This window comes from Arenibacter flavimaris, from assembly GCF_030291335.1.
In the GTDB taxonomy this organism is placed as follows: domain Bacteria; phylum Bacteroidota; class Bacteroidia; order Flavobacteriales; family Flavobacteriaceae; genus Arenibacter.
The window spans coordinates 1-45251 of the sequence record NZ_JASWIM010000042.1; the positions used below are offsets into that span (position 1 = coordinate 1).

A 45251-nucleotide genomic window follows, 5' to 3' on the forward strand; every position below is an offset into this window, starting at 1 on the left:
TTAGAAATTCATCGTCGAATAATTCTTCTTTTTTCATAATGTGTAAATATTTAAAATTAAACAAAAAAATAGCTGGGGCATGCCCCAGCTATTTTCTATTTACACACTTTATGAGATAGTCCTCTCCTGTACCTGATCCAATACCCGTAGTAAATTGCCTCCCCAGAGTTGGGCAATTTCCTCTTCGGAATAACCTCTTTTTACCAACTCCAGGGTTACATTGGGGGTTTCGGATGCATCCCTCCATCCAGCAATGCCTCCACCTCCATCGAAGTCGGAGCTGATTCCAACATGTTCAATGCCAATTAAGTTTACCATATAATCTATATGGTCCACCAGGTCGCTCACCCCCACGGGCTGTGGCCTATCTTTCCTCTTGTCAACCTTGCCCTTGGCCAAACGTACAACTTTGGGATAATTCTCCATAAAGGCGTTTTTCTTTGCCTCTGTAAGATCGGCAAGCTCGCCATTGGCATACCAATCTATCCCCAGGGAATCTGCTACCTCTTTATAGACGTCTTTTAAATAAGCTTCATAGGCCTCATGCTTTTCTGTATTCAAATAGGAACTAAAGGCAACTGCCTGTACAACGCCTCCATTTTCCTTCATTAGCAACAATTGTTCATCGTCCAAATTCCTACTATGGTTGCACAATGCCCTTGCAGAAGAATGGGAAGCTATAATTGGAGCTTCGGACAAGGCTATCATTTGCTTCATGGATTCTTTGGATACATGGGATACATCGATCATTATCCCCAACCTATTCATTTCCTTTACGGCCGTTTTACCAAGCTCACTAAGTCCATTGTGCAACCATACCCCATCGGCCTCCCCCGTATTGGAATCGCAAAACTGGCTATGCCCATTGTGGGAAAGGGAAATATATCTTGCCCCTAAATTATGATAGTTTTCAAATTCCGAAATGTCTTCCCCTATGGGATAGGCATTTTCCACACCTATCATGGCCACTTTCTTGCCCGATCCTATAATTTGCCGAACATCTTTGGAAGTATAGGCCAATGATATCTCTTCCGGCGCTATCTCCTTACACAATCTATGTATGGCATCAAACTTTGCCATGGCGTTTTCCTTTGCCTTGGCATACCCGTCTTCGGTTAGGTCGCCCTGACCAGTATAGACTATCAACCATGGAACGTCCAAACCTCCGCTTTCAAGTTTTGGAAGATTTACCTGATTGTCCAATTTCTGGGTATAATTTACGGCATCGGTAAAATTGGATACATTAATATCCACATGGGTATCTATGGTGATAATGTCACGGTGTATACGTGCTGCTTTTTCTTCTACCGACTCTGTAGGTTTTTCTTGTTTTTCCTTACAGGCAACAATCGCCAAAATACATATAAATCCGATAAAATGCTTCATACTGCTAAGGTTTGATACATACAAATAACGGCATTTGACAACATAAAATGAAGCCTAGATAACATTTAATTGTAAACCGCACTTTAAAAGGGGAGTTTTAGACTTTCAGAACCCAAACCAATATAAATTGAAATCCAACAACCTACTAAACCATCTGACTAATCTTGAAGGTCAACTAAATCATTTTTCATTTGAGGAATTGACCTCGGAGGAAGCTTCTTTATTAAAAAAATCCTTTATGACCTTTAAATATCGTCTTGAGGAAAAAGTGCTTGGACCAAAACCTATAGTTTCTCCCTCCAATACAAACTACAAGGATTTTGAATCGGCCATTGGAAATAAGGAATTGCCAATCCCGTTAAAAAATAGACCTAAGCGGGAAGAAGGAAGGCTTCTGGAAAAAGTAGGGGATGAAATTAGATCCCCGATCAACGGGATATTGGAGACTATAGATCTGCTAAAGGAAGGCGACATAACTGCGGAGCAACTTACCCAACTCAATTCCATTACCACCACCTCCAACAATCTTTTGGATATAATTAATGAACTGTTGGAATATACCAAGCTTACCTCTGGAAGGGAAAAGTTTGAAAGTATCGATTTTAATTTTCACAGTATTATAAAGGATACCATTTACCTTTGCAACACCTTAATAATCAACAAGGATGTTAATCTGGAGGTAGATCTGGATACGGAAATACCAGAAACCCTTTTGGGAGATCCGTCCAAATTGTCACAAATCCTACTCACCCTTATAGGAAATTCGATAAAACTTATTGACAAAGGAAACATCCTTCTCAAAATTAAACTCCGTAGACAGCACACGGATTACCTGGTACTCGATTTTGAAATTAGGGATTTGCGTACCGGAAACATAAAAAACGACCTAAAGGCCAATGTATTTAATATAGAACCCAATGCAAATGATTTAGGGATCGGCTTTGCCATGGTCAGGGGAATATTGCAAATTTTAAATGGATCCTTGGCAACCATGGCCACCTTGGATGATGGTTGTGCCTATAAGTTCACCATCCCCTATAAAAAGGGGAAACAGAACAAAACATCTGGCTACCGACTAGATTCCGACAGCACAACTACAACCGATAAAATTATAGAAGGCCTTCATATCCTTGTTTTTGAGGATAATATTCTTATTCAAAAAATAATAGAACAGCGCTTAAAAAATTGGGGATGTACTGTGTATGTAACTGATAATGGCCAGGCCGGAATGGATTATCTAATGGAGCACAAGGTAGACCTGGTATTAATGGACCTTAGAATGCCGGTAATGAACGGTTTTCAAATTACCCAAATAATTAGGGAATCCAACAATGATTACATCAAGAGCTTACCCATTGTAGCCTTAACCGGCGATTTCACCATTAATGACAAAATTAAATGCAATGCCCTTGGAATAGACGATTATATCTTAAAACCTTATAGCCCTGACGAATTACTTACCACTTTATGTAAATACAAAAAGGACCATAGGTCCAAACCAGTAAATGAATCCGCTGGGGAACTTGCCCAATTTACTGTAAATAAGGAAGCCTGGAAGGTTAGCTTAGCAGATATACTGGAAGAGTGTATGGGCGAAATAGACCTTCTGGAAGAATTAATCGGCTTATTTAAACAAAGTATGCTCGATTTTATAGGTAGGGCCAATGTCTACATCCCCGAAGGTAATTTTAATCGTTTAGGGTTTGCTGCCCATAAGGTTAAAACGGGACTTTCCATGATGAAAGCCGATCACCTTTATTCCCTTGTGGACAAGATCACAATAGGCTGTAAAACCCATAGGAACCTTCCGGAAATAGGACGGTTATATGATCAATTACTTTTGGCATACCCTATGGTGGAGAAAGCCATTGATAGGGAACTGTTGTTCTTAAAAAGTAAAGGCGGTAAACGTTGAATAATCAAAAAGTGCAAATAAGTGAATATACCCAATATACATACCAACCTGATATGGGATTTAACGGTCTTGTTCCTACTCTTGACCATAAGTTATTTGGCCATTCTGTTCCTTCTAAAAAACAATATCCAGATCAACTGGAACAATAGAGAGGAAAAAAAGAAACATCTACGAGGAATAATATGTGAGCTTTTATTATATGAACAGGGAAAGTTAAAAGAAAAAAATAGGGAGCACATAGACCTCAAAGTGGAATTGTGGAAGCTACTAAGACGGTCGAGCAACAAAGGTATCCTGTCCAAAGTCTTGATGGAAGTGTACCATGAACTGGATGAGGGGGCTAAACTGATAATCCTTAGACTATCCAAAGAATTTGGCATACCAGTAAATACCAATGGAAATTTGGAACAATCGGACATCGATATCAATGGAAATACCATCCCTCAAAAAGATACACCCGGCAATGCAGACCATTTACAAGATACAGAATCAAAAATGGGAGTATCCAAAACTAAGCAGCCATTGAATAACAAGTCCAAGAAGTTCCATACCAAGACCGATCTATTGAAAGGGGAGGAGCTAGATCTTAGCTTCGTACCATTGGTAACGAACACAAAGAGTCCCAATGCGAGTCCGGAAATTCAGGAAGCGTTGATGATCAGCAACGACTTGGAATTCCTATCGGAATGCCTAGGAAAGGAAAGTTTTGAAAGAAACCCTTATGAGGCCATATACGAGGAAATTTACGGGGAAACCAAGATACCGCTAAATAACAAACCGGAAAGGAAGGGCGATTCCTTTTTAAGCATAGATTTCCTACCCTTGATAAGGGAGATGGAAGAAGAAAAAGTGGACCTCGATCCAATAACAGACATTAACGATCTTGAAGTGGATTATGAGGTAGTCATAGATCCGCACTTAAAGAAACAGATCAGTGATATATTAACTTCGCATGTAGAGGAGCAAAACACAATAGTAACCATAAACGAAGACGATAAATTATTGGATCTGGGAGAAATGGATCTACCGGCCGCCCGATTCTACACGGATCGGGAATTTAAGAAAGTTAAATTACTACATTCCATAGCAGAAATGGGAGATATACGGGAGGTACCCCTTTTAAATGAAATGTTGGATGAGGAAAAAAACGACTCCATAGCCAATCTCATTAAGGAAATAATTTCCAAGTTCCTTTCGGACTATCCTTTGTATATCGACGAAAAGTTAAATGACAATAAAATAGTGGATTTCGGGGAACATTATGTGTTCAACCATTTATTCAGCTCATTGGACAGGGAATCACAACTACTTTTGCTGCAGGAAATGCAACAAATAGGCGATCTAAGTGATCTACATTTTTTAGCAACCCTACGCAATCATTCGGACAGTACCATAAGGGAAAAAGCTAAATTGGTTTCTTTGTATATAGAAACTAAATTACAGGCCATACCGATTAGTGACGTGGAAGTAATTTCCGGACACAAATTGGATTTAAAAAAGGAAATCACTGAACCTACTAAGTTTCAACTAGATCCTGCGATCGACTTTGAAGTGGCAACATCGGGCTTTATATCTTCAAAATCATCTAGCAGGGAGGCCTTTGTAAACGATAGTACTACTTTCTTTGATCAGGGTGCTACACCCATGGATGGTGATGGGGAAAACTTTGGCTCCAATGACCTGTTCAACATCAATTTTGATATTACACCCTCGGAGAATATTACATTTCACAACAATAGCGCTGGCGTACCTAATAGAAAAGAGAGCTTAGAGGAATTGGAGGCCATGAAATTTCTAGATCAATTAAAGGAGCTCACCAATAAAATTTTTAAGAAATAAAAGGTATTAAACCACAGGGCAGGCCTGTCTGACTACAAAGGCAGGCCTGTCTGCCGACAAAGGCAGGCCCTGAACCCAGTGATAGGAATCGACCCTAGGGTAGAGGTATTGAACCTAGATTCCGCCGAAAAAGGCGGGATTAGTTCAACTTGCAATTTTAAGTGCGTCTTACTGGGTTCTCAAAATTGAGTTTCGCTAATAAATGCCATTAAGCCCCAGAAAAGACTCAGGGTTGTTTTAAGAACCGGCCACATGTTTTGTTCAACAGCATGAAATATATCGATTGCTATAAAAGATTAAACTTTAAGAACTGTACACTTTACAACTAAAAAACACTTATACACAACATTTTATTGGTGTGAAAAGAGATAATAAATAAGTTTACCATATAATTATTGACCCAAACAATAAAAACCTAAACCAAGTCTTACTATGTTATACGACACCTACGGAGAGGAATATTTAGCATTCCTACAAGATTTAAATGAAATTTTAAGTTTAAACGAATTGGCCGAATTGGACTATATGTAGTTCGGCCGGGAATTCAAAACCTAAAAACCCCTATTAAAATGGCAAAACAAAATCCAGACAACGCAGCTTATTTAAACTTCATTGAAGATTTAAATGAAATCCTAATCGATTTCAATATCAGTAAATTAAGTTATTCTTAAACCCAATACTTTAAAAACAAAGAGGCCGAATAAATTATTAATTTATTCGGCCTCTTTGTTTTTGGTCATCTATCCCAAATAGGTTTTGAGTAATTTACTCCTGGAATTGTGGCGAAGCTTTCTTATAGCCTTTTCCCTTATCTGCCTTACCCGCTCCCTTGTAAGATCAAAAGTGAGTCCTATCTCGGCCAAGGTCATGGATTGCTGGTCACCTATACCGTAATACAATTTAACCACATCAGCCTCCCTTTGGGAAAGCGTATCCAAAGCCCTGTTGATCTCTGTATTTAAGGACTGCTGCAAGAGAAACATATCCGGCCTAGGGGATTCTCCGGAACGAATTACGTCGTACAGATTGGAAACCTCTCCCTCCTTTAACGGGGCATCCATAGAAACGTGTCGGCCCGAATTTTTTAGGGATTGTTTAACTTCACTAACGGACATCTCCAATTCCTTGGCTATCTCCTCCGGTGATGGTGGCCGCTGATGGGCCTGCTCCAGATAGGAAAAGGTCTTTTTTATTTTATTTATGGAGCCAATCTTGTTCAATGGCAAGCGCACCACCCTGGATTGTTCGGCCAGTGCCTGTAAAATGGCCTGTCGTATCCACCAAACGGCATACGAAATAAATTTAAATCCCCTTGTCTCATCAAAACGTTTTGCCGCTTTAACCAAGCCTACGTTTCCTTCATTGATTAAATCAGGGAGCTTCAAGCCTTGATTTTGATATTGTTTGGCCACAGAAACCACAAACCTTAAATTTGCGGTTGTTAATTTTTCCAAGGCAACTTGATCCCCATCCCTAATTTTTTGAGCCAATTCAACCTCTTCATTTGCTGTGATCAATTCTATTTTACTGATATCCTGCAAATACTTGTCTAGTGATTTTGATTCCCTATTCGTAACCTGCTTGATAATCTTTAGTTGCCTCATATATTTTTTATTTGGATTTTGAAGTGTCAATCTCTCATTATACCTTTTTTTTATGTCTTTTCCAAGGGAAGCTGTATTACTTATACATAATTTATGAGAAGTTTATGATATTCATTGTCCAATCCAATTATTAAAATACTAATTTTCCTTCTTGTGCTAATTTTTGATTTTTAAATGGGAAATTGCAATTCTTGAGTTCAAATCGAATTAATTGGAAGAATGAGTAAGAGAGCATTGGTAAAATACTTATCGGAATTAAAAAAAAAGGAGCTGGAAGAGCAAATAATAGATCTATATCACAGATTTCCGGTAGTAAAGGAGTATTATGATTTTGTTTTCAACCCCAGGGAAGACAAACTGGTACAGGATGCAAAAATAAAGATCTCCAATGAATACTTCCCTTTAAGAAGAAAAAGGGCCAAGGCCAGAAGATCGGTGGCCCAAAAATACATAAAGCACTTTATAAAATTGGGGGTAGACCCACATCTAACGGCAGATCTTATGTTGTACAACCTAGAAGTTGCACAATCTTTTTCGCTGGAAAAGAATGTACCTGAGGCCTTCTATAAAAGCATGGGCAACTCCTTTGGCGAACTGGTCCAATTTATTTCCGTAAATACTTTGTTAAGGGAGTTTAAAGCCAGAATTGTTGCCTGCTATAGGTTTACCCAGGATCATCATTGGCCCAACGCGGACGACTTCTCAAAGTCCTTGGATATCATAGACTAGCCCCAAGGCTGCTCCGTCTTTATTGGCACCGCCAAAGGGTATAATAGCCCGAGGCTTGCCTCGAAAATTAAAGTTCGTTTCCTACGAATGCCTCGCGGGCTTGCCCCGAGGTAGTTTACTTATTTGCAGTATTTGCCGTCTCTTGCCCTAGGGAGTTTTCCATAAATATAACCGATGGGCAATCGCAATTTCATGTTTTTCCCTTTTAAATTTGAAACCGGCACAAAAAACTCTTAATTTTGTAAGGTTTGATTTTTCTTAATTTTAAAAAATTTCATTTCCCATTTGGAGCTACCTAAAGAAAGTACGGAAAAAACCCTTTATGATTATCAAGAGGAAGACTTGAACACTATTTTTAAGTGTTTGGAGGAATCCCCGGATGACATGAACCTTTTATACCAATTGCCTACAGGTGGAGGTAAAACAGTTGTTTTCTCGGAAATTGCAAAAAGATATATTCATAAAACCAATAAAAAGGTAGTAGTTCTTACCCATAGAATAGAATTGAGCAGTCAAACCTCCAAAATGTTAAATGGATTTGGCGTTAAAAACAAAATAATCAATAGTGAAGTAAAGGAATTACAGGACCAAGACCAATACATGTGCTTTGTGGCCATGGTAGAAACCCTCAACAATAGGCTTCAGGATGATAAGGTAAAGATCAATGATATTGGACTTGTCATCATTGACGAAGCGCATTACAATTCCTTTAGAAAATTATTCAAATATTTTAAAAAGTCCATTATACTTGGAGTTACGGCTACGCCCTTAAGTTCCAATATAAAGCTCCCGATGAAGGACCACTATCAAAAGTTGATCGTGGGAGAATCCATATCATCCCTTATTGAAAAGAAATTTTTGGCCAAGGCCAATATGTACAATTATGATGTAAGCCTTAAGAGTTTAAAATTGGGCATAAGCGGCGACTATACAGTAAAATCTTCGGACGAGCTCTATGGCAACCAGAACATGCTTACCAAATTGGTAAATGCCTATGAAGAGATTGCGAAAGGTACCAAAACCCTTATTTTCAATAATGGGATCAATACCTCTTTATACGTTTTGGACACTTTTAAAAAAGCAGGGTACAACATAAGGCATTTGGATAATAAGAATAGTGCTTCCGAGCGTAAGGAAATTCTAAAATGGTTTTCAAAGACTCCAGACGCCATACTCACCTCGGTAAGTATATTGACCACTGGATTTGACGAACCAACGGTAGAAACCATTATTTTAAATAGGGCAACCAAATCCTTGACCCTTTATTTTCAAATGATAGGCCGTGGTTCTAGGATATTGCCCAATAAGAATGAATTTACAGTGGTAGATCTTGGGAACAATGTGGCCCGATTTGGATTATGGGACGCCCCCATAGATTGGCAGGAAATTTTCCATTTCCCTGATTTCTTTCTGGAAAGCATAAAAAATGATGAGGAAATAGAACGGGAATTTGTGTACGAAATGCCGGCCGACCTCAAGGCATTATTTAGCAAGTCCAAGAATATCGAATTCGACATCAAGGCAGAATACAAAAAAGTTTTTGCACAGGGACTTAAATCCAAGACCGTTCTGGAAAAAAGTATTGAACAGCACGCCACCATTTGCGTGGAAAATAGTGACGACGTATTTGACGCCCGTATCCTGGCCAAAAAATTAAAGGAAGAGATCGCCTACCGGGTACGTCAATATTCCTATTGTATAATGAACAATACGAAAAATTACAAAGAGTGGTTGGAAGAAGATTATGAGCGTAAACTGCGCTCTAAAATTTCCCAGAAATTCGCCAAGCGTTTATAGAACAAATGTTCCCAAAAACGGACAAAAAAATATTGATCATTGGCTATGTATGGCCGGAGCCGGATACAACGGCGGCCGGAGGCAGGATGCTGCAGTTGATACAATTCTTTTTGGAACAGGGATATCAGCCTACCTTTGCCAGCACTGCGGCAGAAAGTGATTATAGCTATGACCTGTCGGGCATTGGGGTAAACACAAGTCCCATAATCCTCAACCATTCCAGTTTTGATACTTTTATAAAGGAGATAAATCCGGATATCGTTCTTTTTGATCGTTTTATGACCGAAGAACAATTTGGATGGCGTGTTGCGGAAAATGCTCCAAATGCCATACGTATTCTGGATACCGAAGATTTACACTCCCTTAGGATTAGCAGACAATTGGCATACAAAAAATCCATTTCCTTTACGGAACAATTTTGGTTGGAGCAGGACCAAACAAAAAGGGAAATAGCCAGTATTTTTAGATGCGATCTTAGTTTGATCATTTCCCTATACGAAATGGAGCTACTTACCAAAACCGTTAAGATCAGCCCCAATCTACTAATGCATTTGCCCATGATGTATGATGTCATTGATACAGAAAAACAAAACCAGTGGCTCCCATTTGAACAGAAAAGGGATTTTGTATGTATCGGCAATGGGAAACATGTCCCAAACATTGATGCAGTCCAAACCCTTGGGAAACACATTTGGCCTCTCATCCGCAGGGAATTGCCCCTTGCCAATGTATTTATTTACGGGGCCTATATGCCAGAAAGCATGAAGCAATTGAACAATCCAAAACAAGGGTTTCACCTTATGGGGCATGCCATTGATGCCAATGAGGTTATATCCCAGGCCAGATTGAACCTGGCCCCCATAAACTTTGGGGCGGGAATTAAGGGCAAACTGCTCATCGGTATGTTAAACGGCACGCCCAGTATTACGACAGAAATTGGAGCTGAAGGAATTTGCGAAAATTCGCCTTGGAACGGAATAATTGCCAATGACCCTGAAAACTTTGCAAAGGCCGCCATACTCTTATATCAAGATAAGGAAAAGTGGTCACTGGCCAGGAAAAATGGCATGGCCATCATCAATAATAATTACAACAAAGCTGTGTTGCAACAAAAATTATTGGAAAGGATAGAGCAGCTCAAAAAAGATTTAAACTCACATAGAAAGCATAATTTTATTGGCTCCATGCTCCTTCACCATTCGCTTGCCAGCACCAAGTTTATGTCCAAATGGATCGAGGAAAAAAATACCAGACCGCAATAAGCCTCTATCCTAATCTTATCCAGGTAGTTCACCTCTGGACCCACCTATATCCCAGTGTAAGTAAATCGGTAATGACTTTTCGGTGCCCGACACACCGTAACGGATTGGCAAGTATCGGATCTTTCAAATCCCGTTAAGAACGCAAGGAATTTAGTAAAGTGTGTTATCTTTGATACTTGACAAACCTTATTTTATAATGCAGCAAAAAATTGATTGGAAAGTAGTTCGGGAATTTGAAGATATCACCTATAAGAAAAGTGGGGGTGTTGCCCGTATAGCTTTTAATAGGCCCAACGTTAGAAATGCCTTTCGGCCCAAGACCACCAGTGAACTTTATCAAGCCTTTTATGACGCCCAGGAAGATACCAGCATAGGGGTCGTTTTACTTTCTGCCGAAGGTCCGTCTACCAAGGACGGAGTATATTCCTTTTGTAGCGGGGGCGACCAAAAAGCAAGGGGGCATAAAGGCTATGTGGGGGAAGACGGAATGCACCGCTTAAATATATTGGAAGTGCAGCGCTTAATCAGATTTATGCCCAAGGTGGTCATTGCCGTGGTACCCGGATGGGCCGTTGGGGGAGGCCATAGTTTGCATGTGGTCTGCGATCTAACCTTGGCCAGTAAGGAACACGCCATCTTTAAACAAACGGATGCCGACGTAACCAGTTTTGATGGTGGATACGGGTCTGCCTACCTGGCCAAGATGGTGGGACAAAAAAAGGCGAGGGAGATATTTTTCCTTGGCAGGAATTATTCTGCCCAGGATGCCTTGGAAATGGGAATGGTAAATGCAGTTATTCCCCATGAGGAACTGGAAGATACCGCTTATGATTGGGCCCAAGAGATACTTGAAAAATCGCCTACCTCCATAAAAATGCTGAAGTTTGCCATGAATCTTACGGACGACGGTATGGTAGGGCAGCAGGTATTTGCCGGGGAAGCCACAAGGTTGGCCTATATGACGGAAGAAGCAAAGGAAGGAAGAAATGCTTTTTTGGAAAAACGCAAACCCAATTTTGGCAAAAACAACTGGATCCCTTAACCTTATATACTTTCCAAAGCCTTAGAAACTAAAAAGAGCCTTGTCTTTTGGGACAAAGCTCTTTTACGAGAACACTATATGAAAATGAAAAAATTATTAATTCGTTTTTATTACACTGCTAAAGTAGGGTAGAAGGCCTTATTGGGAAAACTATTGTTGTGAAGTGATCAAAAGTTGTGGTTAGGCTAGGAAAACTTGTTATGTACCAATTACAGAGAATTAAAATTGGAATAGTTAATACAAAAATATGGCATTCAAAAAAATACAGGAACAGTTAAAGGAAGTGTTGGGACAACAGGGAATTCAGGAGCCTCTTCCCTTTCAAAAAGCGATTCTTTCAAAAATTAAAGGGGGAGCCAGTGTTTTTGGAATCGCGCCTGAAGGTGCCGGTAAAACCACTGCGATAATTATAAGTACGCTTCAAAAACTGGATTGTACAGCTTTTGAGGAGGCCCCTAGAGCCTTGATCTTTGTTAAGGACAAGGAAGCGGCATTGGCCTTGCAAAGTGAATTTGAACGCTTTACGCGAAGGATGGATCTCCGCATTTATCCAGTATACGAAGAGCACAATATAGAGACTCAAAAAAATGAAATTTTTGAAGGAGTGGATATTGTTATCGCTACCCCTAAAAGATTGAGCAAGATCTTTTACCTCAACGGTATCAATCTAGGGAAACTAAAGTTATTTATTGTGGACGATGCGGAGTTCCTATCGAAACCCAGCCCTTTTTCCGATGTTATACGAATCCCCGAAAGTTTGGACCGATGTCAGTATGCCATTTTTTCCACCAAGTTCGATAGCCGTATGGAGCGGATGCAGGAATTGTTTATGGCCAATGCACAGATAGTTGAAATAGGGGAATGATTTAATTGAACCAATATTATATTGAAGGCCCAGTTCAGAGGAGTCAAAAACACGGAATTCTTCCTATTTAGGCTAACTACAATATTTGCATAAATATCCAATTACCCAGAAATTGTACTTGATCCATTGGTTTTACTAAATTGCTCTTATTAATTAAAACTGTTGCTCAAAAAAACACGACTGATCAAATTAATCCCTTTTTTTCATAAACACAACAATTGTTCTTGACCCCCTATTAATTAAAACTGTTGATCAAAAAAACACGACTGATCAAATTAATCCCTTTTTTCATAAACACAACAATTGTTCTTGACCCCCAATTGAGTAATCCAAGCCCACCCTAAAGGCCTAAAACTAAAAAGAGCCTTATCTTTTGGGACAAGGCTCTTTTACGAGAACACTATATGAAAATGAAAAAATTATTAATTCGTTTTTTATTACACTGCTAAAGTATATTGGTTGTACGGTTGTAGGAAATTAATGTTGGGAAATAGCCCCGTTCTGTGGTGAAAGCTGCTTTTTATGATATTTTGAGTACATACATACTTTAAAATGGGCGGTAATTTGTTTAAATTCCACCATAGTGAAAAGAATCTTTGTTATTTTAGATAGAATAACCCAGGTTACTTCCTTTATCCTTTGGCGTTACCAATATTATTGTTGAGGGATTCTATAAAGCAAGGAAGTTTTATAGCCCAATTTATGGAGGAAGACAAAAAACGGACCGTATCAAGTCGGATTATCGCACTACCTTATATTGGAACCCAGAAATTGTGGTCAATGATAACATATCTACCTATTTCAGTTTCTTTACTGGTGATGTGCCAGGGAAATTTACCATTAAGGTAGAGGGAATTACTGCCAATGGCATTCCTGTAAGCAAGCAGTGTAACTTTGATATTTTTAATTAACTTACAAGAAAGTCCACTATTATTAAATAGCACCATGAAACAAACTGTTATGAATAATTTTGTGAATGCATGGGGTGATAAGGGTCGGCAACGGGCATTGTGGTTAATTTTGCCAGGAATCCTTTTTTCCCTGGCTAGCTGCAAGGAGAAGGATGTGGATGATGGTTATATCTGGAAAAAACTGAAGGTAACGGCCACGGCCTACAATTCCTTTCCTTACCAAACCTCCAAAATCCATCCAGGAATTACCGCCTGGGGCGATTCGCTAAAACCGGGTATGAAAATCATTGCCGTTTCCAAAGACCTGATTCCCGTGGGATTGGATTACAATACCCAAGTGAAAATTAAAGGCGATAGCAGTATTTATCTGGTGAAGGATAAAATGCATTCCAAATGGAGAAATAGGATCGATATCTATATGGGCGAGGACAAGGAGAAAGCGTTACAGTGGGGACGAAAAAAAATAACCATCCACTATAGGGTGAAAAGGGATTCCACAGAAATAAAATGATATTGTATCTTTATCACCTAAGTTTATTTGCTGAAAAACAATGAAGAAGTTAGCTCTTTTGTGTTCCCTTTTTATGACCATTTCATGCTCCATACACCGTGAAATAATAGACAAACCCATTATTTTTGACGAAGAGCGAAAAGATCTCACTTTGGAATACATGTCGGACCATTACGGTCTTGTCCAAGAGGAACCCCTTATAGTGCCCAAGATGGTGGTATTGCACTGGACGGTAATCCCTACCCTTGAAAAATCGTACCAGGCCTTTGAGTTGCCTACACTGCCCGATTGGAGGCCTGAGATTAGTTCGGCCAGTGGTTTAAATGTATCCTCCCAATTTCTTGTAGATCAAGACGGTACAATATATAGGTTAATGCCGGAAACCACTATGGCCAGACACGTTATAGGTCTAAATCATTGCGCCATTGGCATTGAAAACGTAGGAGGGACCGGGGATACCAAACTCACCCGGGCACAATTAAGGTCCAACAAATGGCTGGTAAAATATTTAAAATCAAAATACGATATAGACTATTTGATAGGCCATTATGAATATACCCTTTTTGAAGATCACGAGCTATGGTTGGAGAAAGATGAGGGGTATAGGACCGTTAAGACCGATCCCGGTGAAAAATTTTTAAAAAGAGTAAAAAGAGCCTCCAAAAAACTTAATTTTAAACCTACTCCAACAACAAGATAATATTATGACATCATATAAAATAGCCCTCATCATTTGTTTACTAATGGTCTTTTCTGGCTTCGGGCAGGAAATTGATTTTACTTCCAACTTGTATTCTACTTATGAAAAATACAAGGAACCTTCTTTGGATAAAAGACGGATAAAACACAATGGGATACAACCGCTTATTAACAGATTGTCTGCCAACCCCCAATTTAAGGTAAAGGTTGTAGGCAAATCCATCGAAGGGCGAAGCCTATCCCTAATCAGTATTGGGACAGGTGCCACCGACGTTTTTCTTTGGTCCCAAATGCACGGGGACGAACCTACGGCTACCCAGGCAATATTTGATATTTTCAATTTTTTTAGCAGTGGCGATTTCAAAAGTGAAAAGGATAACATTTTAAAAAATTTAAAATTACACTTTTTGCCTATGCTCAATCCGGATGGGGCGGAAGTTTTTCAGAGAAGAAATGCCTTGGGAATAGATATCAATAGGGATGCGCTTGCATTGCAATCTCCGGAAGGAAGGACCTTAAAAAGGGTAAGGGATAGTTTGGATGCGGCATTCGGATTTAATCTTCACGACCAGAGCACCTATTACAATGCGGAAAGAACGGATAAGCCGGCAACCATCTCCTATTTGGCACCTGCCTATAATTATGAGAAGGATATCAATGCTGTGCGCGCCAATGCTATGAAGGTTATCGTATATATGAATCAAATAATTCAGAAATATGCTCCAGGGCAGGTAGGGCGTTATAATGACGATTTTGAGCCCAGGGCCTTTGGGGACAACATACAAAAATGGGGTACCAGTGCCATTTTAATAGAATCTGGCGGTTACAAAAGTGATCCGGAAAAACAGGAAATCAGAAAATTGAACTATGTTTCCATCCTATCCGCCATCTATAGTATCGCCAAAGAAAATTATAAAAATATTCCCATTTCGGACTACGACAAAATTCCAGAAAATGATAGAAAACTGTTCGACCTTAAACTCAATAACCTTACCTATAATTTGTTGGGGAAAAATTATACCTTGGATGTAGGCATACACCAACTAGAGATTGATGACCCATCGCATAAAACCTACTATAACAGCAGTAGGGTGGTAGACCAAGGGGATCTATCCACCTATTATGGATATGAAACCTTGGAAAGCAAGGGCTATGCAATAGCCGGAGGAAAGGTTTACCCAAAAATCCTAACTTCCGTAAAAGAGGTATCACAGTTAAAGATAATGGATCTTCTGAGGTCTGGTTTCACCTATGTACGGGTAGAAAATATCCCCAAGGGCGAAAATCATGTAACCTTTCCCATCAACATTATAGGTAAGGACTACAAAGTCCCGGAATTTAAATTGAGGGTAGGCGCTATCCCCAACTTTATATTGGAAGAAGACCGCAAACCCCGTTATGCCGTGATCAACGGATTTCTTATCGACCTAAAATCCGGGGAAGGAAGTTTTAAAAATGCTTTGATCTTAAGATAGTTCTAATATCCGAAGGAAATGCGCATATTATCCCCATAGGCCAGTATACAGTAGAGCATTATAAAAAGAATGCTTACGATACAGCTAAAAATAGTGATGGCAAGGCCCTTGAACCAATTGGATAGCTCACTGATAGCGCTATACTTAAAGATGTCGTTGATTACAACCATGATATTCCTTTTTTAAGTGATACAAAATTTAGTCTTTAGCATACATTTATGAACATAGGTTGATAAGGGTTGTTGTAGATAGAACAATTATCTAGCCAAAAACCCTACCTGTAGTCTTATTATGCCACATTTAACTTCTTTGAAGGTCTTTCTATGTATTTTTTATCAAAGCTATATTTGGGATAGATTATTTCTAGGTTAACCCAACCTTATATACAATATCTACCGAAATAATTATTTAGTTTTGTTTAAATTGGTCGAGTCCATTTTTTTTCCAAAAAATTAAATGGGAATACAATTTGTTGAACTTCAAATATTAATATCCATAGTAATATAAATTAATTTCAATGTTTAAAACCAATCGCTTCCTTTTATTGCTGTTATTGCTGTCCCTTCAAATCGCTTTGGGGCAGAAAAAAAACTCATTTAAAATACATTCCCATAATGATTATCTGCAAACTGCACCGTTTTGGGATGCCTATGCACATGGGGCAAACTCCATTGAGGTAGATGTATTTCTAAAAAATGGCACCTTATATGCCACCCATGACGAGGTAGATATTATTCCAAGCCATACCATGGAAAGCCTGTATTTGGAACCATTGAAAAAGGTGATGGAATTACAATTGGGGAAGGGCCAGGAATTGCAACTTCTAATAGATATCAAATCGGAAACCTACGCGACCCTGGCGAAGATAGTGACTGTTTTGGAAAAATATCCCAGCATTATCCAGAATCCCAATATCACCATGGTGATATCCGGAAATAGACCTAAACCGGAAGAATACAAAAATTATCCAAAGTTTATAATGTTCGACTATCAGAGTTTGGACGATATCCCAAAGGGGGATGCTTGGGAAAAAGTAGCGTTGATAAGCCTTCCTTTTTATAAGTTTTCAGGATGGAACGGAAAAGGAAGATTAACTGCCGAGGATCTGCAAAGGGTAAAATCGACCATAGACAAAGCCCACTCCTATAACAGACCCTTCCGTTTTTGGGCCACCCCGGACTCCAAGACCGCATGGAAAGCCTTGCACGATCTTGGGGTGGACTATATCAATACGGATATGGCGGATAAGGCATCTGTATATTTGGAAACATTGGGGAATTGGGTATATTACAACAAGGCCAAATCCCATGTATATATACCTACCTACAAGTCCGACCAAACTGAAAAGGCTGTTAAAAATGTAATATTGCTCATCGGCGATGGCAATGGACTCACCCAAATTTCTTCCTCGGTTTTGGCCAATGGCGGTAGCCTTACCCTGACCCAGTTGAAAAGTATAGGCTTTATTAAAACCCAGTCCTCGGACGATTTCACAACCGATTCGGCTGCAGCCGGGACTGCTTTGGCCACAGGGGCAAAAACCTACAACAGGTCTATTGGAATGGCTTCCAACGGGCAAGCACTTGTAAATATTACCGAATTACTGGACCAACATCAATTTGTAACCGGCTGTATCACCACGGATAAAATTGTTGGAGCTACCCCTAGTTCTTTTTATGCCCATCAAAAAGACAGGGACGATACCGACGGTATTGCCAAAGATCTTTTGAAGAGTAAACTCTCCCTTTTTGTTGGAGGAGGGGAATCCAGTTTTAACACAGCGGATTTTCAAGGGAACAGTTTTTCAATTTTAAAGGATGTTGATGAACTGGGAGCCAGCAAGAAAGACAAAATAGGATTGTTCATTGCGGAGAATGACGTTCCCAGTTTTTTGGAGGGCAGGGGAAATATACTTGCCGAAGCCACTAGAAATGGGCTTCAATTCTTAAACGCCAAAAAAAAGCCATTCTTTTTAATGGTGGAAGCCGCACAGATAGATTCGTACGGACATAAGAATGAAGTGGGCGGTATAGTCACGGAAGGTATAGATTTTGACGTAGCCATAGCGGAGGCCATAAAATTTGCCGATAAATCTGGAAATACCTTGGTGGTTATAACGGCAGATCATGAAACATCCGGATTTACCATGCCGCAGGGAAATATGGAAATGGGCATGGTGGAGGGCGACTTCACTACCGACGATCATACGGCGACCATGGTTCCTATTTTTGCCTACGGACCCCATTCACAAGAGTTTCAAGGGGTATATGAAAACAATGAGGTTTTTCACAAGATTCTAAAAGTGCTGAATATAAAGGATTCCCGGAAATAGAATAAGCCAACTTACAATTCCCGAAACCAACGGGATAAAAAAAACCCCGATGCATGCATCGGGGTTTTTAGGATAAAACAATAATTATAGTTAATGGTAGTGTTCTATAATGATTCGGCATCCAATAAGGCAAAAAACTTATCCAAATTTGGGATAATCACGATTCTTGTTCGTCTGTTTATGGCCATATTTTCCTTGCTGTTGTTTTCAACCAGTGGCAAGTAGCTGCTTCTACCTGCAGCTATTAGGTTGGCTGGATCAACATTGTACTTATTCTGCAAAAGTCGAACAATGGACGTAGCTCTTTTAACACTTAGATCCCAGTTATCCTGAAACATTTCGGTATTGATGGTTCTGGAATCGGTATGCCCTTCAACCATTACTTCCATACTAGGCTCGGAATTGATAACTTCGGCCAATTTGGCCAATATGGTGTTCGCTTTATTGCTAACCCTATAACTCCCGGAGTTAAACAATAATTTGTCCGAAATATTGATCATAACCACAGTTTTGTTGATATCAACAATAACATCATCGTCCTCATCGGAAATGGATTTCTTTAAATTATAGGATATGGCCAGATTCATGGAATCTTCCAAGGTTTGGGCCTTTGCCAGTTCACTGGGGTCTATTTTTGCCAAAGTAGCCCGCATTTTTGCCTTGGTGTTATTGCTCATGACGGCAACATCATCTATAGACGCAAATTGAGAGTCATTTATCTCCTGTAAGGAATTTATTTTTTCATTGTATTCTGCAACCCTTGCCTCAATTTTGGAGACTTTGGATTCCAATTCCTCCTTTTCCACTTGGGTTTTTGTCAACATGCTTTTGGTATTGGACAAATCGCCTTCAAGGGCTACATATTTTTTCTTAGATACACAGGAGGCTAAAACCGCCATTCCCATTAAACCAACCAACGTTACTTTTTTCATTTCCTTATTGTTAAAAATTTACAAATAGTATTCTGTTCTGTAAGGTTATACGGTCATATCGAGGAAAAAGACGTTGGACTGTTTGTAAATTTGAACAAAAAAAAAGGACATCAAAATAAATTGATGCCCTAACTATATGATTTAAAGAAACTTAACCTAGGTTATTCACAGCCTCCCGTAAAACCTTTTGCGTTAAATTTAGTTTGAACCGCTCCTTGCCTGTTGCCTTCCTTAACTTGGATGGCCAAGTTATTTTCACCACTACCATCACGTTTTGGACTGCAATATTCAAATAGGTAAAAACTATTGGCCTGTTCCGCAACCCTAAAGGAAATATCGTTGAACGTTGTTTCCAATTGTTCCTTATTCCCAGCGAACACACTAAAGGTCTTGCCTATTTTTTCCAAAACATTGGTATCAATTTCCGCACCCAGCCCTATACTGAAAAAGGCAATGTTCTTGTTGGCATTGTCCACTTTTTTCAAGGCTGCAGATTGGGTATAACGGGAAGCCTGATCGGTACCATCGGTAAAGATAACCACCGAGGCAGCACCAATACGATCATTGGTTGTACTTGATGCCAATAGCTTTTCCGCCTTGTCCGTAGCTTTGATTACAGCACCGTAAAGATCGGTGGAAGGATCCTTGCTGATGTCGGCATTGATCCCGTCAATAGAATTTATCAATTCCTGTTTTACATGGGTCAATTCGTTCAGTACATGCAGCTTATCCTCTCCGTCAAACCAATAAATGGCCATCTTGAAGGACTCGGTATCGGAAACTGGCATAACGTTGTTTACGAAACTGGTGGAAGCCGTTTTCAATTCTTCCATACTACTGCTTAGAACACTGTTACTTAGATCCAGCACCAAAATAGTGTTGTTGTTGAAAATCTGCGAATTGGGGGAAATCCTGGCAAAGGACTCCGTAGCGGAAATGGTACTGAAACAGTCATCATTTCTACCTTGCTCATAAATGGTAAACTGGTTTGCCGTTAATCCAGGAACAGGATCTCCGTCGGTATCCGACACCTTAAAAAATATGGATACCTTTCCAGGTAGGGTGGTGTATTGATCCTGAATGGACAATACCAATTCGCCATCCCCCAAATTTAGACAGTCGTCCACAGGTTTTCCAAGGCCCAGGTCGCCTTCGCCATTAAGGCCGTATTCTACATCATCATCCGCATTTCCACAGGATACAAATAGGGCCAAACTGAAACAGATAGCCACCAACTTAAAATATAATTTCATTTTCATAATTTTTTACGTTCACCTAGCAGAACGTTCAAAACTATTTAAAATTATATTTCAATTTAAAATAGGTGTTAATATTTGTTAAAGACTTTATTCACATTTTTCAGAGGCTTATTCCACAGCTGTTCCATTCCGCAATTATAAAGACATCCGTATTTAATGGCACTATTGCAACCCGGCCCATGAAGCTACCGCCCCCTTATGTTTTTGTTACATATTGGACTCCTATATGATACATGGAAGTGGATGGTGAAAACTTTGGCCGAGATGTACGACCAACGCTAAATTTTTGTATTTTACATATCCCTTTGCAAGTTAACGCCTGGGCTTGTTATGAATATACGCTACTGTGCAGATTATGAAGGCATGAGCCAGATGGCTTTTGATTATCTATTGACCAGTTTAAAAGCAAAACCACAGCAGTTGATCTGTACCGCTACAGGCAATTCGCCTGAAAGGCTTTATGAAAAATTGGCGGATCACAACAAAAGCACGTCCAATAGTTTTAAGGAAATAAAAATTATAAAACTGGATGAATGGGGCGGAACCAATGGAGATTATCCAAATACCAGTGATTATTACCTTCAGAAAAAAGTCCTTGAACCCTTACAGATTTCAAAAAGCAATTATTTGTCATTCGACAGTAGCCCAACCGATGCAAAAAAGGAATGCGATCGTATGGAAAACGAAATCCAGGAACACGGTCCTATAGATATCTGTATCCTTGGCTTGGGGAAAAATGGGCATTTAGGATTTAACGAACCTTCAAAATCCCTGATTCCAGATTGTCATATTGCGGATTTAAGTGAATCTTCCCTAAAGCATCCCATGGCCAATAAAATGAAGACCAGACCCACTTATGGCTTAACCTTGGGGATGGCCAACATTTTAAAATCAAAGAAAATTATCCTGTTGGTCACAGGGCCGAGCAAGAAAAAAGCCATCAAAAAATTATTGAATAGGGAAATAACCACTTTCTTACCTGCTTCCTTTTTATGGTTGCATCCCAATGTGGATTGCTTTTTGGATAAAAGCTCCCTTTAGATTTAGTGGATTGTTCAATCCTATTAAAGGCTGAAATATATTTGTTGAATTTTCAAGCAAAACAGCCAGATTGGAAGGAAGTACGCCCTTAACAAACTGTTAAAGTGACACATCCTTTCCCTAAATTTGGTAACTTGTAGAGTATTTTTTTTATCAATCTAAAATCAGTCACTATGCCAAAATACGATATCAATGTAAACGGGGTTTCCAAAAGTGTAGATGTTGCGGAAGACACACCTTTATTATGGGTGCTACGCGATCATTTGGATTTGGTAGGAACAAAGTATGGATGTGGGATAGCACAGTGCGGAGCGTGCACGGTACATTTGGACGGTAATGCGGTAAGAAGTTGTTCTTTACCCGTTGCTTCGGTAGCCGGACAGCATATTACTACCATTGAAGGACTTTCCAAAAATGGCGACCACCCTGTACAATTGGCCTGGAAAGAAGTGGATGTTCCCCAATGCGGTTATTGTCAGGCAGGTCAAATAATGACGGCCTCCGCTTTTCTGGACAAAAATCCAAATCCAACATCGGACGAAATAAAAACGGCCATGCACGGCAATATTTGCCGATGTGCTTCCTACACTAGGATTCATAGGGCCGTGGAAATTGCCGCTACAAAAATAGGATAGGCCTTTTCCCAATGGAAATATAGGCTGCCATATTCGCTTACACACAAAACCAAATCCTCGGAACATAGAGGGAAAAACAAAAAATTATGTCGACATCATCAGTAACATTCAACAGACGGGCATTCATTAGAACATCATCCTTGGCCAGTGGCGGACTCCTCATAGGCTTTAACCTTTTTACGGCCTGTAAACCTAAGGTGCAGCCCCCAGTAGATATTTCCCAATTAAATTTTAATGATTTCAATGCCTTTATAAAAATTGCAGATAATGGTGCGGTGACCCTATTTTCACCCAATCCTGAAATAGGACAGGGTGTTAAAACAGCAATGCCCATGTTGATTGCCGAAGAATTGGACGTAGCCTGGAACATGGTTTACGTTGAACAAGCCATCTTGGATACCGAGAATTATTCGGGCCAGATTGCCGGTGGTAGCCAATCTATCCGACAATCATGGGGGCCCTTGAGACAGACTGGGGCCACGGCGCGCCAAATGTTGATTAATGCCGCTGCTGCCAAATGGGGTGTAGATCCTTCGGAATGTAGCACCTCGGAAGGGATAATCACCAATGCCAATGGGGAGACTTTTGGGTATGGTGATGTAGTCAAGGAGGCCGCAGCAATGGAAGTTCCAGAAAATATTACCCTTAAGGAGATAAAGGATTTCAAGATTATTGGAACCGATGCCCGAAATGTGGATATTGATAAAATAATCACTGGAAAACCCCTTTTCGGATTGGATTACAAAGTAGAGGGTATGGTATATGCCTGTGTCTTACGACCTCCCGCCTTTGGTAAAATATTGGACACCTATGACGATACGAAGGCCAAGTCCATGCCTGGTGTTTTGGATGTAATTAGAATAGGGGAGAAGGCCAAGGAACTTACAAAAGAAGGGGTAGGCAACTGGACAGCGGCTATGGGCAAAAGTGATAAAGTGGTGGTCATTGCCAAAACTACCTGGGAAGCCCTAAAAGCCAAGGAAGCCCTATCCGCCACCTGGGTAGATGATGCCGTTATGGAAAGTACAGAGTATCAGGATGAACAATTATTAGGTCTCCTGGATGGAAAGGAGTTCAAGACCTTGAGAAAGGATGGGAATATTGACAAAGCCTTTTCCCAGGCCGATAAAATATTGGAACGCACCTACGAATCCCCCTTCCTACCACATAACTGTATGGAGCCCATGAATTTTTTCGCCAATATTACCGATGAAAAAATCCATTTGGTGGGACCGGTGCAGACCCCCGAATACGCCGCCAATGCGGTAGCAGGTATGTTGGGCAGGGATGTTAAGGACGTTCATTTGGAAATGACACGCATGGGAGGTGGCTTTGGAAGGCGATTGTACGGGGATTTTGTATACGAAGTTGCGGAAATTGCCGAGGCCATAAAAAAACCTGTCAAATTGGTGTTTTCCAGAGAGGACGATATGACGGCAGGGGTATATAGACCAGCTATAAAATACAGGATCAAGGCGGCTATAAAAAATGGACAAGTAACCGCCTACCACTTAAAAGAAGCAGCTGTTGGCGGAAACATGTACGGATTAATACCCAATTTCTTCCCTGCAGGGGCCATTGAGAATTACCAAGTGGATGTAGCCAATTACCAAAGCAATATTACTACCGGGGCGTGGAGAGCCCCTTATACCAATTTCCTGGCATTTGCCGAACAAAGTTTTTTTGATGAACTGGCAGAGACCATGGAAGTGGATCGCATTCAGTTACGTTTGGACCTTTTGGAAAAAGTAAAAGGTACCACGGACGAGCGTATCCAGTATTCCCCGGAACGTATGCAAAATGTTATTAAAGTTGCCGTGGACAAATCAGGTTGGGGCAAAAAAGGGGATGGCGTCTTCCAAGGCTTTGCCGCCTATTATTGCCATAATTCCCATGTAGCGGAGGTAGCCGATGTTGAGATTGAAAACGGGATGCCTGTTGTAAAGAAAGTTACCTGCGTTGTGGATTGTGGTATCGTAGTAAATCCCTTGGGTGCCAAAAATCAAATAGAAGGTGGTGTAATAGATGGGGTAGGCCATGCCATGTATGGCGAACTAACTTTTGTGGACGGGAAACCCCAGTCCCAGAACTATGATAAGTACCGCTTGATAAGGATGGGAGAGATCCCAATAGTGGAATCACATATGATACAAAATGAAATAGCGCCAACCGGATTGGGCGAACCTACTTTGCCCCCGGCAGGGGCAGCAGTGGCCAATGCCATTAAGGCCGCTACGGGAAATAGACTTACCCAGCAGCCGTTTTCAAAATTCCCGGAATTGATGAAAGTCCCCGACCAACCAATAATTGGATAGATATGACGATATTACTTTTTGGTGTTACCAAGGATATTATAGGTAGCTCAACATTGTCCATGCCTAGTTCCAGCGAATTTGGATCGAAAAAAACCAAGACCGTTAAAGAGCTTAAGGAATATTTGTCCAAAATATACCCTGAACTAAAAAAATTATCCTCTTTGGCCGTTGCTGTCAATAATTCTTATGCAAATGATGATACCATAATCGATAATTTTGATGAAATTGCACTCATTCCTCCAGTAAGCGGGGGATAAGTCTTTTTTCCCAGGGCAAACACAGGAGGCATCGGAAAAAAACCAATCATAACATTCCATGGGCCGTGTGAACGGATAGGGCTTACCTACCAATAGAGAGGCAAAGGTAGGAGCATAAAATCCCACTCGGTGGGTAAAAAATTGAGGATCAATGTTGATAGACAATCACAATAGGAAAATAAATTATCTACGCTTGGCGGTTACCGATCGCTGTAATCTGCGCTGCAACTATTGTATGCCCTCGGAAGGGATAAATTTTGCCGAAAAAGACTCCCTTTTCACGATTGGGGAACTCTGTAAATTGAGCGAAATTATGGTAGGGCAGGGGATAGAAAAAATAAGGATTACCGGAGGGGAACCCTTTGTTAGAAAAGACCTAATGGTATTATTGCGCAAACTTTCGTCCTTAAAAGGTCTTCAGGATATTTCCATTACTACCAATGCCACCCTTATAGGGCCCTATATTCAAGAATTAAAAAGCTTGGGGATCAAAAACATCAATGTTAGTTTGGATGCCATTGATAAAAACACCTTTGAACGCATCACAAGACGTAATCAATATGATACCGTATATAACAATCTAATTCAACTGATAACGGAAGGTTTCAACGTCCGTATCAACTTTATTGCCCTGGAAAATCAAAATACCCAAGACATTATCCCCATTCTGGAGGTTATGAAGCATTACCCGGTTTCCGTGCGCTTCTTGGAGGAAATGCCGTTCAATGGTGGCTCCAAGTCCTTCAATACCATTGCCTGGGATTATAAAAAAATATTGGAGCATATCCAATCTGAATATCCTGAAATAACCAAGTTGGAATCGCCCAAGACCTCCACCTCCATAAATTATAAGATAAAAGGACATAAAGGTACTTTTGGACTTATTCCCTCCTTTACCAGAACCTTTTGCGGGAGTTGTAATCGACTAAGAATATCGGCCACGGGCGATGTTATAACCTGTTTGTATGGCAAGCCCAGAATGAATTTAAGGGAAGTGATGAGAGGGGACAAGGTAGAAACCCGGATTAAGGAGCATATCCTTAAAGCTATTGGCAGCAGATCCAAAACTGGTTTTGAGGAACAGGAAAAATATGATGGAATATTTGAAAATTCAATGACCTCCATAGGAGGTTAATGCCAGCTTTATACGGCTTGGGACAAAGTAGTATTTGGCTAGGGAATAAAATAATAACTACAAATAATGAACTCCACTAAAATATATGGTCTAGTACTTACCGGTGGAAAAAGTACCAGAATGGGAACCGACAAAGGTTTGATAGAATACCATGGCATAGCACAACGCGAATATTTGTATCAACTATTGCAAACGGTATGCGACCAAACTTATATGAGCATCCGAGGGGAACAGGTTTCAGAATTCACTCCAGATCACCAACTTATTATTGATGAGAACCAATTTAAAGGTCCCTACAACGGACTTTTAAGCGCCCATAACTTTAATCAGAACGTGGCATGGTTGGTATTGGCCTGCGATCTGCCTCTGATGGATCAGGACGCTTTGGAGCAGTTGATCGATTTACGGAACCCAAACAAAATGGCTACGGCCTTTGCCACAAGGGAAAGTGGTTTGCCCGAACCTTTATGTGCCATTTGGGAACCCAGAGGTTTGCAAAAGTCATTGGATTACCTGAATAACGGGCCTGGTACCTGTCCCCGGAAATTTTTGATCAATGAAGATATTAAATTGGTGTTTCCTGAAAATGAAGAAGTATTATGGAATGCCAACTTTAAGGAGGATTACGAAAAAGTATTGCTAAAATTAGCCCACAATTAGGAAAAGTAGGTGGTAGGTAAATTATAAAACTTGGATTGCCAATTGTTTATGAACACCAATAGATATCAGAGACAGACCGTTTTAAAGGATTTTGGACTGCAGGCCCAACAAAAGCTTAAAAACTCCAGTGTTTTGGTGGTGGGTGCCGGCGGATTGGGCATTCCTGTGTTACAGTATTTGAATGCCATGGGGGTTGGAACTATTGGTGTAATTGAGCAGGATGATATCGAAATCACCAATCTGCAACGACAAGTGCTGTATACGGAAAAGGATTTGGGAAGGTCTAAAATTGAAGTTGTACTGGAGCGATTGAGTGCCCAGAATTCCAATACGCAATTTAAAACCTTTGATACTTTTCTCACCAAACACAATGCCTTAGAGATTATTTCCCAGTTTGACGTGATAGTGGATGGCTCCGATAATTTTCCCACGCGCTATTTGATCAACGATGCCTGTGTAATCCTAAAAAAACCATTTGTATCCGGAGCTATACAGGGATTCGAGGGGCAACTTAGCGTCTTCAATTATCAAGGGGGCCCCACCTATAGGTGTTTGTTTCCCAATATGCCTACCCTGGAAGAAATCCCCAATTGCAACGAGAATGGGGTATTAGGGGTTATTCCAGGTATCATAGGAAATCTTCAGGCTTTGGAAACCGTAAAAATAATTAGTGGTGTTGGGAAAGTTTTAAACGGTAAATTATTGTTATTCAATGGGTTAAATCAATCATATCAAACCATTACTTTTAATCTTAAACCCCAAAATACCGCTATAAAAAAACTCCTGGAATCCTATGGGACAGAGGTTTGTAAGGTGGATAAAAACATTGGTATTGAAGAATTTGAAAACAGATTGAAAATTCAAAAGCACGTTCAAATAATCGATGTAAGAACGAAGGAAGAATTTGAAAATTTTTCATTGCCCCAACTTAAGGCCCTTAATATCCCATTAAACGAATTGAAGGACCGGACAGAGGAACTGGACTCCCTAAATCCGATCTACCTCCTCTGTCAATCCGGCAAAAGGAGTGGTATGGCGGTAAGAATCTTGGAAGGAATAAATCCTGAGCTTGAGCTCTATAATATATTAGGGGGAGTGGACCAATTCCTTGCCCTTCAGAAGTAAACCTATTTTTTTTGATTATCTGAAATATCCACAAGACCGAACAATATGGCCAAACATTTTGATCTAGAACAATTAGGGTGCAAGAAAGAGGATATCCTTTTAATGGTTCATGCCGATGACGCTGGCCTATCATGTTCCGAAAATGCGGCCACCATAGAGGCATTGGAAAAGGGGATTGTAAATTCCTATAGTATCATGGTTCCCTGTCCATGGTTTTGGGATATGGCCAATTTTGCCAAAAATCAGCCGCAGCACGACTGTGGCATTCACCTGACGTTGACCTGCGAGTGGAAACATTACAAATTTGGACCCGTTCTCCCTTATTCCGAGGTGCCAAGTTTGGTGGACCAACAGGGGCATTTCCATGCCAAAAGGGATCAGGTAAAGAAATGGGCTAAGCCACAGGAGGTTAAAAAGGAACTGAAAGCGCAAATTGATAGGGCCTTGGCGGCTGGGATAACACCTACCCATTTGGATTCCCATATGTACACTTTGGGCCTCACCAAGGAACTCCTAAGCGTTTACAGGGAATTGGGCAGGGAATATCAACTACCTATTTTTTTAAGCGATCAACTGCTGGAAGACGTTGGCAATCCCGATTCGCTCCAGACCTCCGACAGCATCGTAAATGCAGTTCATATGGGCAATTTCGGCGCAATGAAAAGTACTGGCTTGGGTCCAGTGTATACCAATATGCTGGAAAACCTAAAAGCGGGATTCAATATAATTTTAATACATCCGGCCTTTGACAATATGGAAATGAAACAAGTGTGTACAGACCATCCCAATTTTGGTTCCCTTTGGCGTCAAATGGATTTCGACTTTTTCACCAACCCCAATACCGTGGCATTACTTAAGGAAAGGAACATAAAACCCATAACCTGGAGGGAAATACAAAAGATAAGCCTTTAACAAATCTCCTATTAATTGTAACTTGTGTAGCATGATTTCCTTTAAAGACGCATATAAAAAAGTAATGGACCTTCATCAGGACTTTGGGAATGAAGAGGTTCCCCTTGTCAAGGCCATGGGCCGAATCCTTGCGGAAGACATTGTGGCCGATAGAAATTTCCCTCCTTTCAACAGGGCCACCAAAGACGGAATTGCCATTAACTACGATGCCGTTGAAAAAGGGCAGACCAAATTTACAATAGAGGGCGTATTGGCAGCAGGCATGCCTTCACAACGCTTGTTGGACCCTTCCAATTGTCTTGAAATAATGACCGGGGCCGTGGTTCCTGAAAATGCGGACACCGTGGTAATGTACGAACATCTCCATATTGAAAATGGAACGGCCACACTAACCAAAAAACCCAACAAAGGGCAGGATATTCACCTAAACGGAAGTGATCGGCAAAGGGGAGGTCTGGTCTTAAAAAAACACAGCGCCATTTCGGCCGCAGAAATAGGAGTATTGGCTGCTGTAGGAAAGGCATCCGTCAAGGTGCGCACCCTGCCTAAAATAGCCGTTGTATCCACGGGGAACGAATTGGTAGAGGTAGAAGAAATCCCCTTGCCCCACCAAATACGCAAATCCAACATCCATACCTTGTATGCGGCATTGTCCCTTGAAGGTATTGTCCCTACCAAAATCCATTTACCTGATAAAAAAGATAGTATTAAAAAAGCCCTTGACCATACTTTAAAGGAGCACAATGCCGTACTATTGAGCGGGGGGGTATCTAAAGGTAAATTCGATTTTCTTCCCCTAGTATTGGAGGAATTGGGTGTAGAAAAAATATTTCACGGAGTTTTCCAACGTCCGGGAAAACCGTTTTGGTTCGGAATTCAAAGAGAAACCAACACAGTGGTATTTTCCTTTCCCGGTAACCCTGTATCCACCTTTGCCAATTACAATGTCTACTTTAAGGATTGGTTAAGACTGTCCTTGGGGCTTCCGCTGCCCAAAATAGATGTTATCCTTAAGGAGGCCGTGGCAGTGAAGGGCGACTTAACTTTGCTGCTAAGGGTTGCATTAGGATTTAACCGGGGACATTTAGTAGCCTCCCTGGTAAAGGAAAATGGATCTGGTGACCTATGCAGTTTGGTAAATACGGATGGATTTATAATCTTGGAGCCCAAAAATGGCACTTATGAAGTAGGGGAGTTGGCTCCCTTTGTCCCTAGCAGAGATCTAATGTAGTATGACGCACGAACTCAAAAAAATTGTACGGGAATATCAATCGGCCACTGCAAAGGGCTTAAAATGTGTTCTGGCCACGGTTGTGGCACTAGATGGCTCCTCCTATAGAAGACCTGGAGTGAGAATGCTGATATTGGAAGACGCGCATATGATAGGCGCAGTAAGTGGCGGCTGTGTTGAAAAGGAAGTAGTAAGACAGGCACAGTCCGTTTTTACCGATGACATTTCCAAAATAATGACCTATGATGGTCGATATAGACTAGGCTGTGAGGGGATTCTGTATATTTTATTGGAGCCTTTTAGGCCGGACAAGCTATTTTTGGAAACCTTTGAAAAAACCCTGACATCGAGACAACATTTTGAAATACGGTCCTATTTTGAAAAAAAAGAGGGGTCCAATGCCGATTACGGTTCAACAGTCGTTTTTGGACAGGAACCATTGCCACTTTTGACGGGTTTCCGTCCCCATGATAAACTTGAGGTTTTTGAGCAAAGCATGAAACCCTGTTTTAAACTATTCCTTATTGGAGCCGAACATGATGCGGTACAGTTATGTAGCTTTGCCTCTATGGCTGGTTGGGAAGTGACCATCGTTACCGACCCCTCCGAGGAAAAAAATATCTTGGATTTCGAAGGGGCCCATGACTTTCTTGGGATTTTACCTGAGAGCTTTCCAGTGGACGAAATAGATCGGCATACGGCCATTGTTCTAATGAACCACAGCTATTCCAAAGACTTAAAGTATTTATTAAGATTGAAGGACTCAAAACCCACATATTTAGGTCTTTTAGGTCCTTACAAAAGAAGGGAACAACTATTTAACGAACTCATGGAACTAAGCCCGGAGATTAGCTATGACTTTCTGGACGGAATCTATGGTCCTGCCGGACTCAATATTGGTGCGGAGACCCCACAGGAAATTGCCATATCCATTGTTGCCGAAATCTTATCGGTCATAAGGGAAAAGGAACCCATGCCCTTAAAAAACAAGAAAACCGGAATTCACGATTGATGCCGAAAGACTTACATGTAGCGATTCTGATCATGGCGGCCGGCACTTCCTCCCGGATGAAGGCCATAAAGCAGTTGTTGCCTTGGGGCGACAGCACTTTGATGGGCAATGCCCTAAATAATGCACGTTACTCCAAGGCCACTAAAGTATTGACGGTATTAGGAGCCTATCAGGAGGAGATACAACAGGCAACCGACTTTAGGCACTGTGAAACAATATATAACCCCGATTGGAAAATGGGATTGGGGAATTCCATTGCCTGTGGTACCAAGCACCTTCTGGGACAGGACCAAGTATATGGGGGAATTATGGTTATGCTGACCGACCAGCCCTTGATAGATGATCAGTATTTAAATGTACTTATCGATAATTTTTCCAATTCCCAACACAGCATTGTAGCCACCAAATATGTCGATAGGGTAGGAGTGCCCGCCATTTTTGGAAAGATCCATTTTAAGGCCCTTATGGAATTGAATTCGGACCATGGTGCTAGGGAAATCATCAAATCCCACCCAAGCGATGTTATGGGCATAGCCGCTGACGGAAAAGAGCTCGACATCGACACCTTGGAAGAATATGAACGGGTAAAAAAGAGTAATCAGTAGTCAGTGGTCACTGGTAACTAAATTGAACAGTTGGCTGTTCCAAGATTCAATGTTAAAAGTTATTTAATCCAAAAACCTAAACGTCATTGCGAGGAGCTAGGGCGAAGAAGCAATCTCCTTCTTTATGAGTGGATAGCCGCAAAGAGATAATCTCTCCCTAAGGCCGAGATATTGAACCTAGATCCCGCCGAAAAAGGCGGGATTAGTTCAACTTGCAGTTGTAAAGCTAAAGTCAAACATTTAATGTTCTGGAAATTTTTTAAGCTTCAAACTTTAGGTTGTCCACTATATAACATAAATTTAGAATCTAATTTAATGACATAATGATTTTAAAGAATTTAGTCCCTCTTTGTATATTGATTATAGCCTTTTCCAATGAAGCCTTCTCACAGGAAATGGGCTTCGAGGAATACAACCCTATATCGACCCTTAAAGTCCCAGGAAAGGAAATTCACAGGGCCAAGTTCCCATTTATAGATGTCCATGGCCATCAGTATCGAATGCCAAATCAGGATCTTTCCCTACTTATCGCGGATATGGATAAACTCAATTTGGCAATTATGGTCAACCTTAGTGGTGGTTCGGGAGAAAGGATAAAACAATCTTTGGAAAATATTAAAAACCATTACCCCAACAGATTTGCGGTTTTTGCCAATGTTGATTTTGACGGGGTTGGAAAACCTGGCTGGTCCGAGAAGGCAGTTGCACAATTGGAAGCCGATATCAAGAACGGGGCCAAGGGACTTAAGGTGTATAAAAGTCTTGGACTTCGGGATAAAGATGCTTCTGGAAAACGATTGGCAGTAGATGATGACCGCTTAAGCGCTATTTGGGAAAAATGTGGGGAATTGGGAGTACCTGTCCTTATCCACTCGGCCGACCCAAAACCTTTTTGGGATGAGGTAGATTCGGATAACGAAAGGTGGCTGGAACTAAAGACACACCCTAGGAGAAAGCGCTCGGCAACCGATCCAGCCCCTTGGGAACAAATTATAGGGGAACAGCACAGAATGTTTAAAAAGCATCCGAAAACGAACTTTATAAATGCCCATATGGGATGGTATGCCAACGACTTGGGTACCCTGGCACGTTTAATGGACGAAATACCCAATATGTATGTAGGAATAGGGGCCATTATTGCAGAATTGGGCCGACAACCAAAAAATGCCCATAAATTCTTTGTAAAATATCAGGACCGGGTCCTATTTGGTAAGGATAGTTGGAAACCGGAAGAATTTCCTACCTATTTTAGGGTGTTGGAATCCGATGATGAATACTTCCCGTATCATAAAAAATACCATGCTTTCTGGGCCATGTACGGAATGGACCTACCCGATGAAGTACTTAAAAAGTTATATTATAAGAATGCACTAAAACTCATTCCCGGATTGGACACGAGCTTATTTCCAAAGGATTGACAAGGCCCAACAAAGTAGGCTATTTGCTATCCTGGGGGTTTTGTATCTTTTCCAATTTCCCATATTCCTGAAAAATACCACACGAATCGGTTTTTTTAACAAGGGATTGTTCTTTTTTTCTTTTGGCCAAAGCTTCAATCTGCGGTGATAAAAATGCCATAACTAACTTTTTTTGTGATATAAAATTACTTTTTTTTAAGAACGCAATTGGAATCAAATTGTTGTTTTATTGTTAATTTTTTATTTGATATATGCTGAAATAACACTTCCCCGTAGGTCCAAACATGGTTTACAGGCGATTTATAATTGGTATTAAATACTTGGCCCATGTGGTTTGTAAGCATAAACACGGGCCCGCACCCCTTCCGTATTCCCCACCTCAGTTCCGCGGAAAACGCGGGACAGGCCTGCTAAGGGGAAGGAGTTTTTTTGTTTGGTGCTGATAACGGGATTTCAAGCACAACAACAGTGGTCCATACAAAATTCCTAACGGCATTCCACTTGAACTGACGTTGGACTTTCGGCTTTGAACCTTCAACTTTGAACCACAGTCGGGAGCTACTTGTGCGATTTCTCATATCCATTCGAAATGACTTTCTATTTTCAATATTAGGTTTAGCAAAATCTAGTTTCCCACTGCATTCAGACGGACTGAACGGTCACTTCCACATGAGCCTATTTCAGGCTCCCGACAGCCATCGGGAGAGAAGTCGCACATACTTGGCCAAAGCGGCTTATGTTCATAAACACGGGCCCGCACCCCTTCCGTATTCCCCACCTTAAGGTGGAGAATCCACCTTCCCCTAAGCAGGGGAAGGAGCTCTTTTTGTTTAGTGTCGATAACGGGATTTTAATCACAACAACAGTGGTCCATATAAAATTCCTAACGGCATTCCACTTGAACTGACTTTCAACATTGAACCACAGTCAGGAGCTACTTGTGCGATTTCTCATATTCATTCGAAATGACTTTCTATTTTTAATATTAGGTTTAGCCAAATCTAGTTTCCCACTGCATTCAGACGGACTGGATGGTCACTTCCACATGAGCCTATTTCAGGCTCCCGACAGCCATCGGGAGAGAAGTCGCACATACTTGGCCAAAGCGGCTTATGTTCATAAACACGGGCCCGCACCCCTTCCGTATTCCCCACCTTAAGGTGGAGAATCCACCTTCCCCTAAGCAGGGGAAGGAGCTCTTTTTGTTTGGTGTCGATAACGGGATTTTAATCACAACAACAGTGGTCTATACAAAATACCTAGCGGCATTCCACTTGAACTGACGATGGACTTTCGGCTTTGAACCTTGAACTACAGTCAGGAGCTACTTGTGCGATTTCCCATATCCATTCGAAATGACTTTCTATTTTCAATATTAGGTTTAGCCAAATCTAGTTTCACACTGCATTCAGACGGTCTAAACGGTCACTTCGACATGAGCCTATTTTCAGGCGATTGAGAAGTCGCACATACTTGGCCAAAGCGGCTTATGTTCATAAACACGGGCCCGTACCCCTTCCGTATTCCCCACCTTAAGGTGGAGAATCCACCTTCCCCTAAGCAGGGGAAGGAGCTCTTTTTGTTTGGTGTCGATAACGGGATTTTAATCACAACAACAGTGGTCTATACAAAATACCTAGCGGCATTCCACTTGAACTGACGATGGACTTTCGGCTTTGAACCTTGAACTACAGTCAGGAGCTACTTGTGCGATTTCTCATATTCATTCGAAATGACTTTCTATTTTCAATATTAGGTTTAGCCAAATCTAGTTTCACACTGCATTCAGACGGTCTAAACGGTCACTTCGACATGAGCCTATTTCAGGCGATTGAGAAGTCGCACATACAACACAATGACGACTTTCAACCTTGAACTACAGTCGGGAACTACTTGTGCGATTTCTCATATCCATTCGAAATGACTTTCTATTTTTCAATATTTATGTAAATCTAGATTCGTTAGAACTTTCTACACTTTTAAACTTCTATCTTCTAGGCTCTTGGTTCTTTTTCAACCAATTTACTATACCCATTTACCACTTCTCAATACTCTCTTTTAATTACTCACTACTAACCTCTCCATAAAAGAATAAAAAGAATGTTTCACGATATTTTAACAGTAAAACCGCTATGATTTTATATTTTCGGCGAAAATGAAACCCATCGCATAAATATTCTGTAGCTAAGGCATAAAAAGGTATTGGTGACCTGGAAAAATGAAAAAGGCTTGAAGCCGTGGTTGTTTAAATGTGTAGCGGTGCTTATTGGTATCTGCTATTTATTGGTGCCTTTACGGCAGGAGCTAACGGAACTGATGCACTTTTTATCGCATTCGTTTGATCAAGGAATAGGGCATCATACCATGGCCGCCCATTCCCATAATTTTAAGGACTACGATTGGCATGATGTAGCCCCGTCCGGGGCGTTGAGCCATACATCAGAAATCCAAAAACATATGGACTCCAACGAAATAGGTTTCCACAGTCACTCTCATCCACCCAATTCCAAACCCCACACGCACGAGGTTATAGATTTCATGAGCATGGCATTCAGTGCTTCAACCCCAAGCCATCAAGACAACGACGGAATGAAGGTGCAAACCGATTTGGACAAACATCTAGTGGTGATCCATTTTGGAACGTACCAAGCTATTGCAACATTTAAAAAATCCCATTTTTCCCACATCCAGGAAAACACTTCAAAAGGAATTCAATTACTTATAGTACCTCCTCCCGAGCCCCTTTGTTAATTTTTGGAACATAATAATTTTTAAAAGCAACCCATATCCATTTCTGGATGTAAGTGGTCAGCTTCTACATTGTTATTGTCCAATCCCGTGATACTTTAAAGAAAAGGCATGCAACTTTATCGCATTCAAAGCCATTGGTTTTATATGGATAGATATGCCCAAAATATATCAAAAATAGCTACTAGCTATTATGAACAAAAATTAAAAATATGATTAAAAACACCTTTGGATTATTGATTCTTTTACTTTGTGGTGCCTTAAATGCCCATACCATAAGTGGAACAATAACCAACCAGGATAATGTGCCCCTAAGTGGAGTAGGGGTGTACAATAAGAATACGGGCAATTATGCCTACAGTAATAATTCGGGAGCCTTTAGACTGGCAAACGTTAGCGTAAATGATCGTATCTATTTTTACAGTCTTGGATTTCAGAACAAAGAATTGCTCATTTCGGAAAGTCAGTTGGATTCCCCCCTTCGGATTGTCCTGGAGGAGGCCGCAGTGTCCTTAGACCAGGTGGTATTGGTATCCAATATCAATGCCATGAGCAATTTTGTAAACGTGGATGTTAAATCCGATCCCGTTAAATCCTCCCAGGAAATCCTCAGGAAGGTTCCTGGCCTCATCATTGGCCAGCATGCCGGTGGCGGTAAGGCCGAGCAAATTTTCCTAAGGGGATTTGATATTGACCACGGAACCGATATCGCTATAAATGTGGATGGCTTACCCGTAAACATGGTATCCCATGCCCATGGCCAAGGTTATGCCGATATGCACTTTATAATTCCGGAAACCATAGATAATATCGATTTTGGTAAGGGACCTTACTATGCCGATAAAGGCAATTTTAATACGGCCGGATATGTGGATTTGACCACCAAAAAGACCTTGGATAAAAACATGGTCAGTATGGAAGTCGGTAAATACAATACCTTAAGGGGCTTGGGGATGATAAAGCTACTGGAAAGCGATAATGACAATGCCTATATCGCTTCAGAATATTTAATTTCCGATGGCGTTTTTGAATCTCCCCAGAATTTCAATAGAATCAATATTATGGGACGCTACCACCATAAGGACGATGCCGGTAACGAAGTTAATTTGACCGCTTCACACTTTCAGAGCAAATGGGATGCCTCCGGACAAATTCCCCAACGGGCCGTAGACAATGGAAGCATTGGAAGGTTTGGCGCCATAGACGATACCGAAGGGGGCAATACCAGCCGTACCAATCTGTTGGTGAATCATAACAGGCAATTAGACCATCACAGTAGTCTTACATCCAAGTTCTTTATTTCCAAATATGATTTTGAACTGTATTCCAATTTCACATTCTTCTTGGAGGATCCCATTAACGGAGATCAAATAAAGCAAAAGGAAAATAGAACCCTTCTTGGGGGTGAGACCAGTTATGACAAAACACTACACTTGGACAATAATTCACAGTTCAGTTTCAATACGGGCCTAGGGTTTAGGTATGACGATATCAACGAGGTGGAACTTTCCCATACCTTGAACAGAAAGACTAGCCTGGAGCAACTTGCTTTTGGCAATATTGATGAATTGAACGCCTATGGCTTTTTCAGTATGAATTATAGAATAAATAAGTGGAACATCAATCCCGCGGTCCGTCTGGACTATTTAAAATTTGATTATGAAAATTTATTGACTTCGGCCTATGACCAAAAGAGTGAAAACAAAACGGTTTTAAGTCCCAAGCTGAATGCCATTTACCAAGCCTCCCAGGAGGTACAGGTGTATGCCAAGACCGGAATTGGCTTTCATTCCAATGATACCAGGGTGGTTACTGCCAATAATGGGGAAAGAATATTGCCTTTGGCCTTTGGAGCCGATATAGGGACCATCTACAAGCCAAAAAACCGATTGGTATTAAATATGGCCCTTTGGCATCTTTTTATGGAGCAGGAATTTGTGTATGTGGGAGATGCCGGCATTGTGGAACCTAGTGGCAAGACCAAACGTTTTGGGGTGGACCTAGGGGCGAGGTACCAGCTAACGGATTGGTTGTACGCCTATGGCGATCTTAATTATACCTATGCCAGAAGCGCGGAAGACACTAGTGGGGAGGATTATATCCCTTTGGCACCCGACCTGACCTCTTCGGGCGGACTTAGCTTTAAGGGGCTTAAAAACTTTTCGGGGGGAGTGAACTATCGTTTTATACAGGACCGACCTGCCAATGAAGACAATTCCATTGTTGCCAAGGGATATTTTGTAACCGATTTCAATCTAAATTATTCCTGGAAGAATTGGAATTTTGGACTTATCGTGGACAATCTTTTTGACACGGAATGGAACGAGACCCAATTTGCTACCAACAGTAGATTGTTCAACGAGGCGCAGGCGGTAGAGGAAATCCATTTTACCCCTGGAACACCTTTTTTTGCCAGGGGCAAGGTATCTGTTAGTTTTTAACGGAGGTTGTAACCAAATCATAGCTCCTTCCCTAAAGTTTTCTGGGGGGAAGGAGTTTTTTTGTGTCGTTCTTATCAAAAACTTTCTACCCCATAAAGAGTTTTCTATACAAAATGCCAAACGTCCCGTCACTCGAACTGACGATGGACTTTCGACTTTGAACCTTGAACTTTCAACCTTGAACTACAGTCAGGAGCTACTTGTGCGATTTCTCATATCCATTCGAAATGACTTTCTATTTTCAATATTTTAGGTTTAGCCAAATCTAGTTTCCCACAGTGTTCAGACTGACTGAACGGTCACTTCCACATGAGCCTATTTCAGGCGATTGAGAAGTCGCACATACTTGGCCAAAGCGGCTTATGTTCATAAACACGGGCCCGCACCCCTTCCGTATTCCCCACCTTAAGGTGGAGAATCCACCTTCCCCTAAGCAGGGGAAGGAGCTCTTTTTGTTTGGTGTCGATAACGGGATTTTAATCACAACAACAGTGGTCTATACAAAATACCTAGCGGCATTCCACTTGAACTGACGTTGGACTTTCGACTTTGAACCTTGAACTACAGTCGGGAGCTACTTGTGTGATTTCTCCTCGCTTTTGCTCGATCGAAATGACTTTTAATTTTAAACTTGAAACTTTGAAACCTTGAACTTTTAACATCCGAACATTCAACTTTTAACATTCAACTTTACAACTCATTACCCTACTTCGATTTCGACTACGCTCAATCTCCGATTTACCTTGAAACAATTTCTGCCCATTGTAATCTACCTTTTGGAATTTTGAACTTGAAACTAAGAAACTTTTAACATTCGACTTTACAACTTTAAACTGCATGCAGGAGCTACTTGTGCGATTTCTCATATTCATTCGAAATGACTTTCTATTTTTAATATTAGGTTTAGCCAAATCTAGTTTCCCACTGCATTCAGACGGACTGGATGGTCACTTCCACATGAGCCTATTTCAGGCGATTGAGAAGTCGCACATACTTGGCCAAAGCGGCTTATGTTCATAAACACGGGCCCGCACCCCTTCCGTATTCCCCACCTTAAGGTGGAGAATCCACCTTCCCCTAAGCAGGGGAAGGTGCTCTTTTTGTTTGGTGTCGATAACGGGATTTTAAGCACAACAACAGTGGTCTATACAAAATCCCTAGCGGCATTCCACTTGAACTGACGATGGACTTTCAACATTGAACTACAGTCGGGAGCTACTTGTGCGATTTCTCATATTTATTCGAAATGACTTTCTATTTTCAATATTAGGTTTAGCCTAATCTAGTTTCACACAGTGTTCAGACGGACTGGATGGTCACTTCGACATGAGCCTATTTTCAGGCTCCCGACAGCCATCGGGAGAGAAGTCGCACATACTTGGCCAAAGCGGCTTATGTTCATAAACACGGGCCCGCACCCCTTCCGTATTCCCCACCTTAAGGTGGAGAATCCACCTTCCCTTAAGCAGGGGAAGGAGCTCTTTTTGTTTGGTGCTGATAACGGGATTTTAATCACAACAACAGTGGTCTATACAAAATACCTAGGGGCATTCCACTTGAACTGACGATAGTACTTTCAACATTCAACTTTAAGCTTTTAACCACAGTCAGGAACTACTTGTGCGATTTCTCATATCCATTCGAAATGACTTGCTATTTTCAATATTAGGTTTAGCCTAATCTAGTTTCACACAGTGTTCAGACGGACTGAACGGTCACTTCGACATGAGCCTATTTTCAGGCTCCCGACAGCCATCGGGAGAGAAGTCGCACATACTTGGCCAAAGCGGCTTATGTTCATAAACACGGGCCCGCACCCCTTCCGTATTCCCCACCTTAAGGTGGAGAATCCACCTTCCCCTAAGCAGGGGAAGGAGCTCTTTTTGTTTGGTGCTGATAACGGGATTTTAATCACAACAACAGTGGTCTATACAAAATACCTAGGGGCATTCCACTTGAACTGACGATGGACTTTCGGCTTTCAACTTTCAACTCAATTTATAAAATCTTCTCCCTTTCAATAATGCTGAGTGCCAAGCGAATGGTAGCGTATTCCATTTTTTCTTCAAAATGCTCAAAGTAGGGTTTTAAGCCTTCCGGCTGTTGTAGTTCTTTCCTGGCCTCTGCTACTTTTACTACATCCTCCTTGGATATGAGTCGGTATATATCAATATCCTTCCCTTCATGGTACAATTTTTCCAAATGTGCCAAGATGGTATTGGGCTTTAGGCCCCTGATCTCTGCAATTTCTTCTACGGCTACGCCCGTCTTGAACAGCTCATAGGTTTCCAAAACCGTATCCGATTTTCTGGTCTTCTTTTTCTTCTTCTTGGTCTTTGCCTCTACAAAGGCTTTGATTTCATTGATGAACATCTCCCCATAAACCTCCAATTTACGTTGCCCAACTCCGTTGATCTCCTTGAACGCTTCATTGGTCATCGGCTTTTTGGATTCCATTTCCTTAAGGGTGGCATCGTTAAAGACCAGATAGGCTGGAATATTCTCTTCCAAAGAAATTTGAAACCGCAATTGCCGTAATTTTTCAAACAGTGAATTTGCACTAGCTGGTTTGGACTTGCTTTCCTTGCGAACTGCCATTTGTTCTTCTTTGGACAGGGGCTGACTCAATTGTACCTTGGTGTTGTTGAACAATACGGCCTTGGCCAAATCGGTCAGACGAAGAACGTTGTTCTTATGAAAGGCAATCTCACAGAGACCCTGGTTGATAAGCTGTATGGCATAATGCTGCCAATGGTTCCATGAAATATCCTTACCAATACCATAGGTCTTTATTTCCTGATAGTTTTTATCCAAGATGTTGGCATTTTGGGCTCCCCTCAACACATCTATAACGGTTCCCGTAGCCTCGGACTCCTTTAATCTGGCAATGGTAGACAATATCTTTTGTGCTATTACGGTGCCATCAAAAAACTGTGGTGGATTTTTACAAACGTCGCAATTGCCACAATCGGACTGTAAATACTCTCCAAAATAACTCAGTAAAATCTTTCTTCTACAGCTCGAGGCCTCCGAAAACTGTTTCATTCGCTCCAACTTGGCCAACTGTACTTCCTCATTGGCGGCACCAGAGGCAAATCTTTGCAACTGGATTACATCGGCATAACTGTGGAACAATAGGGCGTGTGCCGCTAATCCGTCCCTTCCGGACCTACCTATTTCCTGATAATAGCCCTCGATATTTTTGGGCATATTGTAGTGTATCACCCAACGTACGTTAGACTTGTCTATCCCCATCCCAAAGGCAATGGTGGCGCACACAATCTGGGTCTTGTCAAAAATAAAATCCTCCTGTACCTGGTTGCGACTTTCAAAATCCAATCCCGCATGGTAGGCGGCTGCCTTAACACCGTTATTGCGAATTTTTTCGACCAGGGTTTCGGTGGATTTCCGACTAAGACAATATATAATTCCCGATTCGTTGGGCCTTTGCTCTATAAATTGAAGTATTTGGGAGACTCGGTCATGGGCCGCCCGTACTTCCAGAAAGATATTCTTTCTATCAAAGGAAGCCAAAAACTGCTTGGCCTTGGGAATCTTCAATTGCGCCAATATATCCTGCCGGGTAGCCTTATCCGCGGTAGCCGTTAAAGCAATAATGGGGGTTTGGGGCAGGGAAGCCTTTAAAAATCCCAATTGTTGGTAAGACGGTCTAAAATCGTGCCCCCAGGAGGAGATACAATGGGCTTCGTCCACCGCCACACAACCAACAAACTCCTCTTTTAAGATAGGGGATAGGCCCTGTAGACTTTCCGGTGCCACATATAGCAACTTTAACTCCCCCTTATGGGTGCTGTCCAATATGGCCTGCTGTTCTTCGGCAGACTGACTACTATTAAAAAAAGCTGCTGGGATACCGTTGGCGTTAAGTCCATCTACCTGATCCTTCATCAAGGCAATTAGGGGCGAAATTACCAAGGTAGTGCCCTTGAACAAAAGGGCGGGTAATTGGAAACAAATGGATTTACCGCCACCTGTGGGCATGATTACCAAACAATCCTCCTTGTTCAACACCGCCGTGATAATGGCCTCTTGTTGTTTTCTAAAGCGGTCAAAACCAAAGTACTTTTTTAAATAGGGGATCAATTCGTTCTGGAAATCGGGCATGGGTATCGGTTAAGCTTTTGTAAGGGACGAAAATAATCATATTTGGTATCCCAATACAACTATCCCGATCTTAAAATCCCAAGAAATAAATAGAAATAAGGGCAAGGGTCTTATTTGGGCTTACTCTAAAAAGGTTAAATTTATCCCATACAACCATCAAAATCTACCAAAATGAAGCTTAGACACTATTATTACCTTTTAATTTGCACCCTTTTTATACATTCCTCTGCTCTAAGGGCACAAGAAGCCTATACGGCTCCCAAATTATCCAATCCGGATTCCTGGTCCATTATTCTGGTTCCGGATACCCAGAGCTATGTGAAATTTGAAAGAAATCAGGGCATCCTGGAAACCATGACAGCTTGGATCAGTGAAAATATCGATGCCCTAAATATAAAAATGGTGCTGTGTACTGGCGATTTGGTAGAGCAGAACGAACTTTTGGTGCCGGACAAGGTAAATGGAAATATGCCCAGTAGGGACCAGTGGAGGGCCGTTTCCCATGCTTTTGGGCGACTGGACGGAAAGGTTCCCTATATCCTGGCGGCAGGTAACCACGACTTTGGCTATAAAAGTGTTGAAAACCGAAAATCCAATTACAGCCAGTATTTTCCCGTGCACAAAAACCTATTGAATGCAAAGGCTTTGAGGGCAGCCGGTAAGAACATAGACGGCCTGCCCTCGGTGGAAAATGCCACTTATGAACTGATATCCCCCCAAGAAAAAAAGTTCTTGTTCCTGAACCTTGAATTTGCACCGCGGGATACTATTTTACAATGGGCCAACAGTGAGATCTCCAAAGAAATCTATAAAGATCATACGGTGGTAATGCTTACCCATTCCTATCTAAATGCCCAAAACAAGCATATGGAAAAAGAAAACTATCCCATAGTGGATGCCAACTATGGTAAATCGATTTGGGAAAAGCTAGTGGCCCCTTCCAAGAACGTACAATTGGTATTTTCGGGTCATATTGGTTCCCCTGATAATTTTAGGGGACATACCGCCTTTAGGGTAGACAGGAACGCTGCCGGTAAAAAAGTGAACCAGATTACCTTTAATGCACAGGCCATGGGCGGTGGATGGCATGGCAATGGGGGAGACGGTTGGCTACGGATTATGGAGTTTTTACCAGATGGAAAGACCGTCATTACCACTACGTTTTCGCCCTATTTCGCCATATCGCCCACTACGCAAAAAATGGCTTATCAGCGGGACGACTACAACAATTTTAGGTTTCAATTGGATTGATGTCACTATTAAAAGGGGGGGCAATCACAGTGATTTTTGGATTAAGGTACTGATAACCAAGGGTATTATCGGCCTAAAGTGGTTATATACGTAGGATAATTCTTAATAATGTATACTTTGCGTCGAAAATTTGCGTTTTTTTTAACATAATATTATATAAGCGCTTATTTTAGCCCAAGTTAAATATGTTTTAAACCCTACAAACAATGAAAACATTTAATTATTTAGTTTTAAGTTTCGGACTTGTTTTGATCGCCGCTTGTAGCAATGATGCTATGAATGGCCTAAATGATGAAAGTCTGACCCCTGAACAAGTGAAAGCCCAAATGCAGGTCAATGCCGTTTCGGACGGACTGGACGAGTTAGTTTCTGAATTACTGATCAACGACAAGGCGGGAAAGTCTAACAAGACCAGCACAGAGTGTGCAACACTGGCTTTTACCGATGAAAGTATTACGGTTGCTTACGATCAATGTATCATTCATGGTAAGTCGATAAGCGGTACCATTGTATTAACAGGCAACAATGGAAACACCGATGGCAACAAGGGGAGTTATGAGATTAGTTTTACCGACTTCACCTACAACGATTATATATTGAACGGAACCAAGACTTTGTCTTTCGATTTCTCCGATGCCAATAGTCCAACCTTTACCATAGCAACCGATGCCACTTTTGAGGATGACAACGGAAACATTATAGCCTGGGAGGGCAACAAGGTATTGAGCTGGCATTTGGATCAGATCAATGCTGAAGGAGACGATGTTACCTGTACAGGAGAGTGGGACATTACCGTAGATGGTATAACCTATGAATTTACCGTGACCGAAGCTTTATCCGCCAACCTGGGATGTGCCTATATCACTTCCGGTGTTATGCAGTTGGAAGTGAACGATATGACAGCTACCTTGGACTTTGGTGCAGGCACTTGTGATCAGACAGGTACTGTTACCTATCCTAATGGTGAATCTGAAGAGATCAGCTGGTAGTTGCCATAATCTTTATAACCATATTAAGAATCCCCGATGCATTGCATCGGGGATTTTTTTTTGTCATTCATTTTTCCCAGTAGGTTTTCATTAATTTTTATGTTTGCCTGTATCATCAATTTCTTTGATTGTGGAATATCTTCCGACTTAAATCTAAACCTGTAATCAAATAAAGTACCCATAACCAAATCTACTTTTCATTTTCTTTGCTTGTCCAAAGAAAACGAAACAAAAGAAAAGACACCTTCTCCAAGGAATTTTTTAGACTATGTCTAAAAATCGGATTCAAAACTCCGCGCTTTTTTCAAAACAAAAAGCTGAATCTCGGAGCTTTTGAATCCTATTCTGTGGATAAGGATTCCCATTCACAAACTTCTTGCTCTGATTTTCGACTCATTTCTCCTTAAATCTTTAATACCGATACCGATAATTCTTTTTAGAATGTCAATCGGAATATTGCAACCTAGAAATACAGAGTTGGCATCTAGATGACAGACAGTTACTGTTACCTATCCTAATGGTGAATCTGAAGAGATCAGCTGGTAGTTGCCATAATCTTTATAACCATATTAAGAATCCCCGATGCAATGCATCGGGGATTCTTTTTTATCATTCATTTTTCCCAGTAGGTTTTCATTAATTTTTATATTTGCCTGTATCATCAATTTCCTTGATTGTGGAATATCTTCCGACTTAAATCTAAACCTGTAATCAAATAAAGTACCCATAACCAAATCTACTTTTCATTTTCTTTGCTTGTCCAAAGAAAACGAAACAAAAGAAAAGACACCTT

General features: G+C 41.0%; 34 protein-coding genes. 27 read left to right on the forward strand and 7 right to left on the reverse strand.

The window, feature by feature from the left end; translation table 11 throughout:
* Window positions 1-108: 108 nt before the first annotated feature.
* Complete coding sequence (locus tag QSE00_RS22015; protein ID WP_286107529.1) at window positions 109-1386, reverse strand: dipeptidase; 1278 nt, start codon at window positions 1384-1386, stop codon at window positions 109-111.
* A gap of 127 nt (window positions 1387-1513) precedes the next feature.
* Here QSE00_RS22015 and QSE00_RS22020 point away from each other — a divergent pair, with 127 nt between their 5' ends.
* Together QSE00_RS22020 and QSE00_RS22025 are read left to right on the forward strand one after the other, a co-directional pair.
* Window positions 1514-3301 (forward strand): response regulator, encoded by a 1788-nt coding sequence (locus tag QSE00_RS22020; RefSeq protein ID WP_286107530.1) that lies wholly within the window; start codon window positions 1514-1516, stop codon window positions 3299-3301.
* A 21-nt stretch (window positions 3302-3322) separates the two neighbouring features.
* Complete coding sequence (locus QSE00_RS22025; protein ID WP_286107531.1) at window positions 3323-5140, forward strand: hypothetical protein; 1818 nt, start codon at window positions 3323-3325, stop codon at window positions 5138-5140.
* A gap of 740 nt (window positions 5141-5880) precedes the next feature.
* On the opposite strand, the gene QSE00_RS22030 is transcribed toward QSE00_RS22025, so the two are convergent.
* Window positions 5881-6744, reverse strand: coding sequence for a sigma-70 family RNA polymerase sigma factor (locus tag QSE00_RS22030; RefSeq protein WP_110355272.1), 864 nt, complete (start codon window positions 6742-6744; stop codon window positions 5881-5883).
* Between the two features lie 219 nt (window positions 6745-6963).
* Here QSE00_RS22030 and QSE00_RS22035 point away from each other — a divergent pair, with 219 nt between their 5' ends.
* From QSE00_RS22035 to QSE00_RS22070, 8 genes are all read left to right on the forward strand, one after another.
* Window positions 6964-7473: a DUF6155 family protein gene (locus tag QSE00_RS22035; RefSeq protein ID WP_110355271.1), complete on the forward strand. Its 510-nt coding sequence runs from the start codon at window positions 6964-6966 to the stop codon at window positions 7471-7473.
* Between the two features lie 285 nt (window positions 7474-7758).
* The gene (locus QSE00_RS22040; protein ID WP_110355270.1) at window positions 7759-9270 is read left to right on the forward strand and encodes a DEAD/DEAH box helicase; all 1512 of its coding nucleotides are present in this window, start codon (window positions 7759-7761) and stop codon (window positions 9268-9270) included.
* Window positions 9271-9275: 5 nt separating this feature from the next.
* Entirely contained in the window at window positions 9276-10532 is a 1257-nt protein-coding gene (locus QSE00_RS22045) for a glycosyltransferase (RefSeq protein WP_286107532.1), read from the forward strand.
* A gap of 196 nt (window positions 10533-10728) precedes the next feature.
* Window positions 10729-11574, forward strand: coding sequence for a 1,4-dihydroxy-2-naphthoyl-CoA synthase (locus QSE00_RS22050; protein ID WP_286107533.1), 846 nt, complete (start codon window positions 10729-10731; stop codon window positions 11572-11574).
* A 247-nt stretch (window positions 11575-11821) separates the two neighbouring features.
* Entirely contained in the window at window positions 11822-12439 is a 618-nt protein-coding gene (locus QSE00_RS22055) for a DEAD/DEAH box helicase (RefSeq protein ID WP_110355268.1), read from the forward strand.
* Between the two features lie 945 nt (window positions 12440-13384).
* Window positions 13385-13861 carry a 3D domain-containing protein gene (locus QSE00_RS22060; RefSeq protein WP_286107534.1) on the forward strand — a complete coding sequence of 159 codons (477 nt, stop codon included), beginning with the start codon at window positions 13385-13387 and terminating at the stop codon, window positions 13859-13861.
* A gap of 40 nt (window positions 13862-13901) precedes the next feature.
* Complete coding sequence (locus QSE00_RS22065) at window positions 13902-14561, forward strand: peptidoglycan recognition protein family protein (RefSeq protein WP_286107535.1); 660 nt, start codon at window positions 13902-13904, stop codon at window positions 14559-14561.
* A gap of 4 nt (window positions 14562-14565) precedes the next feature.
* The gene (locus tag QSE00_RS22070) at window positions 14566-16035 is read left to right on the forward strand and encodes a M14 family metallopeptidase (protein WP_286107536.1); all 1470 of its coding nucleotides are present in this window, start codon (window positions 14566-14568) and stop codon (window positions 16033-16035) included.
* Window positions 16036-16037: 2 nt separating this feature from the next.
* Here the strand turns inward: QSE00_RS22070 and QSE00_RS22075 are convergent, their stop codons facing one another.
* On the reverse strand, window positions 16038-16205 hold the full coding sequence (locus QSE00_RS22075; protein ID WP_181422833.1) for a hypothetical protein: 168 nt from the start codon (window positions 16203-16205) through the stop codon (window positions 16038-16040).
* Window positions 16206-16552: 347 nt separating this feature from the next.
* Here QSE00_RS22075 and QSE00_RS22080 point away from each other — a divergent pair, with 347 nt between their 5' ends.
* The gene (locus QSE00_RS22080) at window positions 16553-18367 is read left to right on the forward strand and encodes an alkaline phosphatase (protein ID WP_286107537.1); all 1815 of its coding nucleotides are present in this window, start codon (window positions 16553-16555) and stop codon (window positions 18365-18367) included.
* Between the two features lie 104 nt (window positions 18368-18471).
* Here the strand turns inward: QSE00_RS22080 and QSE00_RS22085 are convergent, their stop codons facing one another.
* Both QSE00_RS22085 and QSE00_RS22090 read right to left on the reverse strand, forming a co-directional pair.
* Window positions 18472-19299, reverse strand: coding sequence for an OmpA/MotB family protein (locus QSE00_RS22085; protein WP_286107538.1), 828 nt, complete (start codon window positions 19297-19299; stop codon window positions 18472-18474).
* A 161-nt stretch (window positions 19300-19460) separates the two neighbouring features.
* Window positions 19461-20552 (reverse strand): vWA domain-containing protein, encoded by a 1092-nt coding sequence (locus tag QSE00_RS22090; protein ID WP_110355263.1) that lies wholly within the window; start codon window positions 20550-20552, stop codon window positions 19461-19463.
* A 336-nt stretch (window positions 20553-20888) separates the two neighbouring features.
* On the opposite strand from QSE00_RS22090, the gene QSE00_RS22095 reads away from it, so the two are divergent.
* From QSE00_RS22095 to QSE00_RS22150, 12 genes are all read left to right on the forward strand, one after another.
* Window positions 20889-21599 (forward strand): galactosamine-6-phosphate isomerase, encoded by a 711-nt coding sequence (locus QSE00_RS22095; RefSeq protein WP_286107539.1) that lies wholly within the window; start codon window positions 20889-20891, stop codon window positions 21597-21599.
* Between the two features lie 173 nt (window positions 21600-21772).
* Entirely contained in the window at window positions 21773-22234 is a 462-nt protein-coding gene (locus QSE00_RS22100; RefSeq protein WP_110355261.1) for a (2Fe-2S)-binding protein, read from the forward strand.
* A gap of 86 nt (window positions 22235-22320) precedes the next feature.
* Window positions 22321-24549 carry a xanthine dehydrogenase family protein molybdopterin-binding subunit gene (locus tag QSE00_RS22105; RefSeq protein WP_110355260.1) on the forward strand — a complete coding sequence of 743 codons (2229 nt, stop codon included), beginning with the start codon at window positions 22321-22323 and terminating at the stop codon, window positions 24547-24549.
* Between the two features lie 2 nt (window positions 24550-24551).
* Window positions 24552-24806 carry a MoaD/ThiS family protein gene (locus QSE00_RS22110; protein WP_110355259.1) on the forward strand — a complete coding sequence of 85 codons (255 nt, stop codon included), beginning with the start codon at window positions 24552-24554 and terminating at the stop codon, window positions 24804-24806.
* 151 nt (window positions 24807-24957) lie between these two features.
* On the forward strand, window positions 24958-25941 hold the full coding sequence (moaA, locus tag QSE00_RS22115; RefSeq protein ID WP_110355258.1) for a GTP 3',8-cyclase MoaA: 984 nt from the start codon (window positions 24958-24960) through the stop codon (window positions 25939-25941).
* Window positions 25942-26007: 66 nt separating this feature from the next.
* Window positions 26008-26601 (forward strand): NTP transferase domain-containing protein, encoded by a 594-nt coding sequence (locus QSE00_RS22120; RefSeq protein WP_286107540.1) that lies wholly within the window; start codon window positions 26008-26010, stop codon window positions 26599-26601.
* A gap of 48 nt (window positions 26602-26649) precedes the next feature.
* The gene (locus tag QSE00_RS22125; protein ID WP_286107541.1) at window positions 26650-27726 is read left to right on the forward strand and encodes a HesA/MoeB/ThiF family protein; all 1077 of its coding nucleotides are present in this window, start codon (window positions 26650-26652) and stop codon (window positions 27724-27726) included.
* Between the two features lie 45 nt (window positions 27727-27771).
* On the forward strand, window positions 27772-28638 hold the full coding sequence (locus QSE00_RS22130) for a polysaccharide deacetylase family protein (protein ID WP_286107542.1): 867 nt from the start codon (window positions 27772-27774) through the stop codon (window positions 28636-28638).
* 31 nt (window positions 28639-28669) lie between these two features.
* Window positions 28670-29869 (forward strand): molybdopterin molybdotransferase MoeA, encoded by a 1200-nt coding sequence (locus QSE00_RS22135; RefSeq protein ID WP_286107543.1) that lies wholly within the window; start codon window positions 28670-28672, stop codon window positions 29867-29869.
* A gap of 1 nt (window position 29870) precedes the next feature.
* On the forward strand, window positions 29871-30881 hold the full coding sequence (locus QSE00_RS22140; protein WP_286107544.1) for an XdhC family protein: 1011 nt from the start codon (window positions 29871-29873) through the stop codon (window positions 30879-30881).
* On the forward strand, window positions 30881-31486 hold the full coding sequence (locus QSE00_RS22145) for a nucleotidyltransferase family protein (RefSeq protein WP_286107545.1): 606 nt from the start codon (window positions 30881-30883) through the stop codon (window positions 31484-31486). The genes QSE00_RS22140 and QSE00_RS22145 overlap by 1 nt, the downstream gene beginning before the upstream one ends.
* 323 nt (window positions 31487-31809) lie before the next feature.
* Complete coding sequence (locus QSE00_RS22150) at window positions 31810-32904, forward strand: amidohydrolase family protein (RefSeq protein WP_286107546.1); 1095 nt, start codon at window positions 31810-31812, stop codon at window positions 32902-32904.
* A 19-nt stretch (window positions 32905-32923) separates the two neighbouring features.
* Here QSE00_RS22150 and QSE00_RS22155 read toward each other — a convergent pair whose 3' ends face one another.
* Window positions 32924-33064 (reverse strand): hypothetical protein, encoded by a 141-nt coding sequence (locus QSE00_RS22155; RefSeq protein ID WP_181422832.1) that lies wholly within the window; start codon window positions 33062-33064, stop codon window positions 32924-32926.
* Between the two features lie 2045 nt (window positions 33065-35109).
* Between QSE00_RS22155 and QSE00_RS22160 the strand changes: the two genes are divergently transcribed.
* A complete protein-coding gene (locus QSE00_RS22160; protein ID WP_286107547.1) occupies window positions 35110-35655 on the forward strand; it encodes a hypothetical protein in 546 nt (181 codons plus the stop codon).
* Between the two features lie 209 nt (window positions 35656-35864).
* The gene (locus tag QSE00_RS22165) at window positions 35865-38093 is read left to right on the forward strand and encodes a TonB-dependent receptor (protein ID WP_286107548.1); all 2229 of its coding nucleotides are present in this window, start codon (window positions 35865-35867) and stop codon (window positions 38091-38093) included.
* Window positions 38094-40091: 1998 nt separating this feature from the next.
* On the opposite strand, the gene recQ is transcribed toward QSE00_RS22165, so the two are convergent.
* The gene (gene recQ, locus QSE00_RS22170) at window positions 40092-42218 is read right to left on the reverse strand and encodes a DNA helicase RecQ (protein WP_286107549.1); all 2127 of its coding nucleotides are present in this window, start codon (window positions 42216-42218) and stop codon (window positions 40092-40094) included.
* A gap of 171 nt (window positions 42219-42389) precedes the next feature.
* On the opposite strand from recQ, the gene QSE00_RS22175 reads away from it, so the two are divergent.
* Entirely contained in the window at window positions 42390-43469 is a 1080-nt protein-coding gene (locus tag QSE00_RS22175; RefSeq protein WP_286107550.1) for a metallophosphoesterase, read from the forward strand.
* Window positions 43470-43675: 206 nt separating this feature from the next.
* Entirely contained in the window at window positions 43676-44458 is a 783-nt protein-coding gene (locus QSE00_RS22180) for a hypothetical protein (protein WP_286107551.1), read from the forward strand.
* Window positions 44459-45251 lie beyond the last annotated feature (793 nt).

What these genes read in the sequence shown, in the direction of transcription:
- QSE00_RS22060 (WP_286107534.1), top strand. Translation starts at nt 13,385, where the DNA reads ATGAAACAAACTGTTATGAATAATTTTGTGAATGCATGGGGTGATAAG.
- QSE00_RS22015 (WP_286107529.1), bottom strand. Translation starts at nt 1,386, where the DNA reads ATGAAGCATTTTATCGGATTTATATGTATTTTGGCGATTGTTGCCTGT.
- QSE00_RS22085 (WP_286107538.1), bottom strand. Translation starts at nt 19,299, where the DNA reads ATGAAAAAAGTAACGTTGGTTGGTTTAATGGGAATGGCGGTTTTAGCC.
- QSE00_RS22125 (WP_286107541.1), top strand. Translation starts at nt 26,650, where the DNA reads ATGAACACCAATAGATATCAGAGACAGACCGTTTTAAAGGATTTTGGA.
- QSE00_RS22050 (WP_286107533.1), top strand. Translation starts at nt 10,729, where the DNA reads ATGCAGCAAAAAATTGATTGGAAAGTAGTTCGGGAATTTGAAGATATC.
- QSE00_RS22030 (WP_110355272.1), bottom strand. Translation starts at nt 6,744, where the DNA reads ATGAGGCAACTAAAGATTATCAAGCAGGTTACGAATAGGGAATCAAAA.
- QSE00_RS22080 (WP_286107537.1), top strand. Translation starts at nt 16,553, where the DNA reads ATGTTTAAAACCAATCGCTTCCTTTTATTGCTGTTATTGCTGTCCCTT.
- QSE00_RS22055 (WP_110355268.1), top strand. Translation starts at nt 11,822, where the DNA reads ATGGCATTCAAAAAAATACAGGAACAGTTAAAGGAAGTGTTGGGACAA.
- QSE00_RS22065 (WP_286107535.1), top strand. Translation starts at nt 13,902, where the DNA reads ATGAAGAAGTTAGCTCTTTTGTGTTCCCTTTTTATGACCATTTCATGC.
- QSE00_RS22145 (WP_286107545.1), top strand. Translation starts at nt 30,881, where the DNA reads ATGCCGAAAGACTTACATGTAGCGATTCTGATCATGGCGGCCGGCACT.
- QSE00_RS22090 (WP_110355263.1), bottom strand. Translation starts at nt 20,552, where the DNA reads ATGAAATTATATTTTAAGTTGGTGGCTATCTGTTTCAGTTTGGCCCTA.
- QSE00_RS22120 (WP_286107540.1), top strand. Translation starts at nt 26,008, where the DNA reads ATGAACTCCACTAAAATATATGGTCTAGTACTTACCGGTGGAAAAAGT.
- QSE00_RS22180 (WP_286107551.1), top strand. Translation starts at nt 43,676, where the DNA reads ATGAAAACATTTAATTATTTAGTTTTAAGTTTCGGACTTGTTTTGATC.
- QSE00_RS22110 (WP_110355259.1), top strand. Translation starts at nt 24,552, where the DNA reads ATGACGATATTACTTTTTGGTGTTACCAAGGATATTATAGGTAGCTCA.
- QSE00_RS22175 (WP_286107550.1), top strand. Translation starts at nt 42,390, where the DNA reads ATGAAGCTTAGACACTATTATTACCTTTTAATTTGCACCCTTTTTATA.
- QSE00_RS22130 (WP_286107542.1), top strand. Translation starts at nt 27,772, where the DNA reads ATGGCCAAACATTTTGATCTAGAACAATTAGGGTGCAAGAAAGAGGAT.
- QSE00_RS22165 (WP_286107548.1), top strand. Translation starts at nt 35,865, where the DNA reads ATGATTAAAAACACCTTTGGATTATTGATTCTTTTACTTTGTGGTGCC.
- moaA (WP_110355258.1), top strand. Translation starts at nt 24,958, where the DNA reads ATGTTGATAGACAATCACAATAGGAAAATAAATTATCTACGCTTGGCG.
- QSE00_RS22135 (WP_286107543.1), top strand. Translation starts at nt 28,670, where the DNA reads ATGATTTCCTTTAAAGACGCATATAAAAAAGTAATGGACCTTCATCAG.
- QSE00_RS22155 (WP_181422832.1), bottom strand. Translation starts at nt 33,064, where the DNA reads ATGGCATTTTTATCACCGCAGATTGAAGCTTTGGCCAAAAGAAAAAAA.
- QSE00_RS22105 (WP_110355260.1), top strand. Translation starts at nt 22,321, where the DNA reads ATGTCGACATCATCAGTAACATTCAACAGACGGGCATTCATTAGAACA.
- recQ (WP_286107549.1), bottom strand. Translation starts at nt 42,218, where the DNA reads ATGCCCGATTTCCAGAACGAATTGATCCCCTATTTAAAAAAGTACTTT.
- QSE00_RS22045 (WP_286107532.1), top strand. Translation starts at nt 9,276, where the DNA reads ATGTTCCCAAAAACGGACAAAAAAATATTGATCATTGGCTATGTATGG.
- QSE00_RS22140 (WP_286107544.1), top strand. Translation starts at nt 29,871, where the DNA reads ATGACGCACGAACTCAAAAAAATTGTACGGGAATATCAATCGGCCACT.
- QSE00_RS22035 (WP_110355271.1), top strand. Translation starts at nt 6,964, where the DNA reads ATGAGTAAGAGAGCATTGGTAAAATACTTATCGGAATTAAAAAAAAAG.
- QSE00_RS22075 (WP_181422833.1), bottom strand. Translation starts at nt 16,205, where the DNA reads ATGGTTGTAATCAACGACATCTTTAAGTATAGCGCTATCAGTGAGCTA.
- QSE00_RS22095 (WP_286107539.1), top strand. Translation starts at nt 20,889, where the DNA reads ATGAATATACGCTACTGTGCAGATTATGAAGGCATGAGCCAGATGGCT.
- QSE00_RS22100 (WP_110355261.1), top strand. Translation starts at nt 21,773, where the DNA reads ATGCCAAAATACGATATCAATGTAAACGGGGTTTCCAAAAGTGTAGAT.
- QSE00_RS22070 (WP_286107536.1), top strand. Translation starts at nt 14,566, where the DNA reads ATGACATCATATAAAATAGCCCTCATCATTTGTTTACTAATGGTCTTT.
- QSE00_RS22150 (WP_286107546.1), top strand. Translation starts at nt 31,810, where the DNA reads ATGATTTTAAAGAATTTAGTCCCTCTTTGTATATTGATTATAGCCTTT.